Here is a 49,020-nt window from a genome sequence, read left to right as displayed (position 1 = left end):
AAGCACTGGCTCCGACGCGCCGTCGATTAGGACGGTTTCGTCCTGGACGTTCTGGTGCAAAGCCGCCGCAACGCCAAAGCGGCAAAGCGTCTGATGCGCAAGCTGTTGAAGAGCCAGGGCCGAAGGCCGCGCGTGATGATCACCGACGAGCTTCGATCCTACGCCGCTGCAAAGCGCGCGATCATGCCCGGTGTTGAACATCGCTCTCACAAGGGAACAATCGGGCTGAGAATTCTCACCAACCAATCCGGCGACGAGAGAGGATCATGAAGCGCTTCAAATCCAAACGTCATCTACAACGCTTCGTCTCGATCCATGATCCGATCGCCAACCTTTTCCACATCCCCAGACACGATATCTCCTCTCGCCATTATCGAGAACTGCGCGCTGCGGCGATGAACCTGTGGGCGCAAATACCTCGGGCATGAACCGTCGAGGCGCAATCAGGCTAAGATTGTCCTGTGAGCGTTAAGTTTACGATGGCCGCCAGGCCTATCAAGGATATGCAGTCGCACCATCGGGTTTGCGGGTGATCTTCCGCTCCCAGTGGATGTAGTCCTCGGTCTGCAGCGCCTTCTCATCGATCTCCAGACCCCAACCGGGGCGGTCCGGGCGTAGCTCCATATGACCATCGACGGGCATGTAGGGATCAGCTGCCCAGGGAGCGTGGACGTGCGGCTTGAACTCCAGCACCTTGAAGTTTGGCTGGGCCGCGCAAAAGTGGATGTTCACCGCCGTTGCAAGCGGACCCATCGGGTTATGCGGCGCGACCGTCACATAGTGCGCCTCGGCGATGGCTGCGATGCGTCGCATTTCGCTGACGCCGCCGACCACGCATATATCGGGCTGGATAATGTCGGCGCCGCGGGCAGACAGCAGCGACAGGAATTCGAAACGCGAATAAAGCGATTCACCGGTTGCCAGGGGAACCGTGACCTTCAACTTCAACTCCGCCCATGCCGGGATGTGTTCCGGCCGGATCGGCTCCTCGTAGAACAGCGGATCGTTGGCCGCGATGGCCGCGGCAAGCTGCACGGCTTGATAGGGTTCGAAGATCTTCGCATGCGCGTCGAACGCATAGTCAAAATGCGATGGCGTGATCTCGCGGATCTTGCCGAACCAGTCACCGGTCTCCTTGACAAGTTCGCCCCAGCGGCCGGCATGCAGATCGCGGCGATAGGGGCTGATCTTGAAGGCGGTATAGCCGTACTTCTCGTTCAGCTCGAGCGACTGGTCGCGCGCGGCTTCCGGGTCCGGCGCGGTGTAGACGCCGCAATAGACTTTGACGCGATCGCGCACATTGCCGCCGAGCAGCATGTAAACAGGAAGCCCGGCGGCCTTGCCGGCGATATCCCAGAGGGCGTGATCGATTGCCGAAATCGCCGCGAGGCCGAGCGCGCCCGGAGGAAAGCGGCATTGCTGATTGAGTTTTAGTACGAGGAACTCTACACGTCGCGGATCCTCTCCCTCAACCTGATGAAAGAGGTAGTCGAGAAGCGGTGGGAGCGCCCAGTCCGGGCCGTGGTTGTAGCACTCGCCCCAGCCGGAAATGCCTTCGCTGGTTTCGATTTTAAGAAGCAGGCGAGGGCGATCGTCCACGCGCTGCATGTAGGTCCTGAAGCCTGTGATGTGCATGGGATTTTCCTTAGGCCGTGCGGCCTTTTTCGACGACATTGTCAATGATGACGCGTAGATCTGCGCGTTCGGCTTCGGTCAGGCTCTCGACGCCGGGGACGCGCACGGGCCCGACATCGGTTCCAAGCATACCGAGCGCTTCCTTTACGACGGTGACGTTAGCACCGTTGAGATACTTTGTGCGCAATGCCTCGAAGCCAGCAATGTCGTCGATGAGCGCGCGTGCGGCGGCGTAGTCGCCCTTTTCCAGCGCCTGGTGGATTGCATGCGAGCGTTCCGGGAAGACGTTGACGAGGCCGGAGGTGAAGCCGCGGGCGCCCATGGCGTAGAAAGCCGGGGCCCAACCTTCGGCGAGACCGCAGACCCAGATTGCCGGCGCATCCGCAGTTGCGCGGATCACTTCTGCGAGCAGCATCAGATTTCCGGACGCAAACTTGATGCCGGCGATATTCGGATGCAGCGCCAGCTTGCGGAAGTCGGCGATGGAGAAAGTATCGCTGCGCACATAGGCGATGACGGGAATGGTGCTGGCGTCAGCAAGTTCGAGGAAGTAGCGGGCCTGGTAGCTCGGGCCGGCAAAGGGATCCATCGGGTGATGTCCCATGATCGCATCGGCACCTTCGGCGATGGCATCGCGTGCGAGCGCCTTGGCTTCGGTCAGCGAACGACCAACGGCGGCGCTGACCAGCGACTGGCCGGCGGCGGCCTTGATTGTCGCGGCGTGGACCGAGCGCACTTCATCCATCGTCAGGGTGAAGAATTCACCGGTGTTGCCGGCCGCCATCAGATTGTGGACACGCGCATCGGCGAGGCGGGTAATCAGCGACGAGAGCTTGACGATGTCGACGCTGCCATCCGCTTTGTAGGGGGTTACAGGCACGCCCGATATCCCCGTCAGTGCCCTGCGGATCTTTTCCATTGCCTCGGTCACGTCAGATGTCCTCCTTCTTCTTGAACACGATGTTGAGGTAGGTTTCGCCGGAACGCACGACGTGGTCCCGCATCACGCGTTCGGCCTTGTCGCTGTCGTTGGATATGATGGCGGCGGCGATCGCGGCATGTTCGGCCAACGCCTTGCCGCGCTCGAGTGGATCGGAATGGATGACGCGGCGTATGCTGGCGTCGTAGAACTGCTGCCGTTCAATCATGCGCGAGAGATACTGGCACCGAGAGGCGATATGGATATGCTCGTGAAACGTCTCGTTGAGCGAAATCAGGTCGTCGGCGATGCCGTCTTCGGTCGCCTTGCGCATCAAGGCGACGATATCTTCCAGCTTGCCGGCTTCAGTCCTATCGATGCGCTTGGCGGCAAGGTGGGCGATCATCGATTCCAGGGCGGCGCGCGCCAGGATCATCTCCTCGGCCCAGCCCGCATTGAAACGGATCAGCACGCCACGGCGTGGTAGCGTCTCGACCAGTCCCTCGGTCTCAAGTTGACGCAGGGCTTCCTTGATCGGCGTGGTGCTGACGCCAAGCTGCTCGGCGAGCTGGCGTTCGTTGACGCGCTCGTCCGGCGCGAAGCGGCCGGAGAGAATCGCTGTCCGTAAAGTCTTGTGCACATGGTCGCGCAACGTCGTCAAAAAACGCGGGTCGATCTTCTCGATGCGATCTGCGCCAGACTCTGTCGATGCCTCTTTTTGCATGTCCCGAAAATTCTCCCGTTGACGACAAAATCGTTTTGTGAGATCTGATATACCAGATTTCAGATCGATGTCGATATGGAAAATTTGCGCTCGGGGCGAGGTCCCGGCGCATCAGGGAGGAGATAGGACGATGAAAAGACGCAGTTTTCTGATGGCGTCGGCGATGTTGGCATCGACGCTTGCCATACCGCTCGGCGCTGAGGCGGCGACGCCCAAGGACCAGCTGGTGATCGCCACCAACATGTCCTCCATGCGCGGTCTGGATCCGAACGAGCTAAACCAGCTGGAATCGGCGGAAATCGTCGCCAACCTCTATGAGCGACTGATCGTGCTCTCCGCCGACGACATCACCACGCCGCAGCCGGGTATCGCCGAAAGCTGGACAGTGTCCGATGACGGCAAGACCTTCACTTTCAAGATCCGCTCCGGCGTCACCTTCCACTCCGGCAATACGCTGACCGCCAAGGATGTCGAGTGGTCGCTGCGTCGCCTGGTGAAGCTCGGCCTGGCACCTTCGGTCGATCTTCGCCAGTGGGGGATCACCGACAAGAATGCCGATGAGCTGATCAAGGCGACCGATGATGCGACGGTAGTGCTGCAGACGCGTGAGGTTTGGAACCCGAACCTGATCCTCTTCTCGCTCGCCAGCTTCTCGACCTCGATCCTGGACAGTAAGCTTCTCGCCAAAAACGAGAAGAGCGGCGACATGGGCCGCGAATTCCTACAGACCAACGATGCCGGATCCGGCCCCTATTCGCTCAGAACCTGGCGCGTCAACGACCTCCTGATCTCCGACGCCTTCAAGGACTACTGGCAGGGCGCGCCGAAAATGCGCCGGGTCATCCTTCGCCATATGCCGGAATCATCCGGTCAGCGTCTCCAGTTGGAAGCCGGCGACGTCGACGTCGCGACGCGTCTTTCCTCGACCGATCTGGCGGCCGTTGAAGCCGGTGGCAAGGCCGACATCCAGAAGACGCCGGGCTTCGGCTTCTACTATCTGGCGCTCAACCAGAAGGACGAAATCCTCGCCAAGCCAAAGGTTCGCGAGGCATTCCGCTATCTCATCGATTACGACGGTCTCGCCAACACCGTCATGAAATATTACGGTATCAAGCAGCAGACGATCATTCCCGGCGGTCTGCCTGGCGCCAGCCCGGATAATCCCTATAAGCTCGATATCGACAAGGCCAAGCAATTGCTGGCCGAGGCCGGTTATCCAAACGGCTTCTCCAAGGTGTATTATGCGACACCCGTCACGCCGGAGTACGAAGTTGCCCAAGCGCTGCAGGCCAATGCGGCCAAGGCCGGCATCAAGCTCGACCTGCAGGGTGGAGACCATATAGGTAAGTTCCGCAACCGTGAGTTCGAGATCTTTTCGGCGCGGACCGGCGAACGCCTGCCCGATCCACATGCGGTTCTGGCGTCATATGCGACGAACCCGAACAACGCCGACGATGCGAAACTCTCCGGCCTGATCGCCTGGCGCTCCGCCTGGGAGGTTCCGAAAGATATCCAGGACATGGTCACGGCCGCCGCGCACGAAACCGACCAGCAGAAGCGCGCCGATCTCTACGCCAAGATCAACAAAGCCTATTTGGACGCTTCGCCGGCTTTGATCACCTCTTTCCAGCGCACGGACGCGAAGGCGGTCAGAAAGGAAGTCAAGGGCTATGTCGGTCATTCGACCTGGCTTACCCGTTGGGACACCGTCTCGAAGGGTGAATAGGCCCTTCTTGTCGAGGAGAATGACGTGAGTATCTCACAGACATCTGGAAACGCGCCGGCAGGCGGACGTGCTGCTCTTGGTGCGCTGCGCAAGGTGACGGCATCCTTTGCTGTCATCCTGACGACGCTGCTCGGTTTGCTCGTGATCACCTTCGTCGTTGGCCGCATGGTTCCCGCCGATCCGGTCATCGCCGTTATCGGGGACCAGGCCGATCACGAGACCTATGAGCGGGTCTACAAGGAGATGGGGCTCGATCAACCGCTCTATGTGCAGTTTGCCACCTATCTCGGCAATGTCGCGCATCTGGATTTTGGCCAATCGCATGTGACGAAAAACCCCGTTGCCAGCGATCTCGGCCGTGTCTTCCCCGCGACGCTGGAACTCGCCACGCTGGCGACGATCATCGGCGCGGGCTTCGGCATCCCGCTCGGTATCATCTCTGCCGTCCGCAAGGGCACCTGGGTCGATCACATGGCGCGTGTCGTCGGTCTGCTCGGCCACTCGACGCCGATCTTTTGGCTGGGCACGATCGTCATCCTGGTCTTCTACGCAAAGTTCGGTCTCATCCCCGGAAGCGGCCGCCTCGACGTCTACAACGAGGGCCTGGTCGAAGGGCCGACTAACTCCATCCTCGTGGACGCAGTCCTTGCAGGCGAATGGGAGGTCTTCCGCGACGCCCTGCTACATGTCGCGGCTCCCGCCCTGATCCTCGGCTACGCCGCAATGGCCTATCTCAGCCGCATGAGCCGCAGCTTCATGCTCGAGCAGTTGCGACAGGAATACGTACTGACCGCGAAGGCCAAAGGACTTGGACAGCGGGCGATCATCTGGCGTCATGCCTTCCGCAACATAAGGGTGCAGTTGCTCACGATCATCGCGTTGGCCTACTGCGGCCTCCTCGACGGCACGGTTCTGATCGAGACGGTCTTCGCCTGGCCCGGCCTTGGCCAATACCTGACCTCCGCGCTGTTTTTCGCCGACATGAATGCGGTGCTCGGCAGCGTGCTCCTCATCGGCATCATCTCGATTGCCATCAATCTCCTGTCGGACCTGACCTATCGGTTCCTCGATCCGCGTACCCGGTGACATCATGGCGACACGCTACTTCAACGATCTGCACAACTGGCTGATCAACGAGGAGTTCTCCTCGACGCGTCAGGCGCGCCTCCACAAGGCCTATGTCCTGTGGCTGAACCTGATCGCAAACCCACTGGCATTCGCCGGTTTCCTGGTCGTGCTGATGCTGATATTGATCGCCATCTTCGCGTCTCTGCTAGCCAGCCACGATCCGATCGTCCAGGATTTGACGATGGCGCTGAAGCCGCCATCCTCGGTTAACTGGTTTGGCACCGACGAGTTCGGCCGCGACGTCTACTCACGTCTGGTCTACGGTGCTCGTACGACACTTTACATCAGCATCCTGGTCACGGTGATCGTGGCGCCGATCGGCTTTGCGATCGGCGCGACCGCCGGCTATCTCGGCGGCTGGGTCGATGTCGTCTTGATGCGCATCACCGATATCTTCCTGTCGTTTCCAAGTCTCGTGCTGGCGCTCGCCTTTTCCGCAGCGCTTGGTCCTGGCATCGAGAACGCCGTGATCGCCATCGCGCTCACCGTCTGGCCGCCGATCGCGCGCCTGGCGCGGGCCGAAACGCTGACGTTCCGCGCCGCCGATTTCGTCGTAGCAGCCGAGTTGCAGGGTGCCGGTATGGGACGCATTCTGTTTCGCCATATCGTGCCGCTTTGCGCGCCGTCGATCATCATCCGCCTGACGCTCAACATGTCGAGCGTCATCCTGACGGCCGCCGGTCTTGGTTTCCTCGGGCTCGGCGCCCAGCCGCCGATGCCCGAATGGGGCGCCATGGCGGCCTCCGGGCGGCAATATCTTCTCGACGCCTGGTGGCTGACGACCGTTCCTGGCATCGCCATTCTTCTGGTCAGTCTCGCCTTCAATCTGCTCGGCGACGGACTGCGCGACATCATGGATCCACGCAATGCCTGAACAGTTAAAACCGATCCTCTCGGTCAAGAACATGTCGGTGCAGTTTCCGACGCTGTCCGGCGTGGTCAACGCCGTCAAGAATGTGAGCTTCGATGTTGGCCGCGAGAAAGTGGGCATCATTGGCGAATCCGGTTCCGGCAAGAGCACGACTGGACGCGCCATCATGCGGCTTCAACCGGATACCGCGCGCGTGGTTGCTGACAAGATGCGTTTCGAGGACGTAGATCTGTTGACCGCCACCGAAGCCGATATGCGCGCGATCCGCGGCAGCCGGATTTCGATGATCCTGCAGGACCCGAAATACTCGCTCAATCCTGTCATGACCGTCGGCGAGCAGATCGCCGAAACCGTCATCCTGCACGAGCGTCTTGGAAAGAAGGCGGCGCGCGAGCGCACGCTCGCCATGCTGGAACGGGTAAACATCCGCGACGTGCAGCGCGTCTTCAATCTCTACCCGCATGAAGTCTCGGGTGGCATGGGCCAGCGCATCATGATCTCTATGATGCTGATCTCCTCGCCCTCGCTGATCATCGCCGACGAGCCGACCTCCGCACTCGACGTGACCGTGCGCCAGCAGGTGCTGTCTATCCTTGATGACCTGATCACCGAGCGTAACATCGGCCTGATCTTCATCTCCCACGACCTCAACCTCGTGAAGAGTTTCTGCGACCGCGTCATCATCATGTATGCAGGCCGGATCGTGGAAATCATCGAAGCTTCCAGGCTCGATGACGCAACCCATCCCTATACACGCGGCCTTCTTGAGGCGCTGCCAAGTCTCGATCAACCTCGAGACCGTCTGGAAGTGCTGAAGCGCCAGACAAGCTGGGCGGAGGCGTGAGATGTCCATCATATCGGTAAACGATCTCGCCGTATCCTTCGGCAGCGGCAATGATTTCAAGCAGGTCGTCAAAAACGTGACCTTCGAGGTCGCGCTTGGCGAAACCTTCGGTCTGGTTGGCGAAAGCGGTTGCGGCAAGTCGACGGTGCTCGGCGCGCTGGCGGGACGCATCAAGAGATGGAACGGTTCGGTGTCGATCGACGGCGACGAGGTTGGCCCGAAGCGATCCCGCGCGCAACTCGCAAAGCAGCAGATGGTGTTCCAGGACCCGTTCGGCTCCCTGCATCCGCGTCATACGATCGGGCGTACGCTGCTGGAGCCGCTCGAAATTCATGGGTTGAACCGCAGAGAAGAGCGTGTCGAGCAAGTGCTGCGCGACGTGGGCCTGCCGCCCAGCTTCCGGCATCGCTTCCCTCACCAGCTCTCAGGAGGGCAGCGGCAGCGCGTGGCGATTGCGCGCGCCCTTATCCTCGAGCCGAAGATCCTGTTGCTCGATGAGCCGACGTCCGCGCTCGACGTCTCGATCCAGGCCGAGATACTCAACCTCCTAAGGGATCTGCGTGAACGGTCGAATCTGACCTATGTCTTGGTCAGCCACGACATGGCGGTCATCGCGCATCTCTGCAATCGCGTTGCGGTCATGCAGGACGGCAACTTCGTTGAGGTTACGACGCGGGAGCAGCTTCTGAATGGGAGCGTTCAGCACTTCTACACGAAGACGCTGCTGGACGGGAGCAGGGGATACATTCCGAAAACGAAGATGCCGGCTTAACGACCGATTGGCACCCTCTCGTCCGCAAGGCGAAGGTGACGTCGGATGCGAGGTGAAACTAGATGGCCGAGTGCGCTCCATCCACTATTGCCTAGCAGATCGCTTGGCGGTGTGCGCGATCACCTCATTTCTTTGGCTCTCACTCATTTTGATGCAGTCGCAACGATGCTGCGCTGCTGGTTTCCAAGAAGCCTGAGGCCGCGCCAGCGGCCAAAGCGACGACCGCTGTGGGGCAGCGCGATCAAGGATGTTATGGACCCGTTAGGTTTTTCGAACATCTGCTTAATTGAGAGAAACGGCAATTTCAGATCGTATGGTCTGCAGCACGCGCCATATCGCATCGCCCTGCAGCATTCGGTATGGCGTGCTGGCATCCCTCCCACCTATCAGACGCCGCCAAGTGCAGGTGCCGGAGCGCCTATACGCTGTAGAGGTTCAGCGCCCTAATGAAGGCCGCATCGCAGCCGAGTATATTCTACAGATACCATTGCCCGTCAGCCGCAGCGGCTTGGTCTGCTCCGACGAGACGATACAGCGTTGACGACATTCACCATCGGTTTGATCGCGACGGATATCGCTTCCAATGGGTGTTCATGGCGAGAATCAGGCGCTGAGACGCTGCTGCGTCTGCTGGTCGAAGAAATGTACCTTCGAGGTTTCGAAGGACAGTTTCACCGGCTGTTCAGGAGCGATGTCGACCCGCTCGCGCACCACCCAGGTCAGTTCCCTGCCGTCGACTTCCACGGCGACATGAGTTTCCGAACCCGTTGGCTCGACCACCTTGACCACGGCATCGACGCCGGTCTCGCCGCCAAAGGCAATGTCTTCGGGACGGATGCCGAGCGTGACCAGCCGGTTGGCGGAACTGGCCGGCGCGCGTGAGAGTTTCACGCGCGAACCGCCGTTCAGCGCCAGCGCCGGGCTGCCGACATCGGCGATGGTGCCTTCGAGGAAGTTCATGGCGGGGGAGCCGAGGAAGCCTGCGACGAAGATGTTGCGCGGCTTGTCGTAGAGTTCGAGCGGGCTGCCGATCTGCTCGACGCGGCCGCCATGAAGCACGACAATCTTGTCGGCCATGGTCATGGCTTCGATCTGATCGTGGGTGACATAGACGATCGTGGTCTTCAGGCGCTGGTGCAGCGCCTTGATCTCGGCGCGCATCTTCACGCGCAGCTTGGCATCGAGGTTGGAAAGCGGCTCGTCGAACAGGAAGACTTTCGGATCACGGACGATGGCTCGGCCCATGGCGACGCGCTGGCGCTGGCCGCCGGAAAGCTGCGCCGGCTTGCGGTCGAGCAGCGGCTGCAGGCCGAGGATAGCCGCGGCCTCGCCGACCTTCTTCTCGATCTCCGGCCGCTTGGCGCCGGCGAGTTCCAGCGCGAAGCCCATGTTCTGGGAGACCGTCATCTGAGGATAGAGGGCGTAGTTCTGGAAGACCATCGCAATGTCGCGATCCTTGGGCTGCAGATTGTTCACCACCCGCCCGTCGATGCTGATCTCACCGCCCGTAATGTCCTCGAGCCCGGCGATCATGCGCAGCAATGTGGATTTGCCGCAGCCGGAGGGACCGACGAGGATGGTGAATTCGCCATCGGCGATCTCGACGTCGACGCCGTGGATGATATCGACAGCGCCGAAAGACTTCTTGACGTTTCTGATGCTCAAGCCAGACATTTGCAATCCCTTCGACTGTTTTAGCGCTTCCTGCGCACGCGCAACGCCTGAAACGGCTTGCGTGGGATTTTCACGCCGAAGGCGGCGTCCGGCTTGCCGCCGCGCACGACCGAGCCGTGGCGCGTCGGATGCGGAACGGGTGCAGCCACCTTCTCGGCCGGCGTGATCGTCATCTCCCAGGTGTCGATGATATCGACATCGTAATCGTCGCCGTCGACGGGCAGGCCGGTGGACCAGACGACCGGCTGATGCTCGCCAAAATAGATCAGGCGGAAATCGCCGTCGCCGTCACCCGCGCCCGACACGCGCGACCAGGGCCATTCGCCGATGACGCCGAGCGGTTCGAGGCCGTGCTTGACGTCGGCCTCCAGCAGATCGCGCAGGAAGCCGATCCGTTTCCAAGCCTCGCCGCGGAGTTCCCCGCCCTTGGCCCACCAGATCAGATCCTCGGGATGGGAATAGGTCTCGCCGTGGCCGGCATAGCCGCCGCGCGCCATGGTGATCCAGAAGCGGTGCACCAGTTCCCCGGCATGGAGATTGCCCCAGGACTGCAGGATGTCGCCCTCATATTCGGGCTCGTCGTTGATGACGGGCTTGCCGTAGGCATTGCGCCATTCCTGGGTGCGCTTGACGTCGGGGTTCTGAATGCAGGTATGGGTGACCCACGGCTTGCGGTGATCGAAATTGGCCGTCACATCGCCATTATGGATGGAGCGCAGATGCTGGTAGGGATCGTTTTCCTCCAGGATGTGGAAGTAGCGGTCCCACTGCTCCATCGGCTTGGTGTCGATCAGGAAATCATATTCGTTGGCGAGCGACCACCAGACGTTCCGGTAGGCGGCAAGGCGCGCGGCAAGATATTCGACATAGCGGAAATCCTGCTCGGCCGACATGTCGGCATAACCCCAGCGGTCATAGGGATGGAAGATGATGATATCGGCTTCGATGCCGAGGTCGCAAAGTGCGGCGACCTGCTGTTCGAAATGCCGGAAAGCGGCGGGGTTCGGACGGTCGAAATCTTCCTTGCCGTCCGCGCCGCGCTCGAAGCATGCGTGCAGCGGCTCGTTGACGTTATAGGGATAATCCTTCGGGAAAACGCCCATGCGCATCTTGTTGAAGCGGGCTTTCTTCAGCGTCTCCAGCGTCTGCCTCTGCATTTCGAGCGGCTGGTGCGTCCACGCGTAGCAGGTCGTTCCGAAGGAAAGGAACGGCGTGCCGTCGGCATAGGCGAAATGGAATTTGTTGCGAACCCGCACAGGGCCGTGATTGCCTGATGAAGGGGCGGTCGCGGTCAAGGCGCCGGTCTTGCCGTCGAGGGCTGCGGCCTTGGAGCGCGTCCTGAACGACCACTCGCCCTCGCTGTCGGGCATGAAGCGGATGCGGTAGGTGCCGTTGCCATCATAGAAGCCCGGCACCCGCACCTCGCGGCTCTTATGGGTGAAGACGGCATCGAATGCCACGTCGAGATAGGGATTGCCGCCGGCCGGCCCTTCGAAGGCGGCCTCGAACACGCCCCATTTTTCGACTGCTGCATCGGACATTCTGTCTCTCCTCGTAAAGTGATTTCGCGATCAGCCCTTGACGGCACCGGAGGTGAGGCCGGAGACGAAGTAGCGCTGGAACATGAGATAGACGATCGTCGCCGGAAGCACGGTCATGACGATCGCGGCGTTGAGCTGGCCGTAATTGCTGGAGAACTGCCCCTGGAACGACATCAGGCCGAGCGGCAGGGTCCACATGTGCTGGTCCTGCAGCAGCACCAGCGCCATGGCGAATTCGTTCCAGGTGGAGACGAAATCGAGGATGAGGAGCGCCGCGAGCACCGGCAGGCAGACCGGCAGGAAAATTCTGCGGAAGATGGTGAAATGGCTTGCGCCGTCAATGAGCGCCGCTTCCGAAAGCTCCTTGGGAATGCTCCTGAAGAAGCCGTGCAGGATGAAGACCTGATAGGGCACGCCGAAGGCGATGTAGGGCAGGATGACGCCGGGATAGGTGTCGATCAGGCCGAAGGAATTGACGAGCGTGAAGAGCGGCGCCAGCATCACCTGGAAGGGGATCATCGTGCCGAAGACGACGAGAAGCAGCAGCGCCTTCGAGATCCTCAGCTTGATCTTGGCCAGCGCATAGGCGGCCATGGCCGACAGGAACAGGCCGAGCGGGACCTTGATGACGGTGATGATGACGCTGTTGAGGAAGGAGTTGGCGAAATTGCCGCGGCTCCAGGCAGCGCTGTAATTGTCATAGGCAAGCTCGGTCGGCGGCATGAAGGCGCCTGTGCTCGTCACCGCCGCCGGCGTCTTCAGCGAGGTGAAGACGATGAAAATGAAGGGCGCGACCCAGACGAGGGCCACGATGACGAGCGTGATCCAGAGACCGATCAGGACAGGATCGCGCTTCATCGACGACGGCTGGACGTCGAGATCCACGGCGGCGGTATCGCTCGGCACTACTGTCACGATTCGACCTCCTCATGCCTCTGGGTCCATCTCAAATAGGGAATGACGACGGCCATGGTGATCAGCAGCAGGACGACGGAGATAGCCGCACCTCGGCCGAAATCGAAGATCTGCATGGCCTGGGTGAAGGCCCAGAGCGCCAGCATCTGGGTGGATTGGGCCGGGCCACCGCCGGTCAGGCCATAGACGATGTCGAAGGCCTTCAGCGACGAGATGATGGAAAGAACGAGAACGATGGTGATCGTCGGGCGCAGCGCCGGCAGCGTCACATGCTTGAACACGGCCCAGCGGCCGGCGCCGTCGATGCGCGCCGCCTCGACCAGCGTCTGCGAGACGTTCTGCAGGCCGGCGAGGAAGAGCACCATGGAGAAGCCGACCGTCTGCCAGAGATAGGCGACGAAGACGGAATAGAGCGCGATATCCTTGTTGCCGAGCCAGTCCTTGATCCAGCCCTGCATGCCCCAGGAGGTCAGCAGCTGGGCGAACAGGCCGAAGAAGGGATCGTACATCCACTTCCACATGGTGGCGACGGCGATCGGCGCGATGATGACGGGAAGATAGAAGATCGCCCGCAACCCGTTGCGGCCGAAGATCTTCTGGTTGAGGCTGAGCGCCAGCAACAGGCCGACCAGCGGCGGGAAGATCAGGCTCATCAGCGTCCAGATCACCGTGTTGCGGAAGGCGACCCAGAAGACAGGATCGCGGGTGAAGATCGCCGAATAATTGGCCATACCCACGAACTGCCGGTTGGTATCGAGCCCGTTCCACTTCTGGAAGCTCAGGATGACGACGTTGAGCATCGGGTAGAGCGCGAAGACCGCGTAGATCGCCAGCGCCGGCACCAGCAGGATCGCAGCCTGCATGCGCGGATCATGTGTCGATTGTCGAAGTGACATGCTTTCCTCCTGGCAGGGCCTTTGCAGCCGGCTCGCGAAAGAAGGTGCCAGCCGATCAACGCGTGGGTCGATCGGCTGGCGCTTTGGAGGAATCAGGTTCTGCTGGCGATGAAGGTCTGCAGCTGCTTGGCCGCCTCGGCCGGCTCGGTGTTGCCGGAGGCGACATCGTTGATGACGCGGAAATATTCCGTCGTGACATCGAGCGGGAAGGCTTGGTCACCGTTCATGTAGACCTTGCCGTATTTCTGGAAGATGCCCAGCCATTCCGCCTCGAGCGGCTTCTGGTTGGCATATTGGACGTTCTTGTTGACGGAGGTCGAGCTCAGCTGGCCGAGCAGATCCTGCTGCACCTTCGTCGACAGGAAATAGTCGAGGAACTTGGCGGCGATGTCGGGATTCTTGCTCTTGGTGCTGATGTAATTGTACTCGGCAAAGCCATAGAGACGGTCGGTATTGGTCGGGAAGGGGAAGATGCCGTAATCGTCGAGATTGGCGCCGGAACCGTTGAGTTGGCTGACCAGCCAGTCGCCTTCGAGCATCATCGCCGCGCGGCCCGCGGTAAAGAGGCTGTAGGACTGCTTGTTGTCGATGCCCATGAAGGGCTGCAGCGTGTAGTTCTTGGTCCACTTGGCGAATTCGCCGAAGGCGTCCGTCGCGCAGGGCTCCTTGGTCCAGTCCAGCGTCATCGCCTTCAGCGCGTCGTGCTTCTCGGCGCCGCACTTAGTTTCGAGGATCACGTCCATCAGGCGCATGACATGCCAGTTGACCGTGCCGCCGAAGGTGAAAGCGGGAATGCCCGCGGCCTTCAGCTTCTCGGCGGCGGCGAGAAGCTCGTCATAGGTCTTCGGCTCTTCGGTGATGCCGGCCTGCTCGAAAAGCTTTTTGTTGTAATAGACGGCTTCGCCCTTGAAGGTGAAGGGAACGCCGTGCTTGCCGCCGGGATAGAGATCGGCGAAGGCGGCTGCGGACGGCAGCAATTCGTCGGTCCACTTATATTCGGTGTAATACTTGTCGAGAGGCAGGGAGAGGCCGGCCTTCACATATTCGCCGCCCAGGCCGAGGCCCGCCCAGCTGAAATAGATGTCCGGGCCCTTGTCGGAGCCGGCCGCGACGCGCAGCGCCGTCTTGTGCTCGTCGACGGCGCGCGGAACGATCTCGACATGCGTGCCCGGGTTCGCCGCTTCGAAATCGGATGCCACCTTTTTCAAGGCCGTATTGGCGGCATTGTTGTCGAAGTTGAGGGTCCAGAGCGTGATGTCTTCGGCAAGAACCGGCGTCGCGGCGAAAGACGCCATGGCGATCGCGACGATGCTCGCCGTCTTCAATTTCGCGGATAGGGTCAGCATTACCGTCCTCCTCTTGATAAGCCGGCCCCTTGTCGCAGATGATCATTTACATGTCAACTGGTATGATGAGCTAACCATCACGATGCTGTGCAAATTTCGCGATGGAGGCAATGAGGATCGCGGCCGACGCCGCGCCGGGATCGATATGACCGATCACCCGTTCGCCAAGCCGCGACGCCCGCCCCTTGGCCGCCGTCATATCCCGGGTTGCTTCGCAGCCCCGGCGCGCCGCCCGCTCGGCCAGATCGAGACATTCGAGGAGGGAAGCTCCCGATGCCCAGGCATCAGACGCCGCATCGGCCGCGGGCCTCCAGGCATCGACCATGGTCTTTTCGCCGGGCTCGGCCTTGCCGCGCTCCTGAATGCCTTGCGCCATCGCCGCGAAAGCGCGCATAAACTCCTCGTCGCCGAGGTCCGGCCTGTCCTTGACGGCGGCGGCGGCGCGCATGAAAGCCGTCGCATAGAGCGGGCCGGAGGATGCGCCGACCGCATTCAGGAATGCCTTTGCCGCCGCGTTGAAGACGGCCGTCGGCGCGGCCTGCGCGGGGTCGAGTGCTGCGACCGCCTTGGCCGCGGCCTCACAGCCGGCATCCATGGCAAGGCCGTGATCGCCGTCGCCGATCGCGCCGTCCAGCTCGCAGAGATGGTCGCGATGCGCCGCGATATCGACGGCGATCAGGGCAAAGAGATGCTGCAGGTCTTTGGTCGTGATCACAATCGATCACCTCCTGAACATGGCGCAATCGCAGGGATGGTCGATCAGCCGCTGAAGCTCGTCGTCGAGATGCATGAGCGTGACCGAGGCGCCCGCCATTTCGAGCGAGGTGCAGTAATTGCCGACGAGCGAGGTATGGATGACGAGCCCGGCCTCGTCGAGCCGTGCCTTGACGCGCCGCATCATGATGTAGAGTTCCATCATCGGCGTCGAGCCGAGCGAATTGACGAGGACGGCGACGCGGTCGCCGCGCTCGGCCTTCATCTCCTGGAGAAGATTGTCCATCAGTTCGTCGGTCACCGCGTCGGCCGTCTTCAGCGGCCCGCGCGCCACGCCCGGCTCGCCATGAATGCCCATGCCGATCTCCATCTCCTCCTCGCCGATCTGGAAGTTCGCCTTCAAGGTCTGGGGCAGCGAGCAGGGCGAGAGCGCAACACCCATCGTATAGGTTCGCGCATTGGCGTGGCGGGCGGCGCGCTCGACTTCGTCGAAGGAATAGAGAAGATCGCAGGCAGCACCGGCGGCCTTGAAGATAAGGACATTGCCCGCGACCCCGCGCCGCCTGTCCTTTTGATCGGCTGGCGCGGACGCAACATCGTCGGTGGTGAGCACGGTGCGCACCGCGATGTCGTCGAGCGCCAGCATTTCCGCGGCCATGTCGAAATTCATCACGTCGCCGGCATAATTGCCGTACATGAAGAGCACGCCGACGCCGCCATCGACGGCCTTGGCGCAGGCCGTAATCGGATCGGGCGGCGGCGAGGCGAAGACGTTGCCGATCGCGGCGGCATCGGCGAGCCCCTTGCCGACATAGCCGAGGAAGGTCGGTTCGTGCCCGGAGCCGCCGCCGATCACCAGCCCGACCTTGCCCTTGCGCGGGCCGTGTCGGGCAATGATGGCGCGCGGCACGCTGTCCACGGCATAGAGGTGCTCGGGATGCGCGGCGAGAACGCCTTGCAGCATCTCATCGACGGCATCCGCGCCTGCATTGATAAGCTTCTTCGTCTTCACGCCGATCCTCCCAGAACGAGCTCCGACTGAATAGATGCGGCGGGCGGGCCGGAGGTCAATCCGCTAGAGCGCGATGCCGAAAAGTGTGAGCGGCTTTCGGACGACATCGTGCTCTAACTCTTTAATTTAGAACGGGATTCAGATTTTAGGCCAACCGGGCCTAAAATCATCCTGTTCTAGCGGCAAGGCGACCGTCGCGAAAGGCCCGAGCCGCACCTCTTCGGCCAATGCGCTGCCGCCGACCCTTTGTTCTTCTCCCGTGAGATTGACCACGTAGAGCCTGGCGCCTGCGGCATCCCCCGCCACGAACGACAGAACTTCTGAGGGCGAAGACGAGAGGCATTCCTGCCAAGATGCTTCCGCCAAGGCCGACAAGGTCCGCACCGTGTTGAAGAGCGGCCGCCGCCCGCCTTGCTCGACCGGTTCATCGGGACCGGCGATCAGGCCGAAAGGACCGGTCAGCGCCGAAAGCGTCAGGCATTCGAGACCTGCCTCCAGCACCCGGATCGCATAGCCGAACGCGAAGGCCTCGGCGAAACGGCCGTTGTGGCGGGGGTCGCGGTTGGCCATCGGAATGCGCCCGCCGGACGGATTGTCCATCGTGCGGCTGCCATAGGGGTTCTGCCGCATCGGGATCGTCGAGGGGCCGATGCGATAGGGCTTGTCGCCGTAGATCGCGCGGACGGAGCGCGTGATGAACGGCAGCGCTTCCAGGGTCTGCATGACGCTGAGATCGTCAGCTGCGTGCACGATCGGATTGGTGCAATGGCTGACGAAATCGATCTCGTCCGCCGGCACGCGCTTGCGGTTGAGCTCGGTGAAATAGCTGAGCATACCGCCGCCGATGCGGATGTCGGGGAAGGCGGCGCGGGCCGCGGCATAGACCTCTTCGAGGGGAGGGCAGTCCGGCCATTTGCTGCCGGGCGGCGTCGATTGCCGGTCGACGGAGGGCGAGATCAGGATCGCATCCGACTTGAATCCCGCCTGCTGCACCTGCCGCGCGATCTCGGCTGCCTCGCCTGCCGGCGACGATTTGCAGGGGAGCGCGATCTCCAGTGTCGAGCGGCCGCGATGGAGAGCGGCGATCGCGGCAAAGTTTTCCAGCGCGTCGAGGCCATGCCCGGCGTCGGGGTCGAAATGGAAGAGAAGCTCGCGAGGCGCGATCTCCGCCAGGAGGGATCCGGCCGCCAGTGTCGCCTCGGCCTCCTCGGGGGTCACGATCACGCCGATATCTGGCATGGTGCCGGTTCGCGTACCGAGCTCGAGCCTTATGACGTTGCTCTGCGTCGCGGCTGGCGGCGCAACGGAGCGGCTGATATCCGTGATGATAAGCGACGTCTTCTGCCGGACAGGCTGGTTCGCCGCGATCTGATAAGGCCAGGGCAAGGCAAGCGGCCGGACATAAGTCTTGTAGGAGGCGTCCGACCAGTTGCGCTGGTCCTCCATTTCGAACGTGTCGCCCTCCATCCGGCATTCCGCGCTCACATCAGGCATGACCTGATGGGTGATGGCGCGCATGTCCTTGAAGGGCTGCCACGGCTCGATGACATTGGGAAAACGCGTCGCCGCGATCTGGCCGTCGACATGTTCAACCACCGCCGGCGAACCGGCGACGCCGACGATCGGATGGAGGATGCAGAAGCCGCAGCGATTGGTTTCGAAGCCGGTCCCTGAGATGGCTTCGGCCTCGAAATCGAGCCGGTCGCGATATCCGGTGATGCGGACCTCTGTGGAGAGCGTCGTCGCATCCGGCCCCTCGCAGCGGGCGAGATAGGCGACCTCGAAACGATCCTCGCCTTGCTCGATCCTGAGGTCTGTGATCTCAGGGCTGTAGGTGCCCCAGTCCCGGTCGCGGACGAGGTAGGAAATCGCCCGCAGCACCTCGACACCGTCGTAACGGATCGTACGAAGGTTGCCGTCGGCGAGATCGGCCGTCAGCTTTCCCGCCGTCAGGCGGACCGGCGGCCTTTCCGCAGCGCGGGTGCCGAAGAGCTGGAACGCATCGGCGGTCATCGCAGCAGAGCCCTGATATCGATCGTCTGGCCGCGCGCGGCGCTGTCATAGGCGGCCTCGACGAGGGCGAAGGTCTTCAGATTGTCGGCGCCCGAGGTCGAATGTTCCGCGCCGCGCCTGAGCTGATCGACCCAATGCTGCTCAATCGCATAGACGCTTTCCTGGATGTTGTGCCAGGGCCGCGAGGCCCAGGACAGCAGCTTCGGCGAGACATCCGTGATGGTCGTGCCCTTGTCGTTGGTGATCTCGAGGCCGTAGCCCTGGCTGAGGCGGATCGTGCCTTCGGAGCCGTCGAGTTCGATCAGCGTCTCGGGGAAGGGCTCCTTCGAGAGCCTGGTGGCGTAGCTGACGTCGACGACGGAGGTCGCGCCGTTTTCGTGATCGAGCAGGATGGTCGCGACATCCTCGCCCCTGATCCTGGGGTTGACTCGCTTGGTGCGGGCGGTCAGCGCGCTGACGTCGCCGAGGATATAGCGGGCGATATCTAGCGTATGGATGCCGAGATCTTCGATGATGAAACGCTCGCTTTCGGCGAGATAGGGCTGGCCGGAAAAGACGTCGTAGCCCGAGCGGAAGGAGAAGCGGCCCCAGAAGGGTGTGCCGATGGCGCCGGCATCGAGCGCCTTGCGCACCGCCTGGATCGGAGTCTGCCAGCGGAAGTTCTCGTGCACCATCAGCTCCACGCCGGCAGCGCGGCAGGCTTCGACCATCGCCTTGGCATCCGCCAGCGTCTTGGCGAAAGGCTTCTGGCAGATGGCGGGGATCTTATTCCTCGCAGCCATTTCCACCAGTGCGCGGTGGCTTTGGACTGTCGTGGCGATATCGACGAAATCGAAGCCGCCATCGGCAAACATCGCCTCGGCATCCCTATAGCGCCGCTCGATGCCGAACTGGTCGCCGACGAGCTTCAGCCGCTCGGGATCGCGGTCGCAGATCGCGACGATGCCGGCACCGTCGACATCGTTCCAGGCATGCATCTGGTTGATCGCAAAGAAGCCGCAGCCGATCAACGCGCCTTTCAATTCGGTCATGTCAACCTGCCTTTGCCATCTGCATGAGGGTGACGCGCTGCTGCAGGCGGCGCTGCGCCTGGTCGACGACCACGGCTATGATGATGACGAGGCCCTTGATGACCATCTGCCAGAAGGAGGAGACGCCCATCATGACAAGACCGTCGGAGAGGATGCCGATGACGAAGGCGCCGATGATCGTGCCGCCGATCGTGCCGCGCCCGCCCGACATCGAGGTTCCGCCGAGCACGGCTGCGGCGATCGCATTGAGTTCGAAGCTTTCGCCGGTCGCCGGATGGGCGGCCATCAGCTCCGAGGAGATGACGACGCCGACGATCGCCGCGCAAAGGCCGGAGAACATGTAGACGAAGATCTTCACGACATCGACGCGTATGCCGGACATGCGCGCCGCCCGTTCATTGCCGCCGACGGCGAAGATGTGGCGGCCGATTGGCGTCGAACGCGCGACATAGGCGGCCGCGAGCGCCAGCACGATCAGGATCCAGATCGACACCGGCAGGCCGAGAATACGGCCGGCGCCGAAGAAGTCGAAGCCGGTGGTGGCATATTCCGGCCGACCGACGAGGTTCGGAAAAGTCTGGCCATCAGACGACAGCAGCGCCAGGCCGCGGGCGATGTAGAGCGTGCCGAGCGTGGCGATGAAGGGCGCGACGTTGAGCTTGGTGATCAGGAGACCGTTGATCAGGCCGATGACGAGGCCGATCGACAGCGTGATCAGCACGATCTCGAAAAGGTTGAAATAGATGGTGTAGCCGATCGGCAGCTCGATGCCGTAGAGGATCAGCCCGCCGGCGACCATGCCGCAGAGCCCGACGATCGAGCCGACCGAGAGGTCGATGCCGCCGGTGATGATGACGAAGGTCATGCCCATGGCGAGGAACGCGTTCAGCGCCACATGCTTCGACATCAGGATCATGTTCGCCGTCGAGGTGAAGTTCGGCGCGAAGATCGCAAAGAAGATGATGACGGCGAAGAGCGCGATGAAGGTCCTGAGCTTCATCAGCGTCAGCAGCGCAGAGCCGTTGGCGCCCTTCGGCGCAAGAGTTGAGGTAGCCGCCATCATGACGCGAGTTTCCCTTGATGTCCGTGTCCCTTGGCCGAAGCCGCGATAATGGCGTCTTCCGTCGCCTCGTCCCGATCGAAGACGGCGACGAGCTGGCCGTTGCTCAAGACCGCGATGCGGTCGGATAGCGCCATGACCTCTTCGAGGTCGGAGGTCGAAAACAGGATGGCGAGGCCGTTTGCCGCCAGCCGGCGCATGGTGCGGAAGACGTCGGCCTTGGCGCCGACATCGATGCCGCGGCTCGGCTCGTCCATCAGCAGCACCTTTGGATTGGTCATCAGCGCCTTACCGATGACGACCTTCTGCTGGTTGCCGCCGGACATGGAGGTGACCTCGAAATCCGGGTTCGGCGCCTTGATGGAGAGATCGCGGATCGCCTCCTGAATGGCGTTCTTCTCCGCGCCGCTGTCGATATGGAAGAGCCTGGTGAAGCGCGACAGGCTTGCGAGCGTCAGGTTGGAGGCGATGGAGAGCACCTGCACCAGCCCCTCGCGCTGCCGGTCCTCAGGGATCAGCGCAAGACCGCGGCGGATGCGCCGCGTGGTGTCGCGGGCGCGCACTTGCCTGCCGTCGATGAAGATCTTGCCGGTCGAATGCGTGTGCCGCCCGATCACGCATTCGAAGAACTCGCTGCGCCCGGCGCCCATCAGGCCATAGATGCCGAGGATCTCGCCCGCTCTGACCGATAGGGAGACGTCGTTGACCGCAAGCCCGCCGGTCGGCCGGGGAAGGCTGATGTTTTCGGCGCGGAAGACTTCCTCGCCGACGGAATGGGTGACGGATTTGGCGAAATCCTTGGCGTCCGAGCCGATCATCGAGCGCACGATCCAGCGCGTGTCGATATCGCGCACCATGGCATGGCCGGTGATCTGGCCGTCGCGCAGCACGGTGATGTAGTCGCCGATCCGCATCAGCTCTTCCAGCCGGTGCGAGATATAGACGATCGCCACGCCCTGCGCCTTCAGCTCGGCGATCACCTTGAACAGGATCTCGACTTCAGCCGCCGACAGCGCCGAGGTCGGCTCGTCCATGATCAGGATGCGGGCATTAAGCGACATCGCCTTGGCGATCTCGACCAGCTGCTGCTGGCCGATCGGCAGATCCTCGACCATCGTATCGGCCTCGATGCCGGCATCGAGGCGCCGCAGGAATTCATTGGCCTTTTCGACCTGCGCCTTGTGATCGATGCCGAGCAGGCCGCGGGTGATTTCGCGCCTGGTGAAGATGTTTTCGGCGACCGACATGTTGGCGAAGAGATTGAGCTCCTGGAAGATCATGCCGATGCCGTTCGCCTGCGCGTCGGCCGGGCTGTCGAAGGAAACGGGCTTGCCGTCCAGGATGATGCGGCCGAGCGTCGGGCGCTCGACGCCGGCGATGATCTTCATCAGCGTCGATTTGCCGGCGCCGTTTTCGCCGACCAGAACATTCACCGCGCCGCGGCGCAGCTCGAGATTGGCGCGCTTGACGGCGACGATGCCGGAATAGACCTTGGACACGTCGTCGAGACGGAGGATGATGTCATCCTGATGTGCGTCCGGCGCCGTCATGATCCCACCTTCAATTCCGAAGGTGTGACGAGCGGCAGCTCGCCGGTTCTCGGCAGCGGGAAGGCTCCGATCACCGTCACCACCTTGCCGGTGAGACCGTCGCGCGGGACGGCGGAGAGGAAGGCGGTATTGGCCTTCTCGTTGAACGCCTTGCCGAACTGCGCCCATTCGATCTGGTTCTTGAACTCGTTGAAATTGACGAAATCGAGCGTGTCGCGAAGTGCGGTGCCGCGCAGCGCCGGGCCGATCTGCACCTTCGCATCGGCCTTGCCGTCGCCATCGGCATCGACATCGAGCGTCGCCGCCCGCGAGGCGGTGTCAGCCGCGACGACCGTGCCGGTGATCTTCACCGCATAGGTCCAGGGCGAGCTGCTCTGCTTGCGCGGATTGCCGTATTTTTCGCCCGCGGCATCGGGGCTCGTCGCAACGAGCTGCATGACGTCCTTCAGCTCGCCGGCGCGCTTTTCGAAATAGGGCACGACCTGAGGCTGCCAGATCGCTTCGACCTTGGCATTCGGATCGAAAGCGGTCTTGGCCGCTGCCGCCGCCTTCTCCTCCGCGGTCGGCGTCTTGATGATCTTGCAACCGGGCAGGGCCGCCGCCACGACGGCAGCCAGCAATGCGCCCTTCATTCTCAACATGCGGGTGAACCTCGGCGTCTCGCAAAATGCATTGCGGAGGGCGCAACATTGCACCCTCCGCAATTGGGGCTGATCAGTTCGTCAGGGCGAAGGTTTCGAGCTTGCCGGCATTGTCGGCATTGATGAGAACGCAGTCCATCAGCTGCTTCTCTTCCTTCGGCGTCGTCTTGTTCTTGATGTAGGCGTCGGCCTGCTCCACGGCGAGCTGCGCCTGCGCATAGGCGGGCTGCAGCACGGTCGCCTTGATGCCGCCCGACTTGATGGAGTCGCGCACGTCGTTGGAACCGTCGAAGCCGACGACGATCACATCCTTGCGGCCGGCGGCCTGCAGGGCCGCGATCGCGCCCATCGCCATCGTGTCATTGCCTGAAATGAGGCCCTTGATATCCGGATTGGCCTGAAGGATGGTTTCCATCTTCGAATAGGCTTCCGTCTGGCTCCAGTTGGCCGATTGCTTGGCGACCGACTTCAGCTCGGGATAATCGTCGATGACGTCGTGATAGCCCTGCGAGCGGATGCCGGCATTGGTATCCGACTCCTTGCCGACCAGCTCGACATAGTTGCCCTTCTCGCCCATCAGCTTGACGAATTCCTGCGCGCCGAGCTGCGCACCCTGATAGTTGTTCGAGACGATCTGGGCGACGGCGACGCCGGTCGCGTTGATTTCGCGGTCGATCAGGAAGGAGGGGATGCCGGCATCCTTGGCCTTCTTGACGGCAGCGACGGAAGCGTCCGCGCCCGCATTGTCGAGAATGATCGCCTTGGCGCCGCGCCCGATCGCCGTATCGATCATTTCCGACTGCTTGTTGGCGTCGTCGTCATGGGTCATGACGAGCGTCTCGTAGCCGAGCTCCTTCGCCTTGGCTTCGGCGCCGACGGCTTCGGCCTTGAAGAACGGGTTGTCGTGCGCCGGGGTGATGATGGCGATGAGATCGGCCGCGAAGGCCGGCATGGCCGTGCCGAGCGCCAGCGCGCTGGCGAAGGCTGCGAGTGTCAGTCTGCGTGTCAGTTTCATTCTTTCCTCCCTGTTGTGAATGACGCTCCGTCTCCCCGGAGCGGTGCCCCGTCTCCGGAGCGGTCGCAGGGGGAGGGCTTGCCTCCCCCGGGGCCGGTTCAGGTGATGCGCCGGATGCTTTCGGCGATCTCCTGCGGTTCGAAAACTTTCTTCCAGTCGTCGCGCATCAGCGCCGGGATGCCGAACTCGATCGCCTTGTTGCAGGCATCCGAGAAGACGCCGTCGACCTCCTTGAAGATTACCGCGCCGAGCACGTTCATGTGGCCGAGCAGGAAATCGCGGGCCGCTTCGGCCGGCACGCCGCGGGCCACGCATTCGTCCATCGCCTGGCGCATGATGACGAGCAGCGAGGCGCAGACGGTTTCGGAAAGGCCGGGTTCGAGCATGGCGAGCTGATCGACCGTCACCCGGTGCGAACGCATGACCGGCGCCCAGATGACCTTGGCGATTTCCTCGCCGAGCGCATAAGCGCTGTCGGGACCCTGCATCAGCGCCGAGACGATGTGCTGCTTGGCAAAAAGGCCGCCGAAATGATCCTTCTTGGCCTGCATGTCCGTCTCGTCGTTGAAGATCGGCGGATGGCAGGGATGGGTGACGAAATAGGTGAGGTCGTCGCGCTTCGGCAGATGGCCGGCGAAGGGCGCCGCGGCATCGAGCGCCACCACCATGGTGCCGGGAGCGAGCTTGTCGACGATGCCGGCCGCGACCTTACCGATCGCCGTATCCGGCACGGCGAGAATGACGACGTCGGCGCCGTCGAGCGCGGCATCGACAGGCACGCAATCGAGGCCAAGATCGTTCTTCAGGCGGGCCTTGCCGGCATCGCTCACCTCGACATGGCGCACTTCGAAGCGCGAGCCCTTGAGATTTTTGGCAAGCCGGTATCCCATTTTGCCGCCGGCGCCGAAGAGAGCAATCTTGGTCATGTTTTCCTCACCTTTTCAGTTCTGGATAGGATCATATACTGGTATGATGAGTCAATCACCATATCATTACTTAGGCGCTTAGGCCCCATGTTTTTCCGCATCGAGCCGGTCAATCGCCTGCACGTTGCCGGCCGACGGGCCATCGGGGTCGAATTCGGAGGCGAGCCAGACGTCGACGATCGATTTCGCCAGTTCCGGCCCGATGACGCGCGCGCCCATGGTGATGATCTGGGCGTTGTTGGATTTCGCCGCGCGTTCGGCCGAATAGGTGTCGTGGGTGAGGGCGGCGCGGATGCCCGGCACCTTGTTGGCGGAGATGCACACGCCGATGCCGGTGCCGCAGAACAGAATGCCGCGCTCATGCTCGCCATCGACGATCGTCTGCGCCAGGCGCTGGGAGAGATCGGCATAGAAGCCGGATTGGCTGAGATCGTGCACCTCGACGTCCGCCTTGCCGGCGAGATGGGCGGCAATGACATCCAGGAGCGGTTTGCCGGCGCTGTCGGCGCCAATTGCGATCTTCATGGCAGTTTCCTTTCACTCGCCGTCTGGCGTGGAGATGAGCGGTCGATCGCCGCGCTGACGCGGGCGAGAATGTCGAGATAGCCTTCGACGGACCAGGCGGAGCGGCCGATGAACAGGCCGTCGATATCAGGTTGGCCGATCAGCTCCGCGCAATTGCCGGGATTGACGCTGCCGCCGTAGAGAACAGGCACCGGGCGGCCGAGAATGGATTTCGCCACTTCGGCGATCTTGCCGTGCCGCTGCGAGGCATAATCGGCCGTCGCCGGAATGCCGTTGACGCCGATCGCCCAGACCGGCTCGTAGGCAAGCAGGATCGGAGCCTCGCCGGCCGCCGTGTCGACGCGCCGCAGGGCGGCCTCGACCTGCCGCCGCAGCACGGCGTCGGCCCGGCCCTCGTTGCGCTCCTGCAGGGTCTCGCCGATGCAGATCAGCGGCGTCAGGCCGTGGCGGATCGCGGCGGCAACCTTGAGGCCGACGGTTTCGTCGGTCTCGCCGAAATGTTCACGCCGTTCGGAATGGCCGAGCTCGACGAGATCGAGCCGGCAATCCTTCAGCATCAGCGGAGAAACCTCGCCGGTCCAGGCGCCGGCATCCTCCCAATGCATGTTCTGCGCCCCGACCTTCACCGAGGTCTCGGAAAGCACGCGCTTGACCTCGCGCACCGCCGGGAAGGAGGGGATGATGAAGCGCTGCACGCGGGGATCGCGTTCAAGATCCGCATCGGCGAGGCGGCGCGCGAAGGCGAGCGCTTCCTCAAGCGTCTTGTTCATCTTGAAGCTGGTGCCGACCCAGACGACCATCTCAGTTCTTCCTCCCGTCGCGGATCTGCGCGAAATAGCCGTCCGTGCCGACCTGCCCGCCCTTCAGCGCGATTTGCAGGCCGTTGGTCGGCACATAATCGCCATGCGCCAGGCAGAGCGGCGAGCCCGGCGTCTGGGGCAGCGGCAGCAGCGTCGTCAGCGCGTCGATCTTCAATTGCCGCAGCGCGTGGCTCGACGTGTCGCCGCCGGCGACGACTGCGCGCGGCAGTGCTTCCTGCTCGATCAGCCTGCGCAGGATCGTGCCGAGCGCGCTGCCGAGCTGGTGGCGGGCGCCGGGATGCCGGTCGATATCGGCGCCGCGGTCGGCGGATGGGCCGAGCGCGGTGTAAAGAATGACGCTCCGGCCTTCCTTCAGCTTGCCGATGCCCGCCTGCACCGCCGCATCCACCGCAGCTTCGCCATTCGAGACCAGCGCGAGCGGATCGAGCGCGATGCTCTCGAAACCGTTTTCGACGGCCGTGCGGATCTGGCGCTCGGTCGTCGGCGAGACGCTGCCGGAGACGACCGCGAGGCGATCGACCGCGCCGATATCGGGAAATTCCGCGCCGTTCTGGCCGATCACGTCGGCCTGCCGCCAGGCGCTGAGCAGGGCGTATTCGACCCCCGAGGAGCCGGCGACGAAGCCTCCCGAGCGGGCGGCGACACGCAGCATCTGTCGCCCGGCTGCCGCCTGTGTTGCCTCGGAATCGACGTCGAGAAGCAGAATGCCGTCCGGATGCGACGCCAGCTCGTCGATCTGCCGGTCGGCATCGGCCGCGGTGATTACGACGAGATCGGCAAGCAGCACGGGAAGCGAGGTCTGCTTCGACAGGTGCAGCGCAAGATCCGCCTCATCCATCGGCGTGACGGGATGGCGGCTCATCACCGGATGGCGGTCTATGCGGAAGACGCGGCCCTGATAGGCGGCGAAAAGATTGCCGAAAGCGGTATAGCGCTTCAATTGCGGCGCGCCGACGATGACGGGCACGATGGATTGCCCGAAACCCGTGCGGCCGATCTCGATCGCCTTGCCGATATTGCCGATGCCGGGGCTGGAATCGAAGGTAGAGCAGACCTTGTAATGGCAGATGGCAGCGCCGAGCGATTTCAGCCATTGGAAGGCCGGTGCAAGATGCTCGTCCATCCATGCCGGCGTTTCGCTGCGGCTCGTTCCGGCAATGCCGATCGCGCGGCAATGGCCGAAACGCAAAAGCAGCTCCGGCTTTGGGATGTCGAGGAAGAGCACGGTCTCGACGCCGTTCGAGGCGAGCGCCTCCATGACGTCGGTGGAACCGGTGAAATCATCCCCGTAATAGCTGACGAGAAGTCCATCCATCGCCGTCACGTGCCCTTGCCGTCGCTGAATTTCGCAATCGAGGCAGCAAGCTCCGGATGATCCTTGGCGTAGACCTCCAGCGGTATGCCGGCGACCGCCGCCTGCCAGGCCTGCTGCACGGCGCGCACACCGGCCGCAGGTCCGCCGGGATGGCTGACGATGCCGCCGCCGCAGAGATAGAGAAGATCGACGGTGCGGCCGGTGCGCTGATAGGTCTCCGGCGCCTGCCCGCCCCACTGGCCGGAGCCCGCGACCGGAAGCGGGCAATCGGCGGCATCGAAAAGCGGCGTGCTGACGGCCTCGAACGAGGAGACGAAGCTCTCGTCCGGCTCCCAATATTTGACCCGGATGCCGTTGATCTGGAATTGGTCGACGCCGAGCAGCCGCCAGAACTGCTGATAGACCTTGAAATCCATGCCGGCGCCCGGATCGCGGGTCAGCACGTCCCAGCCGTTGCGATGCGCATGCAGCACCAGGCTCGAGCGCTTGCGCAGGAAACTCATGCCGCCGAAGCCGATCGAATTGATGTTGACGACGGCGCAATTGCCGCCGGCCGCCGCGACGATATCGTGGTTGCGCATCATCTCGTCGGGATCGGCATGCGAGATGCCGAAGGCGTACATGACCTTCTTGCCGGTCTTCTGCTCGTGATCGAGAATGCGCGGCATGATCGCGGCGACGCGCTCCTTGAGCGGCGAATAGGCCGGGCTCATCAGCTTCTCGTCGTCTTTGATGAAGTCGACGCCCGACTCGATCAGTTCGCCGACGAGTTCCGCCGTCTCGTGCGGCCTCAGCCCCAGCGCCGGCTTGACGATCGTGCCGATGATCGGCCGACCCTCGACGCCGGTGAGGCGGCGGCTGCCCGGTATGCCGAACTGCGGCCCGGGATGGGCGTTCTTGAAAGCTTCGGGCAGCTTCATGTCGACGACGCGGATGCCGGTCATGCCCTTGATCGAATAGACGCCGCCGATCGCGATCGTCATCAGGGCGGAGAGATCGGTGCCGATCGCCTCCAGCGGGAAGGCGATGTCGACATCGGCGCGGTGGAGCAGCGTGCCGGGCGATGCCTCGGGCCAGGTCGGATGGCGCGCATCCTCGAGCGCACGGATCGCCAGCACCCGGGCGGCAACGCGCGATTTCAGCTCTTCCGTCTCGCCGGGAACCGGCACGAATGTTCCGGTTGACTGGTCGCTGGCGATTTTGTCCGCCATCGCCTCGATGCTGCCGGGCGTTTCGATGCGGTAGGTCAGGGTTATCATCATGAGGCGGACGGTTGCTCCTCTCGCCATGGAAATTGCCATGGCGTCAACTCGTGATCTGGTATAATGAGTATTCCAATTAATGAAAAGCGAAATCTTCGGCAGCGCAAATTTTCGGCCGCGAGCTTTGTTCTCGGCGCGGAAAACTGTTAGGAGGAAACATTTTGAGCCAGCGAGATCTCATGACCCAGCCCATCGAACAAATCGTCCGCCGGAAACTCTCCGACGAAGTGTTTGATCGACTCGAGCGGATGATCACCTCAGGCGAGCTTCAGCCCGGCGATGAGATGCCCTCGGAGCGGGTGCTGATGGAGCGCTTCGGCGTCGGGCGGCCTGCCATTCGCGAGGCCATGCAGTCGCTCGCCAACAAGGGCCTCGTCAGCATTTCGCACGGCGAGCGCGCGAAGGTGCTGAGGCTGACGGCAAAATCGATCTTCCGCCAGGTCGATCTCACCGCCAAGATCATGCTGTCGCAATCGGCCGACTCGCTCGAACATCTGAAGAGCGCCCGCATCTTCTTCGAGCGCGGCATGGCCCGCGAGGCAGCCCAGCGCGCATCCGCAAGCGATATCGGCGATCTCAGGGCCATCATCGAGCGCCAGCGCGCCTCGCTCGGACGCGCCGAAGAGTTCATCAATGCCGACATGGAATTCCACACCCGCATCGCCCAGATTTCAGGGAATCCGATCTATGTCGCCGTCAGCGAGGCGATGCTCGCCTGGCTGAAGGAATACCACACCGAAATGCTGATTTGGACCGGTAAGGAAAAGTTCACGCTGGCCGAACACGACGAAATCGTTGACCGCCTCGAAGCCAACGACGTCGACGGATCCGAGACGGCGCTCCTCAAGCATCTCGAGCGATCACGCTCGCTGTACGCGAAGTAAATCTGTTATCGACTGACTGGCGACAGTTGCCAATGCTCTGCGCCTCCATCGCAACCGGCAAACAACGCATTCTTCAGATTGAGGGCAACGGCGGATAGAACGCTCCCAACGTATTGGACTCAATCGCTATACGGCTGTTGTCGCGGACACCACCACAATCCCTTAGCGCTTCAGGCCAAGACGCAACAGGCAACAAACCGCCCGGAAGTTCTTTGAATACCTTATGCCACGCGCCGCGACGTGGTCGACAGTTCGGATCCTTTCAAGGCTAGGAGTTCGGACGCAGGAGGACGTCGAGCTAATTGTCGAGGTCGTCGCCGCGGCGAAGTAGGATTTACCGGGCAGACGTAATATCTGCCATTTTATCCGCGTCTCGCATCCGGTCGTGCACGTTCTCGGGCCCGACTATCGACGCAGCGATAGCAGTCGCTTTCTCCCGATCAACGTAGCCGGCCACATAGCCTTCAAGCAGAACGCTTCTGCCGACCATGCTCACAGAGATCGACGAACTTTCCAGTTCCGGTTCCGCGGACATCGCCGTCTGCACAACCGCAAGCTGATCATGAGCGAGGGTTTCCGGCTCGAATGTCATGTCAGTCCTCCTTCTTTATGCAAAGGAAACAGCGCGAAGCCAATTTGGTTCGAAGCCGGGACTTAGGTCCCAGAAAACCATGACCGGAAGTCTTACTGCCATAAAGGTCGGTTACAACAGTTTCACACATCCACGAAGATGCTGCGTCGTCTTGCTTGCTGCGCTCGGCACGAAATCGAATTTGACCGAAGGCTTCCGGAACGACGATGTGGGAGCGTGGAGTCACGCTGGCCTCGGAAGGAGCGGACCTCCTCCTCACCGTGGCAGACAAAGGGGGCTGTGTGCCGCCCGACCTTGGCGATGCAAACGAATCGAAACTCATCAGCTGATGCGGCGCAGTTCGATGGCAACGTGAAGAGGCATCCGTCTGAGAAGGATGCCGCGCCGACGCCAGGCTGAGGTAGCCCGACGTAAAATAGCCCGGCACGATTCGATGTATCGGTATGGTTGTCGGGGCAGGGATTCGAACCCCGCGTCACAGCTCGAAAGCTGGAAGCAACCTCGGAATATCCGAGGATCGAGGAGAGCGCCACGCTCCAATTACGCTTACGCCCGACTAAAGCATTAACTCCCGGGGCTGACGGTTGTTCCTGATCGGATATTCTGCTGCGAAGATGTTTATAAGCTTCCTGCCCCTATAGCCCCTGGCTTTCGGATGAAGCCAATATACAATTCGGCCTCGATACATGCGAACGGCGGCATTACCGATATTGAGCAGCGTATAACACGGTCGATACAGTTGATTTCCGAGATATGTGACAATAGCCTTACTTTATTCGTCAGGCGGAGCAGGCGAATAAGAACATGAGGCAGCCGAAACTGCCCGAAGAACCTCCAAGCGGCGACCAAGCCGCCCGCCACTTCCCTACTGGAAACCGAGCTTGCGTCACGCGCTCATGGCCGGTTGAGATGACAATGAAATTCGCCTTCGTAGAAGGAATCCGACGGGAAGCGACGACCGGTACCCGTGGAATGTGCCCCGGGTGCGGCTCGCCGACGCTTTGCCAAGTGCGGTCTCAAGCGGCTGCATCACCCATCCCCGGTCGGCTTTTGCTAGCGGTTGTTTTGAACGCGCCAGTCTGCATAGCGCTGCTCGTACTCTTCCTTGGTCCTCGGATAGAGACCAATGATCTGCTCGCCACCCTTCACCTGTTCAAGGACAAAGTCTTCGTAGCTCTCCATCTCTGCGCATTCGTCGGCCAGTTCATCGGCGAGGTGAGCTGGAATGACCATTACTCCATCGCGGTCGCCCACGAGGACGTCTCCCGGAAACACCGCAACATCGCCGCATGAAATCGGGACGTTGATATCCAGCGCCTCGTGCAGAGTGAGATTGGTGGGAGCCGACGGCTTGGAAAAATAGGCTGGCATGTCAAGTGCGCCGATTCCCTCCGCGTCACGGAAGCCGCCGTCAGATACGACGCCCGCGGCACCTCGGAGAGCAAGCCGAGTGATGAGAATGGAGCCAGCCGTCGCTGCGCGGGCATCCTTGCGTGCATCCATTACGAGAACGTGGCCGGCCGGGCAGGTCTCCACGGCGACGCGCTGCGGATGATCTGCATTGCGGAATACGGTGATGGGATTTCGGTCTTCGCGGGCTGGAATGTACCTGAGCGTGAACGCTTGGCCGACCATTGTTTCGGCCTTCGGAGAGACAGGGACGACGCCCTGGATGAATTGGTTGCGAAGGCCGCGCTTGTAGAGCGCGGTGGCGATCGACGCAGTCGAGATCTTCTTGAACGCAGCGCGCGTTGCGTCTGAGAGTACGTAGTCGGTCATAGTCACCTCAAAAGATATCTGGTTCGCCCGCAGCGCGGCCGAAGTCGGTTTGAAGGAAGTCAAAGTCGCAGCCCTTGTCTGCCTGCGTAACGTGACGGGAGAACATCCAGCCCCAACCGCGCTGGAAGCGCGGTTCTGGTGCCTGCCAAGCCGCTTTGCGACGGGCAAGCTCCTCTTCGCCGACAAGCATGTCGAGCGTGCGGTTAGGAAGATTGAGCTGGACGATATCGCCTGTCTTCAGGAGAGCGAGCGGGCCTCCTACGAAGCTTTCGGGGGAGACGTGCAGAACACAGGCTCCGTAGGAGGTGCCCGACATGCGAGCATCGGAAATGCGGAGCATGTCTCGATGGCCCTTTTTGATAAGCGCTTTCGGGATCGGGAGCATTCCCCATTCAGGAAAGCCCGGACCGCCCTGCGGACCAGCGTTGCGAAGCACCAGGACGTGATCGGGCGTCACGTCCAGGTTTTCGTCGTCAATCGCCTTTTTCATTTCCGGGTAGCTGTCGAATACCAGCGCCGGGCCCTGGTGGACATGGTATTTGGGATCGCACGCCGCGGGCTTGATGACCGCACCGTCAGGGCAAAGATTGCCGCGCAGGACGGCAAGCGAGCCCTCGTGATAGACGGGGTTGTTTAGCGGCCTGATCACATCGTCATTGAAGACCTGCGCCCCTTCGAGGTTTTCACCCATCGTCTTTCCCGTGACGGTCAGCGCGGTGAGGTCGAGACGATCGTCCAACTGCTTCATAAGTGCGCGGAGGCCCCCTGCATAAAAGAAGTCTTCCATCAGGTAGTCCTTGCCGGAGGGACGTACGTTGGCGATAAGCGGCGTGACCCGGCCGAGTTCATCAAGATGATCAAGTGTTAGTTCGACGCCCGCTCGTCTCGCCATTGCGATAAGATGGACCACGGCGTTGGTGGAGCATCCGGTCGCCATTGCGACGATCGCCGCGTTTCGGCATGAGGCGTTGGTGACGATCTTATCAGGCGTGAGATCTTCCCATACCATATTGACTATGCGGCGGCCGCACGAGGCCGACATACGCTGGTGGTTAGCATCGACAGCAGGAATCGAAGAGGCGCCGGGGAGGGTAAGGCCCATCGCATCCGCGATCGCCGTCATTGTGCTCGCTGTCCCCATCGTCATGCATGTTCCGGCCGAGCGTGCGATACCGCCTTGGATGCCCAGCCATTCGTCGTCGGAGATGTTCCCGGCGCGTCGCTCATCCCAGTATTTCCACGCATCCGATCCCGAGCCGAGGATCTTGCCTGCATAGTTGCCACGGAGCATGGGTCCGGCGGGCAGGTAGATCATAGGGACGCCTGCGGAGAGTGCGCCCATGACAAGACCGGGAGTGGTCTTGTCGCAACCACCCATGAGCACCACCCCGTCGAGGGGGTGGGAGCGGATCATTTCCTCTGCTTCCATCGCCAGCATGTTACGATAGAGCATCGAGGTCGGCTTGGTGAAGCTCTCGTCTACGGAGAGAGACGGCATTTCGACCGCAAAGCCGCCCGCCTGGGCGACGCCGCGCTTCACGTCTTGCACCCTCTCCTTGAAGTGCGAGTGGCAGGAATTGAGTTCCGACCAGGTGTTCATGATCCCGATAATGGGTTTGTCGCGGAAATCTTCTTCCGCATAGCCGAGCTGCATCAGGCGCGATCGGTGACCAAAGCTGCGCAGGTCATCCGGAGAGAACCAGCGCGCGGATCGCAAGGTATCAGGTGTCTTCTTCGTCATGAGTTCATTCCACGTGTCTTGCTTGCTGACGCATGCGGCGCATGAGACAGTGTGCATGTTAGAAGGTGTCGGACCCCGCTGGCGACGGGCGCCGACTATTCCTTCATTCCCCACTTCTGGATGGTGTGGCGCTCCAGCGTCTGGAACACGAGGTTCTCGACGATGAGGCCAATGACGATGACCGTCAGGAGTCCAGCGAATACGGCGGGGATGTCGAGCAGGTTCCGGTTTTCGAAGATGAACCAGCCAAGGCCGCCCTGGCCGGAAGAGACGCCAAAGACAAGTTCGGCGGCAATGAGTGTTCGCCAGGCAAAGGCCCATCCGATCTTCAGGCCGGTCAGGATTGAAGGGAAGGCGGCAGGGATCAGGATGCGCGTAACATACGAGAAGCCCGTGAGACCATAGTTCGCGCCGACCATTCGCAACGTTCTCGATACGCCGAGGAAACCGGAATGGGTGTTGAGTGCAACCGCCCACAGCACGGAATGGATGAGGACGAACACGAGACTGGAGGCGCCGAGGCCGAACCAGATCAGCGCGAGTGGCAACAGAGAGATGGCGGGCAGGGGATTGAACATCGCCGTCATCGTCTCGAGAAAGTCGGTGCCGATGCGCGTATTGATGGCCAAGACCGTGAGAACTGCCGCTAGCGCCGTGCCTGCCGCATAACCCATGAGAAGGATCTTCAAGGTCGTCCAGATGCGCGCAGGCAAGGTGCCGTCTGCGAAGCGATCGACGAGGGTGTGGAACGTATCGGTTAGCGTGGGAAACAGAAGCGGGTTGTCGAGATGCGTTGCGTAGAGCTGCCAGAGCACACCCAACACGACAATGATCAGGGCCTTACGCAAGGCTCCAATGCCCCAAACGAGCTCGAACGGAGAGAGCTTTTGTTCCACCGCTGCGATGTTTCCGTGAGTGGCGGTTGCGCCGGAATTGTTATCGGCAAGCAGGATCTGCGGCTTGTTCATGTCTCTACTCCCGGTGTCCAGGCTCTGAGAAGAGCAGATCGTGGATATCTTTCTCAAGGGCCGCGGCGCTGCCGTCCTCGTGGGCAGCAGCATCGGCGTTGATCACTTCTGCTTTCACTCGCCCCGGGTGCGGCGAAAGAAGAAGAATTCTGTTCGAAATCTTGATCGCTTCTGCAATCGAGTGGGTGACAAAGATTACCGTGAACTTCGTATCTTCCCATAGCTGAAGCAACTCGTCCTGCATCTGGCGACGTGTGAGCGCGTCCAGCGCTGCAAAGGGTTCGTCCATCAAAAGAATGTCCGGCTGCATCGCCATGCCACGTGCAATTGCAACACGCTGCTTCATGCCGCCCGAGAGCGTGTGTGGGAAGCTGTCTACCGCGCGCGTCAGTTTGACCTTATCGATGTACGTTCTTGCAATCTCTTCAGCTTCCTTCTCCGGAAGCTTGCGCGCTACAAGGAGAGGGAACATCACATTCTGGAGAACCGTCTTCCAGGGCATCAACTGATCGAACTCCTGGAAGACCATCATTCGGTCCGGACCAGGCTTTGTGACCTGCCGTCCGTTGATGGTGATGGTCCCGGCAGACGGTTTCATATAGCCGCCGACCGCTTTCAAAAGTGTCGACTTGCCACATCCCGACGGACCAAGGAGGACGAAGCGGTCAGACTGACAGACATTAAAGCTCACGCCTTCGGTGGCAGTGACCAGAAGGCTCGGCGTCTTGTATCGCAAGGTGACCTTGTCGACGCTGAGAAGCGGCTGCCGCGCTGGTTGTTGGACGAGGCTTGGCCCGGCCGAGACGGTCGCTTGTAGCATTGGGAAATTCCTTGTGTGATTGCGCATGCATCGGCGCGTCCACGCCGATGCACAGAGGGCGCCTTAGTTGCCGTTCAGATCAGCCGACTCTGGAAGGTAGTAGTCCGTCCATGCGGCGGGCATCGTCTTCAGAGTGCCGATCTTATGCAGATGGGTTGCGAACTTCATCGTGCCCTGCGGGTCAGTTCGGTAGTCGTCAATGAAGCCTGGCTCGTTGAGGATCGACATCAGATCGTCGATCGAGGTCTTGTCGCCGGAAACCTTCTTGTAAGATTCCAGCGCGGCTTTCGGATCCGCTTTGATGGAGGCGATTGCCTTCTTCGTCGCCTCACGAACAGCCTTGACCAGCGTCGGGTTTTCGTCGGCGAACTTCGTCGTCGTGAAGAACGTGGCTTGGGTCAGAGCGCCGCCAATGATCTCGCGCGAATCCGTAACGCGGTGAACGCCCTTCTGCTTCAGTTCGATGTATTGAAACGGCGGAGCCGAGAAATGGTTTTTCACTTCATGGTTCGGATTTGCGATCGCCGCCACGGCGTCAGGATGGCCGAGCTGTACAGTGTTCGCGTCGAACTTCTTGACCTGATCGTCGCCATATTTCGCGGCTGCTGCGATCTGGAGGAGGATAGCTTGCGTTGAAACACCAACGGTCGGCACTGCGATCTTGTCTTGGGCGGTGATATCGTCCAGCGACTTGATGCGTGGATCGTTGGAAACCATGATCACAGGCTGAGCTGAGCTGGTGATGATGCCCTTCACCTTGCCTTTCGTCCGGTCCCAAAGCAGAAGCAGGTTACCCGTCCCCGTGTTGACGATGTCGACGTTGCCAGCAAGCAGCGCGTCTGTCTGAGCGCCGCCGCCGCTAAAGGTCCGCCATTCGACAGTGACACCCTTGACGCCGAGAGCGTCGGCCTCTTTCTCGATGAGCTTCTGCGTCTCCATCACGTGACTGGCGAGGTAAAGGATGCCCGGCTGACGCGTGATCGAAATGGATGTCTTTTCCTGCGCAGCCGCAGGCAACGCCATTCCTACGACGGCAGCTAGCGCGGCGAGCCCGCGTGTAAAATTGATCATCTTATCCTCCCAATGATCGGTTTTGGGCCGCCACTCCCTAGCGCGACCGTACGCTATTAGTACACTAAAACATCAGTGCATCAACCCGATTTATGCGCTATGAAGGATCAATGACTGATTTGGAGACTATCGATGGCGACGAAAACCGGCTTTCTGCTGCTTGACCGCTCCAGGCAGGTTGCAGTGCAAGTGCATGAAATCCTTAAGGAAAGAATACTTACCGTGGCACTAGAACCAGGAACGGTTCTTTCGCGGGCGACGTTGATGGAAGAATTTGGGGTGAGCCAGACGCCCGTGCGTGACGCTTTGTTGAGATTACAGGAAGATGGGCTGGTGGACATTTTCCCGCAATATGCCACTCGTGTCTCCCGCATTGACGTCGACCACGCAAGGCAGGCACAGTTCCTTCGGCTATCGGTGGAACTCGAAGCGGTAAGACGGCTGTCGAGCATCTCATCCAAGGACACTGCAGAAGCTCTGGACCGAGTACTGCGACAGCAGGAGGCCGTTGCAGACCCGTCCACCTACGACAAGTTCGACGCGCTTGATCGAGAGTTTCACCGTGTTCTCTATGAGCACAGTGGAAACGCGCTTCTGTGGAAGGTGATCAGGCAGCAAAGCGTGCACCTCGATCGGCTGCGACGGTTGAATCTCCCCATGGAGGGAAAGATTCAATCCTTGTTGCAGGAGCACCATGCGATCGTTGATGCGATCAGGTCCGGAGACGAGCGGGCGGCGGTCTCTGCTCTTCGGAAGCATCTGTCCGGAACGCTTTCTATCATCGATGTCATTCGCGCCAAGTTTCCAACTTTCATGTACGATCCAGCGTCGTCGTCAAATGCTTCGAACGTGAGCGCAGGGTGAAGGCCATCAGCCGCGAGAGAAGGCCGAGCGTTTAAGGCTTTAAGTGTGAAAGCGCTGACACCAATTCTTGATGCCAACAACTCGACGGCTCGCAACGTAAGCGTCTCAACATATCTATGAGACGCCCACCTCAGTTCCATAAGTTCAGGTTACGCAAAAAAGCTCATTCTATCAGGCGATTATCTGCGTTTGATCACGGTCGCCATGCCAGTTCTAATCCATCGAGGCGGTCTATAAACCTATGCAAATTTGAGCCCGTATGCGTTTTGTAAGAGGCGCGTCAAGCCGATGCTCTTGGCACAAGGCTACCTGGCAGAAGAACCATTTCGGCGTTACGCTTGCCGGTTACCATGGCAACCATCACGCTGATCATCTCTTCGGTGGGCTGCTCGTAACTGGTCAGCCCGTATGCGGGAACGCCTCCCAGTTCGATATTGTCAAAACCGACGACAGCGAGATCCTGTGGAACTCGAAGTCCAAATTCGCTTCTGGCGACGTCCATTGCTCCAAGCGCCAAAATGTCGTTCTCACACATCAAAACGTCGATGCGCGAGCCCGGTGGGCAATCGCTCAAATAAACCCGCGCTGCTTCAGCGCCGGCCTGAACGCTATATTTTTCCGCAGTCAGTTCCACGACGCCCTCAATGCCCTTCTGCCGCCAATGATTCGCAAAGTGACGGCGCCTGCCCAGAGCGGTCGACAGGGTTCTTGCTCCCATCATGAAGCCCGGGCGGCGGTACCCTTTGTCGAACAAATAGCCGACGATCTCGCTGAGAGCGAGCTCGGTGTCACATGCGATTGCGGGCACGCCGGGGATCTGACTGTCTCTTGCAAGGACAAACATTGGCGGTAAACCTGGGCCAAGCCGTCGGTCACCCAGCGTTTCCTCACGAAAGGCGGTACCGAACAGGATCACGGCGTCGAATTGTCGTTGATCGGCGTTGATCAGCGCGTGAACGTGATCGAAATGGCGATTGATGTTGATCAATACGGTCAACAGCCCCTCCGCCTGCAGGCGCTCGGTCAACATCTCCAAAACCGGGAGCTTGTGCGGATTGGCAAAGTCGTCGACGAAGACGGCGACTTGATGCGTGGTGTTGGTTGCAAGGCTGCGAGCGAGCAGGTTGGGCGAATAGTTCAGCGCCTCTGCTGCCTGAAGGACCTTTTGCCGGCTGACGTCGGTAATGGAAGCACCAGGTGTGAATGCACGGATCACAGTCCATTTCGATACGCCGGCGACTTCTGCCACCTCTCTCGCCGTTGCCCGCTTGCGCATACTCGTCTCCTCGCGATGGAACAAATATTCCACAAAAAAATAAAAATGGAATGGATGCTTGATTTTTGTCGACAATAAAGTATTTTTGCCAAGCTTGCTACCGGGTGCAAACGGGAATGCAACCGGTAGCATCTTGGGTCCGTGCGGGCGGACTGTTTTTGGGAGGGTAAGATGAAACTAGGTTTGAAATCGCTTCTCGCGGGCGCTGCCGCTACTGTTGCGCTCATGTGCTCTGCAGCAGTTGTCAGCGCTGCGGACATTCGCATCGTTGCCGTCACTCACGGCCAGGCCAATGATCCTTTTTGGTCCGTCGTTAAGAATGGCGTCAACGCGGCTGCTAAGGATATCGGCGTCAACGTCGACTATCGGGCGCCGGAAACATTCGACATGGTTTCGATGGGGCAGCTCATCGATGCGGCCATCAATCAGAAGCCTGACGGGCTTATCGTCTCCATTCCGGACGCCTCGGCGCTCGGCCCGTCGATCAAGAAGGCCGTGGCCGCCGGCATTCCGGTTATCTCGATCAACTCGGGATCGGATGTTTCGAAAGAGCTGGGAGCGCTTCTGCATGTCGGCCAGGACGAATACACCGCGGGCAAGGCCGCCGGTGCCAAGCTGCATGAGCTGGGCGGCAAGGAAGGCTTGTGCGTCAATCAGGAGGTCGGCAATGTCGCGCTCGATCTGCGCTGCAAGGGCTTTGCCGACGGTTTCGGTGGCAAGGTCACGGTTCTGCCCGTCAGCAACGATCCGGCCGATGTCCGCGCGAAGGTCAAGGCGGCACTGAGTTCCAATTCGGCGGTTGATACGGTCATGGCGCTCGGCGCCGGAACCGCCGGCGAGCCGTCTCTGGCGGCTGTCGAGGACGTCGGAATGACCGGCAAAATCAAGGTGGCGACTTTCGACCTTTCAGCAGATTTCCTGAAGGCCGTGGCCGATGGTAAAGCAGCCTTCGCGATCGATCAACAGCAGTTCCTGCAGGGCTATCTGCCCGTGGTATTCCTGGCCAACTACGCCAAATACGGGCTTATCCCAGGGGGCAATGTCCCATCCGGCCCGAACCTGATCACCAAGGAGAAGGCCGCCCAGGTCGTGGATCTTTCCGCCAAGGGCATTCGCTGAAAAGAATTGCCGAAAGGCATTCTCCCCGAATCTCCTCCCCTGAACGGGGGAGGGGGTTTGGCTGACAGAGCGCGGTGCTGAGCAGCGCCGCCGTTACCCTAAATTACGATTCCGTGGGAGGAATTATGGCTTCGCTTGAGCAAAAGGCGGCGGCTGCGCCGAAGGCCGATGAGCGCGTCAAACAGGTGAGTTTTCTAACGCATATGATGCGGCGGCCCGAGCTTGGCGCCGTGGCTGGCCTTGCACTCGTCATCGTCTTTTTCTTTCTCACCGCCGATTCAACGATGTTTTCCCTTTCAGGCATGATGACCATCATGGCGCCGGCATCGCAATTGGGAATCCTCGCCATTGCCGCGGCACTGCTCATGATCGGCGGAGAATTCGATCTGTCGATCGGCTCGATGGTGGCTTTCGCAGGATTGATCTTCGGCGTCATCCTGACGAATTTCGGTCAACCGCTTTCGGTTGCCATCGTCATGACGATGCTGTTTGCGGCCTTCATGGGCGCGATCAACGGGCAGATCGTCATTCACACGCGCCTTCCGTCGTTCATTGTGACCCTGGCATTCCTCTTCATACTACGCGGCTTGACGCTCGTCGGTCTGAAATCGGCGACAGGCGGCTCGACGCAGCTTCGCGGCATCGGCGACCATGTGAAGGACAGTCCGCTGCTCGGGCTCTTTTCCGGCGATGCGCTGAAGGGCCTGTTCGTCTGGCTTGCAGATCACGATCTGATCGACAAGTTCCCAAATGGTTTGCCGAAGGTCACCGGCATCCCCGTATCAGTCCTGTGGTTCGTCGTGCTTGCCGTGGCTGCAACATGGGTTCTGCTGCGTACTCGCATGGGCAACTGGATCTTCGCGGCCGGCGGCGATCCCAATGCAGCAAGAAACTCCGGCGTCCCAGTACATCGGGTGAAGACGGGCTTGTTCGCCTTGACGGCGTGTGCTGCGGCGCTAGTCGCCATCATCACCGTGCTTGACGCCGGTTCGACCGATGCCCGGCGCGGTTTTCAAAAAGAGTTCGAAGCGATCATCGCCGCCGTCATTGGCGGGTGCCTCCTCACAGGCGGGTACGGCTCAGCGATTGGCGCCTTCTTCGGAGCGATCATCTTCGGCTCGGTTTCGATCGGCTTGACCTATACCCAGTTCGACTCCGACTGGTTTCAGGTCTTCCTCGGCTCAATGCTGCTGCTGGCTGTCCTCTTCAACAATTTCATCCGCCGCAAGGTTACTGGGGAGCGCTGATCATGCCAGACGTCAATAACCGAACGCCGATCATCGAAGTGACCGACATTGTCAAGCATTACGGCTCCGTGATCGCTCTCAACGGCGTGTCGATACAAGTTTCGGCCGGCGAAGTGCTTTGTCTCCTTGGCGACAATGGCGCGGGCAAATCCACCTTGATCAAGACGCTGTCCGGTGTCGTCCGGCCAAGCGGAGGGACTTTCCTGGTTGAAGGAAGGCCCGTCAGCTTCCGCAGCCCGCGCGACGCGCTCGATGCGGGGATTGCGACGGTCTACCAAGATCTCGCCATGATTCCGCTGATGTCCATCACGCGCAATTTCTTCATGGGTCGGGAGCCATGCAAAGGCATCTTCCCATTCCGTCACTTCGATCTGGCGCACTGCAATGATGTCACCCGTGAAGAGATGCGTAAAATCGGCATCGATATCCGCGATCCCAATCAGGCCGTGGGCACTCTGTCCGGTGGCGAACGCCAATGCGTTGCAATTGCGCGCGCGGTCTATTTCGGCGCCAAGATCCTTATCCTCGACGAGCCTACTTCGGCGCTCGGCGTGGCGCAAACCTCGATGGTACTGAAATACATCCACCAGGTCCGGCAGAACGGACTGGGGGTGATCTTCATTACCCACAATGTTCGGCACGCCTACGCGGTCGCGAACCGCTTCACCATCCTCAATCGCGGCCAGACGCTCGGCACTTTTGCCAAGACCGATATCGCGATGGATGAGCTTCAGAACCTGATGGCGGGCGGCAAGGAACTGCAGCAACTGTCCGAAGAGCTCGGCGGCACGATCTAGACCGGCTTGTCCTGCGGTGCCCGATTGGCTTTGGCGGGCTGCCGCATTCTCAATCATCAAACATGGAAATGGTAAATGACCGACGATCCGTCGAATACATCATCCCCCTTCACGCTCGCTGTCTGCGCTGAGATGGTCTTCAAGTCGCTTCCTATTGTCGACAGGCTGAAGCGTATCACCGAACTCGGCTTTCACGCCGAAATCTGGGATTGGACGAAACACGACATCGCCGCGCTTGCGCGATCGGGAGCAGCCTTTTCGTCAATGACGGGCTATGTGTCCGGCACGCTTGCTGATGACGAAGGCGCGGACGAACTATTGCGAACCGCGAAGTTATCGATCCCCGTTGCGCGACAGCTGAATTGCCCGCGTCTCAACTTGCATGGCACCGGTCTCGACGGCGACGGGCTGCCGGTCGTGAAGGCTGACCAGGTGACTGGTGCCATGTGGCTCAAGGCACGCGATACGCTGAACCGCATCGCCGAGCTCGGGGATCAGGAGGGCGTAACCTTCGTGCTCGAAAACCTCAATCAGGCAGTCGATCACCCCAAGACTCCGTTTGCCAAGGCCGAGGATACGCTCGCCCTCGTTTCGTCTGTTAACCGGCCGGCGCTGAAGCTAAACCTGGACCTCTACCACGCCCAGATCGGCGAGGGGAACCTGATCGAGCTGTGTCGGCGCGCCCTGCCATATATCGGCGAGATCCAGGTGGCGGATGTTCCTGGGCGCATGGAACCCGGCACCGGGGAGATCAACTACAAGGCCATCGCCCGCGCGCTTAAAGACATGGGTTATCGCGGCATGATCGGCATGGAGGCGTGGGCCTCCGGTGACGACGAGATGGCGCTTGCCCGCTTTCGCGACGCGTTCACCGTTTAAATATTTCGATCGTCAAAATTTGCAATGGAGAGACATCAATGATCAGGTTTGGAGTGATTGGCGCCGGCCGGATAGGCAAAGTGCATGCCGCAACCATCGCGGCGAACCCGAAGGCGAAGCTTGCCTATGTGGCGGATGCTTTCAGAGCATCGGCAGAGACTCTCGCAGCGCAGACCGGCGCCGAGGTTGCCGACGCGGAGGACGTCGTCAGGTCACCGAACGTCGATGCAATCCTTATCGCGACGCCGACCCCGAGCCACGCAGACCTCATCGAGGCGGCCGCGAGAGCCGGCAAGGCAATTCTTTGCGAAAAGCCGGTCTCCCTGTCGGTCGAACGCATCAACAGCTGCCTCGAGGTCGTTGAGAAAAACAGGTCGACCTTGATGATCGCCTTCAATCGCCGCTTTGACCCCAACTTTGCCAGTCTGGAGGCGCGCCTGCGCCGTGGCGATGTCGGCGCGATTGAGATCGTGACGATCACGAGCCGGGATCCCGCGCCCCCGCCCGCCGACTACGTCAAGTCTTCCGGCGGTCTGTTCCGCGACATGATGATCCATGACTTCGATATGGCTCGCTTTCTCATGGGTGAGGAATTCGTCGTCGTGAACGCGCTTGGGGCGTCTCTCGTCGACCAGGCAATCGGCGCCGCGGGGGATGTGGATACCGCCGCCGTGCAGATGCAGACGGCTTCGGGCCGCATTGCCGTCATCACCAATTCACGCCGTGCGACTTATGGATACGACCAGCGCATCGAAGTGCATGGGGCTTTCGGTATGCTTGCGGCAAAGAATATCGCCGCCACGAGCGTCGAATTTTCCAACGCGAACGGCGTAAGCGGGGATCCCGTTCAACACTTCTTTCTCGAGCGCTACGCCCAGGCGTACGCCAACGAGATCGATGCTTTCATTGATGCGATCGACACAGGCACTCGGTCACTGAGGCCCGGTGGCTATGATGGACTTCAGGCGCAGAAACTGGCGGAAGCCGCAACAGTAAGCTGGCAGACAGGCAAACCCGTGACGGTCGGTTAACAAGCTCGATGCGATGCGGCCATGTCCTCACATTGCCGTATCGCCATTCAGCTGACGCGCCGCCCGCGAATGTACATCGCACCGAGATTGCCGGAAGACGACGTTTGGGAAGGCAAGCGTAATGACGAAGGATACAGACCTCTTCCCTCCCGAGACATTGCAGGAACTGAAGTACCTGATCGCTAAAAGACGCATCGTCTTTCCCGACAGTCTCGAGCGCGTCGCACGAGAGATCATGGATCGCCCAGAACTGATGGCTTTCGAAAGCGCCGCCGCGATCGCGCGCCATTGCGGGGTGTCTCAAACGACGGTTCACAGACTTGCGCAGCACATTGGTTTTCGCACGTTGCGCGACTTTCGCGCGATGATCAAAGATCACATTCGCGAGACTGCGGCAAAACAGTTTTTATATCAGGGACATAGCGGTGGCTAGGGGTCTGCGCTCGACGCGACAAATCTAGGCTATATCGCCATATCACCGGAGTCCACTTGGTCTATCGTTACCGAGGTTGCTAGCAGCAATGGCTTTCCGGGCGAATGTGCGACGCTTGCCCATGTACCGACCGGTGTGATGGGAACAGATTGCGCAGCCCTTCGGCGTCCAGACGTGGGACTGGAACCCCGGTAGAGCTTCGGCATCATCGCGACAAGCGACCGGATCCCTAATCCGGACCTCGCGCGTACGCGCTCGAAGATTTGGGAAAGCGATCGGCACGGCTGATGGCGATATTGCCGCCATAGCAGTTGCGTATGGCCTCGCAGTCGCAACACGCGACACAAGCCCGTTCGAGGCCGCTGGGTGGAAAGTGATTAATCCCTGGTCCCGATAAACGACGAACGGATGCCGGCGCTACGGTCTTCTGGTCTATCCCGTATCGCTTCGAAAGCGTTCTCCCTCGATTCCAAGAAATAATGCACCATCAAATGCCGGGAAAACATTTAGGGTCAGCGCCGGCGCCGGTCGAGAAACAGCAGCCATGCGGTCCCGGCAAGCCCCGAAAAAGCACTGACCACCGCGGTGCCGGAATAGCTGGTGACGGCGGTTCCCGCCGCAAAAAGGAGCGCACTCAACCCGGCGCTGAGGAAGATGTTGACGGAGATCAACGCGCTGCCGAGACCCGGCCGCTCGGCGATCAGATCCTGAAGGTAGGTGATCGGGATGGAGATCAGCGACGCTGCGCCAATGCCGCTGATGATGGTGAGGGCGTAGACATGCCAGGGTTGATCGGCAAAGGCTAGAAGCGTCAGATAGAGCGCATAGATCAATGCCCCGAGGGTAAGGGCTGCAAGCTGGCTGACGATGCGCAGCATGCGCGACCATACGATAATGAAGACCACTTCCAAGAGCGCGACGATCCCCACCAGAATTCCGATATCGGCGACCGTGCCGTGAGCGGCGCCGGTGACGACGAGGGGAAATATCGCGTCGTTTACATGCAGCGTGCTGCTGATCAGCGCGACCGCCATGACCCGGCTGATGATCCTTGGAGAGATCACCTCGCCGAGAGCGGCCAGATAGGAGAGATGGTGCGTGGCAGCTCGGTCGGTGCCGCTTTGCCGCGGCAGCAGGATGCCGATAAGGCCGACACAGACCAGACAGGACATGCAGGCAAACAAATAGGCCGGCAACATGGACGGCGAGGAGGAGAGCAGAACGCCCGTAAACCCGGGAACGAGCACCCAGGAAAGCGAAATCATTGCCCGTGTCCCGGAATTGACGGTCGCAATCTCGCCGGACGCCATTCCTCTGGCCGCCGCGCGCACATTGGCAAAGAGCAACGAGTTCAGCGATCCATAGATCGGCAGCAGCAGGAGAGCGCTGAGAACAAAGATTTCCCGGGTCGGGAAAAAATAGACCGCGCCATAGCCGAGAATGCCGAATGTCGCGGAAACGAGCATCATCGTGCGATATTCACCGAGCCGGTCGGCAAGATTGCCGAAAAGAATGCTGACGACGACGTTGACGGCTGCGGCTGCGAAGATCAGCGCGGAGTAAACACCGTTCGACAGGCCGAGTTCGACGATACCGACCACGGATCGATAAGGGTTTGTAGTCGCGCCGGCAAAACCGAACGTGAAGATGGCAATCATGCTCACCCGGATTGCAGGATTGCGGAAGACATCGGGGATCAGGCGGTTCATCGTCATCATCAGCAATGGTTTGGAGCGCATCAGCGAGGACGAGCAAAATTACCGTCTTTGCAAGGATCGCCGTGGATCAATGTCAGTCGCGCCAGCGGGGAGGGGAGCACTGGCCGTTTAGCCGAATTTCCTTTTGAATGGCAAGGTCAGGCTGGTCGCGCCCGACCCTTGCCAGGGGCGCCCACTTTTCGGATCAAGATCGTGGCGCCGACTGCCTCTCGATTACCATGTTAAAGCGTTGGGCTCAGCGGCGCGATCGCCGCGAACCGGTCCCAATTCTTGGCTGCTCTCGGCGTCCAGGCAGCTTCGGCAATTGCTGGAAGACGCGGGAAGACGAGACGGTTGAAATAACCGCGTGACAGGAAATGTTCCGACCAGATGCAGGCCTGGACACCCTTGAGCTTGTGCTTCAGCTCTTCAGGAAATTCGCCGGCCGCCTCATAGGCATAGGTGTGGGCTGGTGGAACGGTGCCGGCCCAGCTTGCGCCGGGTTCCTGGAAGGCCTCGGCCTGCACCATGTCGAGATAGTAGGCCTGGCCCGGCGTCATGACGACGTCATAGCCTTGTTTGGCAAGTTCGATGCCGACCTGGGGATTTTCCCAGGCCATCAGCAGGCTGTCCTTCGCTGCGACCCCCCCGCCATGGGCAACCTCGTTCCAGCCCGCAAGCTTGCGGCCACGCTTGTCGAGCATCGCCTTGATCTGTTTCAGGAAGTAGGACTGCAGTCCGAAAGTGCCGGAAATGCCTTCTTCGGCCATCAGCTTGATGGCAAGCGGCGAGGCGAGCCAGGAGCCGTTCGCCACTTCGTCCCCACCGATATGGATATAGGAAGAGGGAAAGAGCTCGACCATTTCGTCGAAGACCGTCTCCAGGAATGCATAGGTCAGCGGCACGGCCGGGTTCAACGCATTGTTTGGATAGCCCTGGACCGAATGGTAGCTTTCGGGTGCTTCCTGGCCATCCGTCAGATCGGGAAGAGCGATCAGCGTCGCTGCATTGTGGCCGGGAATATCGATCTCCGGCACGACCTCGACATGAAGGGAGCTTGCATGCGCGACGATGTCCTGGACGTCGGCCTGTGTGTAAAAGCCGCCGGCAGGCTCGGCACCATTGCCAAGTTGCGGCAAGAGCGGCTCGTCTGGACCTCGCAACACGCCCGCAGTCGTCAACTGCGGATAGGCCTTGATCTCCAGGCGCCAGGCCTCGTCGTCGGTCAGATGCCAGTGGAAGATGTTGAGCTTGAACCAGGCAAGGATGTCGATCAGCCGCTTGACGTCGTCAACGGGGTAAAATTGCCTGGAAACGTCGAGATGGCAGCCGCGCCAGCTGTAGCGGGGCCGATCGGAGATCGTTCCGGAAACCGGGAAGCGGAATTTGCCATTGCTTGCCCGCGCCCCATGGAGCATCTGTGCGAGCGAGGTCAATCCATACTGGCGCCCCGCGGTGCCGGCATAGGAAAGTGTCACGCGATCCGCCGAGAAGGCCAGCCGGTAGGCTTCGGCGTCGAGCGAGGCATTCTTGCTGAAGGCAAGGGCGCGCCCCTGCGGCGAGGCGACCAGATTGAAAACCGAATGGTCGCTTTCGAAAAGGCGACGGGTTAGTGAAATGCAGGCAGATATTGCCGATAATTCGTCTGCGCTGGCACCCTCCGGATAGAGAACGACCGGAAAACTGTCGCCCGGCTTCGCATCGATCTCGGCCGGCCAGGGCTGCAACGCAAAAGGCAGGTCGAGGCGGCCCTCGGGCAGGAGCACGGGCGGAGGTTCACTCACACGACCTTCGAGCAGCAGATCGGAAACGGCGACCGGCACATGCTTTCCGGATGACAACGTCAGATAGGCCGACTTGGCGCCGTCAGTGCAATGCCGCGCCGGGCGGTGCAGGCCGGCGACCGTGAAGGTCCAGCGGTCGCCCGCAGCCAGGGTCAGTCCGGCCGGTGGTTCGAATTCATGAAAATTGGCGTTGCGTCTCAGAAATGTAGCATTGTCGCATGCCGCGGCATCGACGACCCGTGTGAGCGAAGTGTAGACAAGTGTGAAACCGGAAAGCGCCTCACTGGAAAGATTGAAAAGCGTGAAGGTGAAAGCGCCATTCGTCCCACCATTGGGATTCCAGCTGCTTTCCAGGCGATAGTCGGCCGGTTTCATATCTCGTTCCTCTCGGTGTTTTTTATGATTTTCAGTAGTGCTCGGACTGGGAGAACGTCCGGGCAAGCTCGGCCTGGCCGGCTGTCAGGCCGCAGTCGACCGGCAGGCAGACACCGGTGATCGCCGCAGCCTGCGGCCCCGCCAGGAAGGCGACGGCATTGGCGACGTCCGTCGGATCGACCACGCGCTGCAGCGGATACCAGCGACGGGCATCCTCGAAGACATTGGGATTGGCGGCCGCGCGAACCTCCCAAGCCCGCGTCTTCACCGTCCCGGGGGCAACGGCGTTGGCGCGGATACCAAATTTTCCGTATTCGACGGCAACCAGCCGGGTGAAATGCAGAAGTCCGGCTTTGGCCGCGCTATAGGCCGGGTGGCCGAACACGTTCATGCCGTTGACCGAGGCAATGTTGACCATCGAGCCCCGAGACGCCTTCAGCTGGTCTTCGACGGCGCGGAAACAGAGAAATGCCGCTTCGAGGTTGAGCGCATTGTCGGCACGCCAGATTTCCGGCGTCGTATCATGCAGGCTGACGGCGCGGGCAGCACCAGCATTGTTGACGAGGGTGCGCAGACTGCCGAGCCCGGCCGTGCGCGCGGCAAGAGCCGCTACACTTTCCTCGCTGGTCACGTCGCATTCGACGACGACGAAGCGGTCGGCTGGCCCCAATGCGCCGGCAACGGCTGCCGCAGCGTCGGGATCGATGTCCGCGAGCACGATAGTGTCATGATCGTCGGCGAGCCGACCAGCGATTGCTACTCCGATATCGCCTGCTGCTCCGGTCAC

The 49,020-nt window shown here is 60.9% G+C and carries 44 protein-coding genes and 2 pseudogenes (1 of these 46 cut by a window edge); 15 read left to right on the top strand and 31 right to left on the bottom strand.

From position 1 onward, the window contains the following. Positions 1-428 (top strand): annotated as a pseudogene (locus FHT92_RS17215) (IS6 family transposase); the annotation flags it as partial. A gap of 67 nt (positions 429-495) precedes the next feature. On the opposite strand, the gene FHT92_RS17210 reads toward FHT92_RS17215, so the two are convergent. The 3 genes from FHT92_RS17210 to FHT92_RS17200 are packed head-to-tail and all read right to left on the bottom strand — an operon-like array spanning position 496 to position 3,278. After that, complete coding sequence (locus tag FHT92_RS17210) at positions 496-1,635, bottom strand: mandelate racemase/muconate lactonizing enzyme family protein (protein ID WP_183827428.1); 1,140 nt, start codon at positions 1,633-1,635, stop codon at positions 496-498. A 10-nt stretch (positions 1,636-1,645) separates the two neighbouring features. Continuing rightward, a complete protein-coding gene (locus FHT92_RS17205) occupies positions 1,646-2,554 on the bottom strand; it encodes a dihydrodipicolinate synthase family protein (RefSeq protein WP_183827508.1) in 909 nt (302 codons plus the stop codon). Between the two features lie 13 nt (positions 2,555-2,567). Beyond that, a complete protein-coding gene (locus FHT92_RS17200) occupies positions 2,568-3,278 on the bottom strand; it encodes a GntR family transcriptional regulator (protein WP_183827426.1) in 711 nt (236 codons plus the stop codon). Positions 3,279-3,408: 130 nt separating this feature from the next. Between FHT92_RS17200 and FHT92_RS17195 the strand changes: the two genes are divergently transcribed. From FHT92_RS17195 to FHT92_RS17175, 5 genes are read left to right on the top strand one after another with little or no spacing between them, the layout of a single operon-like run. Continuing rightward, positions 3,409-5,004 (top strand): ABC transporter substrate-binding protein, encoded by a 1,596-nt coding sequence (locus tag FHT92_RS17195; protein ID WP_183827423.1) that lies wholly within the window; start codon positions 3,409-3,411, stop codon positions 5,002-5,004. A gap of 24 nt (positions 5,005-5,028) precedes the next feature. Continuing rightward, positions 5,029-6,090, top strand: coding sequence for an ABC transporter permease (locus FHT92_RS17190; RefSeq protein WP_183827419.1), 1,062 nt, complete (start codon positions 5,029-5,031; stop codon positions 6,088-6,090). Positions 6,091-6,094: 4 nt separating this feature from the next. Next, positions 6,095-7,006, top strand: coding sequence for an ABC transporter permease (locus tag FHT92_RS17185; RefSeq protein WP_183827416.1), 912 nt, complete (start codon positions 6,095-6,097; stop codon positions 7,004-7,006). Continuing rightward, positions 6,999-7,847, top strand: coding sequence for an ABC transporter ATP-binding protein (locus FHT92_RS17180; RefSeq protein ID WP_183827413.1), 849 nt, complete (start codon positions 6,999-7,001; stop codon positions 7,845-7,847). The genes FHT92_RS17185 and FHT92_RS17180 overlap by 8 nt, the downstream gene beginning before the upstream one ends. Before the next feature lies 1 nt (position 7,848). Continuing rightward, complete coding sequence (locus FHT92_RS17175) at positions 7,849-8,619, top strand: ABC transporter ATP-binding protein (protein ID WP_183827410.1); 771 nt, start codon at positions 7,849-7,851, stop codon at positions 8,617-8,619. A gap of 603 nt (positions 8,620-9,222) precedes the next feature. On the opposite strand, the gene FHT92_RS17170 is transcribed toward FHT92_RS17175, so the two are convergent. The 18 genes from FHT92_RS17170 to oiaX form a co-directional block, all read right to left on the bottom strand. Continuing rightward, complete coding sequence (locus FHT92_RS17170; RefSeq protein WP_183827407.1) at positions 9,223-10,293, bottom strand: ABC transporter ATP-binding protein; 1,071 nt, start codon at positions 10,291-10,293, stop codon at positions 9,223-9,225. 20 nt (positions 10,294-10,313) lie between these two features. Further along, entirely contained in the window at positions 10,314-11,834 is a 1,521-nt protein-coding gene (locus FHT92_RS17165; RefSeq protein ID WP_183827404.1) for a DUF5060 domain-containing protein, read from the bottom strand. Positions 11,835-11,864: 30 nt separating this feature from the next. Next, the gene (locus tag FHT92_RS17160) at positions 11,865-12,692 is read right to left on the bottom strand and encodes a carbohydrate ABC transporter permease (protein WP_210278517.1); all 828 of its coding nucleotides are present in this window, start codon (positions 12,690-12,692) and stop codon (positions 11,865-11,867) included. Between the two features lie 53 nt (positions 12,693-12,745). Then, positions 12,746-13,645 carry a carbohydrate ABC transporter permease gene (locus FHT92_RS17155; RefSeq protein WP_183827397.1) on the bottom strand — a complete coding sequence of 300 codons (900 nt, stop codon included), beginning with the start codon at positions 13,643-13,645 and terminating at the stop codon, positions 12,746-12,748. A gap of 92 nt (positions 13,646-13,737) precedes the next feature. Next, a complete protein-coding gene (locus FHT92_RS17150) occupies positions 13,738-14,991 on the bottom strand; it encodes an extracellular solute-binding protein (protein WP_183827394.1) in 1,254 nt (417 codons plus the stop codon). A gap of 70 nt (positions 14,992-15,061) precedes the next feature. Continuing rightward, positions 15,062-15,709 carry a dihydroxyacetone kinase subunit DhaL gene (dhaL, locus tag FHT92_RS17145; RefSeq protein ID WP_183827505.1) on the bottom strand — a complete coding sequence of 216 codons (648 nt, stop codon included), beginning with the start codon at positions 15,707-15,709 and terminating at the stop codon, positions 15,062-15,064. A 3-nt stretch (positions 15,710-15,712) separates the two neighbouring features. Continuing rightward, the gene (locus FHT92_RS17140) at positions 15,713-16,717 is read right to left on the bottom strand and encodes a dihydroxyacetone kinase subunit DhaK (RefSeq protein ID WP_183827392.1); all 1,005 of its coding nucleotides are present in this window, start codon (positions 16,715-16,717) and stop codon (positions 15,713-15,715) included. Positions 16,718-16,855: 138 nt separating this feature from the next. Continuing rightward, positions 16,856-18,730, bottom strand: a complete 1,875-nt coding sequence (locus tag FHT92_RS17135; RefSeq protein ID WP_183827389.1) for a hypothetical protein — start codon at positions 18,728-18,730, stop codon at positions 16,856-16,858. Next, complete coding sequence (locus tag FHT92_RS17130; protein WP_183827386.1) at positions 18,727-19,761, bottom strand: Gfo/Idh/MocA family protein; 1,035 nt, start codon at positions 19,759-19,761, stop codon at positions 18,727-18,729. Before FHT92_RS17130 ends, FHT92_RS17135 begins: the two co-directional genes overlap by 4 nt. A 1-nt stretch (position 19,762) precedes the next feature. Next, positions 19,763-20,824, bottom strand: a complete 1,062-nt coding sequence (locus FHT92_RS17125; protein WP_085861797.1) for an ABC transporter permease — start codon at positions 20,822-20,824, stop codon at positions 19,763-19,765. Further along, complete coding sequence (locus tag FHT92_RS17120; RefSeq protein ID WP_183827383.1) at positions 20,821-22,371, bottom strand: sugar ABC transporter ATP-binding protein; 1,551 nt, start codon at positions 22,369-22,371, stop codon at positions 20,821-20,823. The genes FHT92_RS17125 and FHT92_RS17120 overlap by 4 nt, the downstream gene beginning before the upstream one ends. After that, a complete protein-coding gene (locus FHT92_RS17115; protein ID WP_183827380.1) occupies positions 22,368-23,012 on the bottom strand; it encodes a DUF2291 family protein in 645 nt (214 codons plus the stop codon). The genes FHT92_RS17120 and FHT92_RS17115 overlap by 4 nt, the downstream gene beginning before the upstream one ends. Positions 23,013-23,085: 73 nt before the next feature. Beyond that, positions 23,086-24,027: a D-ribose ABC transporter substrate-binding protein gene (locus tag FHT92_RS17110; protein WP_183827377.1), complete on the bottom strand. Its 942-nt coding sequence runs from the start codon at positions 24,025-24,027 to the stop codon at positions 23,086-23,088. A gap of 98 nt (positions 24,028-24,125) precedes the next feature. Further along, positions 24,126-24,953 carry a phosphogluconate dehydrogenase C-terminal domain-containing protein gene (locus FHT92_RS17105; protein ID WP_004678736.1) on the bottom strand — a complete coding sequence of 276 codons (828 nt, stop codon included), beginning with the start codon at positions 24,951-24,953 and terminating at the stop codon, positions 24,126-24,128. Between the two features lie 78 nt (positions 24,954-25,031). Next, positions 25,032-25,478 (bottom strand): RpiB/LacA/LacB family sugar-phosphate isomerase, encoded by a 447-nt coding sequence (locus FHT92_RS17100; RefSeq protein ID WP_097592589.1) that lies wholly within the window; start codon positions 25,476-25,478, stop codon positions 25,032-25,034. Then, on the bottom strand, positions 25,475-26,278 hold the full coding sequence (locus FHT92_RS17095) for a triose-phosphate isomerase (protein ID WP_183827374.1): 804 nt from the start codon (positions 26,276-26,278) through the stop codon (positions 25,475-25,477). The genes FHT92_RS17100 and FHT92_RS17095 overlap by 4 nt, the downstream gene beginning before the upstream one ends. Position 26,279: 1 nt before the next feature. After that, the gene (locus FHT92_RS17090; RefSeq protein ID WP_183827372.1) at positions 26,280-27,614 is read right to left on the bottom strand and encodes a four-carbon acid sugar kinase family protein; all 1,335 of its coding nucleotides are present in this window, start codon (positions 27,612-27,614) and stop codon (positions 26,280-26,282) included. Between the two features lie 5 nt (positions 27,615-27,619). Next, entirely contained in the window at positions 27,620-28,915 is a 1,296-nt protein-coding gene (gene oiaX, locus FHT92_RS17085; RefSeq protein ID WP_183827369.1) for a 3-oxo-isoapionate-4-phosphate decarboxylase OiaX, read from the bottom strand. Between the two features lie 140 nt (positions 28,916-29,055). Here oiaX and FHT92_RS17080 point away from each other — a divergent pair, with 140 nt between their 5' ends. Beyond that, entirely contained in the window at positions 29,056-29,760 is a 705-nt protein-coding gene (locus FHT92_RS17080; protein WP_183827366.1) for a transcriptional regulator NanR, read from the top strand. A 334-nt stretch (positions 29,761-30,094) separates the two neighbouring features. On the opposite strand, the gene FHT92_RS17075 is transcribed toward FHT92_RS17080, so the two are convergent. The 6 genes from FHT92_RS17075 to FHT92_RS17050 all read right to left on the bottom strand — a co-directional run bounded on the left by FHT92_RS17075 (position 30,095) and on the right by FHT92_RS17050 (position 36,731). After that, complete coding sequence (locus tag FHT92_RS17075) at positions 30,095-30,352, bottom strand: BON domain-containing protein (protein ID WP_183827363.1); 258 nt, start codon at positions 30,350-30,352, stop codon at positions 30,095-30,097. Positions 30,353-31,405: 1,053 nt separating this feature from the next. Then, positions 31,406-32,131, bottom strand: a complete 726-nt coding sequence (locus tag FHT92_RS17070) for a ribonuclease activity regulator RraA (RefSeq protein WP_183827360.1) — start codon at positions 32,129-32,131, stop codon at positions 31,406-31,408. Between the two features lie 7 nt (positions 32,132-32,138). Further along, entirely contained in the window at positions 32,139-33,872 is a 1,734-nt protein-coding gene (araD, locus tag FHT92_RS17065) for an L-arabinonate dehydratase (RefSeq protein ID WP_183827357.1), read from the bottom strand. A 95-nt stretch (positions 33,873-33,967) separates the two neighbouring features. Next, entirely contained in the window at positions 33,968-34,840 is an 873-nt protein-coding gene (locus FHT92_RS17060; RefSeq protein ID WP_183827354.1) for an ABC transporter permease, read from the bottom strand. Positions 34,841-34,844: 4 nt separating this feature from the next. Further along, positions 34,845-35,660, bottom strand: a complete 816-nt coding sequence (locus FHT92_RS17055) for an ABC transporter ATP-binding protein (RefSeq protein WP_183827350.1) — start codon at positions 35,658-35,660, stop codon at positions 34,845-34,847. Between the two features lie 63 nt (positions 35,661-35,723). Then, the gene (locus FHT92_RS17050; RefSeq protein ID WP_183827347.1) at positions 35,724-36,731 is read right to left on the bottom strand and encodes an ABC transporter substrate-binding protein; all 1,008 of its coding nucleotides are present in this window, start codon (positions 36,729-36,731) and stop codon (positions 35,724-35,726) included. A 132-nt stretch (positions 36,732-36,863) separates the two neighbouring features. On the opposite strand from FHT92_RS17050, the gene FHT92_RS17045 reads away from it, so the two are divergent. After that, the gene (locus tag FHT92_RS17045) at positions 36,864-37,595 is read left to right on the top strand and encodes a GntR family transcriptional regulator (RefSeq protein ID WP_183742123.1); all 732 of its coding nucleotides are present in this window, start codon (positions 36,864-36,866) and stop codon (positions 37,593-37,595) included. Between the two features lie 280 nt (positions 37,596-37,875). On the opposite strand, the gene FHT92_RS17040 is transcribed toward FHT92_RS17045, so the two are convergent. After that, positions 37,876-38,871, bottom strand: coding sequence for a LacI family DNA-binding transcriptional regulator (locus FHT92_RS17040; protein WP_183827502.1), 996 nt, complete (start codon positions 38,869-38,871; stop codon positions 37,876-37,878). A gap of 171 nt (positions 38,872-39,042) precedes the next feature. Between FHT92_RS17040 and FHT92_RS17035 the strand changes: the two genes are divergently transcribed. The 7 genes and pseudogenes from FHT92_RS17035 to FHT92_RS29330 form a co-directional block, all read left to right on the top strand. Beyond that, positions 39,043-39,990 carry a sugar ABC transporter substrate-binding protein gene (locus FHT92_RS17035; RefSeq protein ID WP_183827343.1) on the top strand — a complete coding sequence of 316 codons (948 nt, stop codon included), beginning with the start codon at positions 39,043-39,045 and terminating at the stop codon, positions 39,988-39,990. A 125-nt stretch (positions 39,991-40,115) separates the two neighbouring features. Further along, positions 40,116-41,237, top strand: coding sequence for an ABC transporter permease (locus FHT92_RS17030; RefSeq protein ID WP_183827340.1), 1,122 nt, complete (start codon positions 40,116-40,118; stop codon positions 41,235-41,237). A 2-nt stretch (positions 41,238-41,239) separates the two neighbouring features. Further along, positions 41,240-42,034 (top strand): ATP-binding cassette domain-containing protein, encoded by a 795-nt coding sequence (locus FHT92_RS17025; protein ID WP_183827337.1) that lies wholly within the window; start codon positions 41,240-41,242, stop codon positions 42,032-42,034. Positions 42,035-42,109: 75 nt separating this feature from the next. After that, positions 42,110-42,913 carry a TIM barrel protein gene (locus tag FHT92_RS17020; protein WP_183827334.1) on the top strand — a complete coding sequence of 268 codons (804 nt, stop codon included), beginning with the start codon at positions 42,110-42,112 and terminating at the stop codon, positions 42,911-42,913. A 38-nt stretch (positions 42,914-42,951) separates the two neighbouring features. Beyond that, entirely contained in the window at positions 42,952-43,944 is a 993-nt protein-coding gene (gene iolG / locus FHT92_RS17015; RefSeq protein WP_183742130.1) for an inositol 2-dehydrogenase, read from the top strand. 121 nt (positions 43,945-44,065) lie between these two features. Further along, positions 44,066-44,377, top strand: a complete 312-nt coding sequence (locus tag FHT92_RS17010; protein WP_183827332.1) for a MurR/RpiR family transcriptional regulator — start codon at positions 44,066-44,068, stop codon at positions 44,375-44,377. A 250-nt stretch (positions 44,378-44,627) separates the two neighbouring features. Continuing rightward, positions 44,628-44,774, top strand: a pseudogene (locus FHT92_RS29330) (VapC toxin family PIN domain ribonuclease); the annotation flags it as partial. A gap of 115 nt (positions 44,775-44,889) precedes the next feature. Here the strand turns inward: FHT92_RS29330 and FHT92_RS17005 are convergent. The 3 genes from FHT92_RS17005 to FHT92_RS16995 all read right to left on the bottom strand — a co-directional run. Further along, positions 44,890-46,086 (bottom strand): MFS transporter, encoded by a 1,197-nt coding sequence (locus FHT92_RS17005; protein WP_183827329.1) that lies wholly within the window; start codon positions 46,084-46,086, stop codon positions 44,890-44,892. Positions 46,087-46,316: 230 nt separating this feature from the next. Further along, positions 46,317-48,233, bottom strand: coding sequence for a beta-N-acetylhexosaminidase (locus FHT92_RS17000; protein ID WP_183827325.1), 1,917 nt, complete (start codon positions 48,231-48,233; stop codon positions 46,317-46,319). Between the two features lie 31 nt (positions 48,234-48,264). Continuing rightward, positions 48,265-49,020, bottom strand: the 3' portion of a protein-coding gene (locus tag FHT92_RS16995; protein WP_183742138.1) for an SDR family oxidoreductase. 21 nt of this gene lie beyond the right edge of the window; the window shows 756 of its 777 coding nt (coding positions 22-777); the start codon falls outside the window, past its right edge; it ends in the stop codon at positions 48,265-48,267.

Source organism: Rhizobium sp. BK377 (assembly GCF_014193935.1).
Lineage (GTDB): Bacteria > Pseudomonadota > Alphaproteobacteria > Rhizobiales > Rhizobiaceae > Rhizobium.
The sequence above is the reverse complement of the archived record's forward strand: the minus strand, read 5'-3'. Positions and strand labels throughout refer to the sequence as shown.

Coding starts and splice junctions, on each gene's coding strand:
- FHT92_RS17210 (WP_183827428.1), bottom strand. CDS start 1,635: ATGCACATCACAGGCTTCAGGACCTACATGCAGCGCGTGGACGATCGC.
- FHT92_RS17205 (WP_183827508.1), bottom strand. CDS start 2,554: ATGGAAAAGATCCGCAGGGCACTGACGGGGATATCGGGCGTGCCTGTA.
- FHT92_RS17200 (WP_183827426.1), bottom strand. CDS start 3,278: ATGCAAAAAGAGGCATCGACAGAGTCTGGCGCAGATCGCATCGAGAAG.
- FHT92_RS17195 (WP_183827423.1), top strand. CDS start 3,409: ATGAAAAGACGCAGTTTTCTGATGGCGTCGGCGATGTTGGCATCGACG.
- FHT92_RS17185 (WP_183827416.1), top strand. CDS start 6,095: ATGGCGACACGCTACTTCAACGATCTGCACAACTGGCTGATCAACGAG.
- FHT92_RS17180 (WP_183827413.1), top strand. CDS start 6,999: ATGCCTGAACAGTTAAAACCGATCCTCTCGGTCAAGAACATGTCGGTG.
- FHT92_RS17175 (WP_183827410.1), top strand. CDS start 7,849: ATGTCCATCATATCGGTAAACGATCTCGCCGTATCCTTCGGCAGCGGC.
- FHT92_RS17170 (WP_183827407.1), bottom strand. CDS start 10,293: ATGTCTGGCTTGAGCATCAGAAACGTCAAGAAGTCTTTCGGCGCTGTC.
- FHT92_RS17165 (WP_183827404.1), bottom strand. CDS start 11,834: ATGTCCGATGCAGCAGTCGAAAAATGGGGCGTGTTCGAGGCCGCCTTC.
- FHT92_RS17160 (WP_210278517.1), bottom strand. CDS start 12,692: ATGAAGCGCGATCCTGTCCTGATCGGTCTCTGGATCACGCTCGTCATC.
- FHT92_RS17155 (WP_183827397.1), bottom strand. CDS start 13,645: ATGTCACTTCGACAATCGACACATGATCCGCGCATGCAGGCTGCGATC.
- FHT92_RS17150 (WP_183827394.1), bottom strand. CDS start 14,991: ATGCTGACCCTATCCGCGAAATTGAAGACGGCGAGCATCGTCGCGATC.
- FHT92_RS17135 (WP_183827389.1), bottom strand. CDS start 18,730: ATGACCGCCGATGCGTTCCAGCTCTTCGGCACCCGCGCTGCGGAAAGG.
- FHT92_RS17130 (WP_183827386.1), bottom strand. CDS start 19,761: ATGACCGAATTGAAAGGCGCGTTGATCGGCTGCGGCTTCTTTGCGATC.
- FHT92_RS17125 (WP_085861797.1), bottom strand. CDS start 20,824: ATGATGGCGGCTACCTCAACTCTTGCGCCGAAGGGCGCCAACGGCTCT.
- FHT92_RS17120 (WP_183827383.1), bottom strand. CDS start 22,371: ATGACGGCGCCGGACGCACATCAGGATGACATCATCCTCCGTCTCGAC.
- FHT92_RS17115 (WP_183827380.1), bottom strand. CDS start 23,012: ATGTTGAGAATGAAGGGCGCATTGCTGGCTGCCGTCGTGGCGGCGGCC.
- FHT92_RS17110 (WP_183827377.1), bottom strand. CDS start 24,027: ATGAAACTGACACGCAGACTGACACTCGCAGCCTTCGCCAGCGCGCTG.
- FHT92_RS17105 (WP_004678736.1), bottom strand. CDS start 24,953: ATGACCAAGATTGCTCTCTTCGGCGCCGGCGGCAAAATGGGATACCGG.
- FHT92_RS17100 (WP_097592589.1), bottom strand. CDS start 25,478: ATGAAGATCGCAATTGGCGCCGACAGCGCCGGCAAACCGCTCCTGGAT.
- FHT92_RS17095 (WP_183827374.1), bottom strand. CDS start 26,278: ATGGTCGTCTGGGTCGGCACCAGCTTCAAGATGAACAAGACGCTTGAG.
- FHT92_RS17090 (WP_183827372.1), bottom strand. CDS start 27,614: ATGGATGGACTTCTCGTCAGCTATTACGGGGATGATTTCACCGGTTCC.
- oiaX (WP_183827369.1), bottom strand. CDS start 28,915: ATGGCAATTTCCATGGCGAGAGGAGCAACCGTCCGCCTCATGATGATA.
- FHT92_RS17080 (WP_183827366.1), top strand. CDS start 29,056: ATGACCCAGCCCATCGAACAAATCGTCCGCCGGAAACTCTCCGACGAA.
- FHT92_RS17075 (WP_183827363.1), bottom strand. CDS start 30,352: ATGACATTCGAGCCGGAAACCCTCGCTCATGATCAGCTTGCGGTTGTG.
- FHT92_RS17070 (WP_183827360.1), bottom strand. CDS start 32,131: ATGACCGACTACGTACTCTCAGACGCAACGCGCGCTGCGTTCAAGAAG.
- araD (WP_183827357.1), bottom strand. CDS start 33,872: ATGACGAAGAAGACACCTGATACCTTGCGATCCGCGCGCTGGTTCTCT.
- FHT92_RS17060 (WP_183827354.1), bottom strand. CDS start 34,840: ATGAACAAGCCGCAGATCCTGCTTGCCGATAACAATTCCGGCGCAACC.
- FHT92_RS17055 (WP_183827350.1), bottom strand. CDS start 35,660: ATGCTACAAGCGACCGTCTCGGCCGGGCCAAGCCTCGTCCAACAACCA.
- FHT92_RS17050 (WP_183827347.1), bottom strand. CDS start 36,731: ATGATCAATTTTACACGCGGGCTCGCCGCGCTAGCTGCCGTCGTAGGA.
- FHT92_RS17045 (WP_183742123.1), top strand. CDS start 36,864: ATGGCGACGAAAACCGGCTTTCTGCTGCTTGACCGCTCCAGGCAGGTT.
- FHT92_RS17040 (WP_183827502.1), bottom strand. CDS start 38,871: ATGCGCAAGCGGGCAACGGCGAGAGAGGTGGCAGAAGTCGCCGGCGTA.
- FHT92_RS17035 (WP_183827343.1), top strand. CDS start 39,043: ATGAAACTAGGTTTGAAATCGCTTCTCGCGGGCGCTGCCGCTACTGTT.
- FHT92_RS17030 (WP_183827340.1), top strand. CDS start 40,116: ATGGCTTCGCTTGAGCAAAAGGCGGCGGCTGCGCCGAAGGCCGATGAG.
- FHT92_RS17025 (WP_183827337.1), top strand. CDS start 41,240: ATGCCAGACGTCAATAACCGAACGCCGATCATCGAAGTGACCGACATT.
- FHT92_RS17020 (WP_183827334.1), top strand. CDS start 42,110: ATGACCGACGATCCGTCGAATACATCATCCCCCTTCACGCTCGCTGTC.
- iolG (WP_183742130.1), top strand. CDS start 42,952: ATGATCAGGTTTGGAGTGATTGGCGCCGGCCGGATAGGCAAAGTGCAT.
- FHT92_RS17010 (WP_183827332.1), top strand. CDS start 44,066: ATGACGAAGGATACAGACCTCTTCCCTCCCGAGACATTGCAGGAACTG.
- FHT92_RS17005 (WP_183827329.1), bottom strand. CDS start 46,086: ATGAACCGCCTGATCCCCGATGTCTTCCGCAATCCTGCAATCCGGGTG.
- FHT92_RS17000 (WP_183827325.1), bottom strand. CDS start 48,233: ATGAAACCGGCCGACTATCGCCTGGAAAGCAGCTGGAATCCCAATGGT.